The sequence below is a fragment of the Streptomyces catenulae genome, assembly GCF_000718015.1.
Taxonomy (GTDB): domain Bacteria; phylum Actinomycetota; class Actinomycetes; order Streptomycetales; family Streptomycetaceae; genus Streptomyces; species Streptomyces catenulae.
The window spans coordinates 115344-171354 of record NZ_JODY01000007.1; the positions used below are offsets into that span (position 1 = coordinate 115344).

The following is a 56011-nucleotide window of genomic DNA, read 5'->3' on the forward strand; positions in this document are numbered from 1 at the left end:
ACGTTGAACGGACCGGCGAGCGGCGAGGCGGCCCGCAGCTTCTCGCCGTTCGGGCCGTGCACGGTGAAGGTGGAGCCGAGCGCGCCGATCTCGACGTCGGCGGCGCGCCAGTCCGCGTCCGGGTGGCCCTCGGCGGAGAAGGTGGTCACCGGGACCTCGGAGAGGCCGCGGGCCAGCCGCTTGCCGTACTCGTCGTCGAGGTTGACGACACCGGCGCGGCTGCGGGCGCGGGTGAAGAGCCGGGCCTTGGCCTGGAAGTAGTCCTCCATGCCGGAGTGGAACTCCATGTGCTCCGGGCTGAGGTTGTTGAAGACGGCGACGTCGAAGACGCAGCCGTCGACCCGGCCGAGGACCAGCGCGTGGCTGGAGACCTCCATGGCGACGGAGCGGACGCCCCGCTCACGCATGACGGCGAAGAGCGCCTGGAGGTCGGTGGCCTCGGGGGTGGTCCGCTCGGACTTGATGCGCTCGTCGCCGATGCGGGTCTCGACGGTGCCGATCAGCCCGGTCAGCGCGCCCTTGCCGTCGGCGGCGGCCGCCGCCTTGAGCCCGCCCTCCCGTCGCCCGCCACCGCCCACACGGGACAGCGCTGCGCGCAGGCCGCCTTCCATCAGGTACGCCGTGGTGGTCTTGCCGGAGGTCCCGGTGATGCCGATCTGGAGGAGGTCCTCGCCCGGCGCGCCGTAGATGGAGACGGCCAGGGCGCCCATCCGGGCGCGCGGGTCCTCGGTGACCAGGACCGGCAGGCCCGTCCCGGCGGCGCGCTTCTCGCCCGTCGGGTCGGTCAGGATCGCCGCGGCGCCGAGGTCGGCGGCCTGGGCGACGAAGTCGGCGCCGTGCAGACGGGCCCCGGGCAGTGCCGCGTAGACGTCACCGGGGCGTACCGCCCGGGAGTCATGGGTGATGCCGGTGACCTGGACGTCTGCCGCGTCGGGAGCGGTGGTGCCCAGCTGCTCGGCGAGGACCGCCAGAGGGGTGGGACGGACCTCCTCGGGGCGGGGCGCTCCCGGGTACGTTCCGGAGGCGTCCTTCTGGGCGTTGGGGGACTGTTCAGCATGTGACACGGCGGTGAGCGTACCGGGCGCGGCGGCTCCGAGGCGAAGCGAGGGCTCCGGGCGGGGGCGGTGCGCCGGCTCGGGTGTTCCGTGGGGAGTGATGGTCGTCACGGCGATGTTGCCTCGATTTCAGTCGCCTGGCGTGAAGGTGACGGGCAGCCTCGGGGGCGTGCTGCCGCTGGGCGGGACCTGCAGGGTCTTGAGCGCGAACTTCATCACCTGCTGGTAGACGGGGCCGCAGACCTGGCCGCCGAAATAGCTGCCCTTGGTGGGGTTCTGGACCGCGCAGTAGACGGTGATGCGGGGGGTGTCGGCGGGGGCGAAACCGGCGAAGGAGGCGGTGTAGCCGTGGTAGCGGCCGGTCTTGGGATCCACCCGGTTGGACGTGCCGGTCTTGCCGCCCACGCGGTAGCCGTCGATCTTCGCGGCGGCGCCGGTGCCCTCGCGGTCGTCGACGACGGATTCCAGCATGGTGGCGAGCTGCCGGGCGGTCTTGGCGCTCACCACGCGGTTCTTCTCCGGGGCGGGCGACGGGCGGTAGTGGCCGTCGGGGCCGGTGGTGCCGCGTACGAGGGTCGGGGCGATGCGCTCGCCGCCGTTGGCGATGGTGGAGTAGACGGAGGCGGCCTGGACGGCGTTGAGGGAGAGGCCCTGGCCGAACGGGATCGTGTACTGCTGCGAGGTGTTCCAGTCCTGCGGCTTGGCCAGGATGCCGTCGGTCTCGCCGGGGAAGTTGAGCCCGGTGGGGCGGCCGATGCCGAACTTGTCGAGGTACGAGTGGAGCACCCGGTTGGCCTCGGGCTGGGTCTTCCCGAGCTGGCCGGTGGCGAGGATGGTGCCGATGTTGCTGGACTTGGCGAGGACGCCGTTGAGCGTCAGGTGCCAGGTGTCGTGGTCGACGTCGTCGGCGAAGAGCCGGTCGCCGCGGTGCAGCCGGTTGGGGACGGTGACGCGGGTCGCGGGGGTGGCGGCGCCCTCCTCCAGGACGGCGGCCATCGACATGAGCTTGCTGGTGGAGCCCGGTTCGTAGGCGTCGGTGAGGGCGGCGTTGCCGAGGGCGGCGGGGTCGGCCCGGTCGAGGTGGTTGGGGTCGAAGCCGGGGGCGTTGGCGAGGGCGAGGATCTGGCCGGTGCGGGTGTCCTGGACGACGACGTAGCCGCGGTCGGCCTTGGACTTGGTGACCTGCTCGGTGATGGCCTTCTGCGCCTCCCACTGGATGTCGCGGTCCAGGGTGAGACGGACGTCGGTGCCGGGGACGGCGGGGTGTTCCTGGGTATCGGCGGTGGGCACCCGGCGGCCGCCGGACTGGGCGTAGACGAGCTTGCCGTCCTTCCCGGCCAGCTCCTTGTTCAGCTGGGCCTCCAGCCCGCCGCCGCCCCGGCCCTCGCTGTTGACGAAGCCGAGGACCCCGGCGGCGAGGGCGTCGTTGGGGTAGACGCGCTTGCTGTGCCGGTCGGCGAAGATGCCGACGAGGACGTTGGGGGCGGGCGCCTTCTTCGGCGCGGCGGCCGCCTTCTTGTCCTGCTCCGCCCGCATGTCCTTGATCTTCTTCCAGACCTGCGGGGTCTGCTGCCGGGCGAGGACGACGTACCGGGAGGAGGGCTTGGAGAGCTTGGTGACGAGGGTGTCGCGGCTCTCGCCGAGGACCGGCGCGAGCAGCGCGGCGGCCCGCTCCGGGGCATCCGCGATCTTGGTCTTGTCGGGCGCCAGCAGGCTGGGGTCGGCGGTGATGTCGTACGCGTCGACGGTGGTGGCGAGGTCGGTGCCGGAGCGGTCGGTGATGGCGCCGCGCTCGGCGGCCAGGGTCACCGGGACGTAGCGGTTGACGTTGGCCTTGGCGGCGTACGCGGCGGCGTCGACGGCCTGCACCTGGAAGAGGCGGACCACGAAGACCAGCATCACCAGCGTCAGCGCGAGGGCGACCAGCCGCAGCCGGGGCCGCGGGCTGCCCAGCCGGAGCGCGGGCGCGGGCCGCGGGGCCGGGCGCCGCGGCGGCGTGGCCTTGGCGGGGCGGCGGGCGGCCGGGGGGCGGCCCGCGGCGGCGCGGCCGTTCTTCGGTGCGGGTCGGCCGCCCTTCGGCGTGGGACGGCCGCTCCTGGGTGCGGGGCGGCGGGCGCCGCCGCTCTGTGCAGGGCGCGGGACGCGGCGCCGGGGGTCCTTGGGCGCGGTCATGACACAGCCCTCCGGTGCGGGGCGCCGGTGCCCGTGGCCACCGGGGGCCGCGGGTCTCCTGCGCCGTACGGCTGGGGGGCCTGGTACGTCACCGGGGTCACCTGCCGGAGGTCGTCGGGGCGGGGGCGGTCGCGGCGGACGGCGGAGCGGTGCGGCCGTCCGGGGGCGGTGAGCCGGGCGGGGCGGTCGGCGCGGGGGCACCGGACGTACCGGGTGCGGGGGCGCCCGGGGAGGCCGTCGCGCCCGGGGGCGCGGTGGCGCCCGGGGAGGCGGCGGCGCCGAGCGCCCCGGGGAGCGACGGACCGGCCGGGGCGTGCAGCGGGTGCGGCTTCTCGGTCGCCTCGCTGGGCCTGCCGCGGACCGTGCCGTCCGGGGCGAGGAACGCCGGGTTGCCGCCCGGCACCATGCCCAGCTCCCGGGCGCGCCGTTCCAGGGCGCCCGGGGCGGAGACCGCGTCCACGGCCTGCTGGAGTTCTTGCTGGTCGTCGGTGAGTTCGTCGGTCCGCTTCTCCAGCCGGCTCAGCTCGAACGAGCCCTGGTTGAGCGCGGAGTTGAGCAGCAGCAGGGCGAGCAGCCCGGAGCCGAGGAGGACGACGACTAGCAGAACGAAGGGCGTTCGCGCGGCGGAACTGCTCCCGCCGGGGAACAGCGCCGCGAGACGGGAGGGCCCCTTCGGCGAACGCCCCCGGGGGGTCACGCGATGTCCTCACGGATGCGTTCGGCACCGCGCAGCCGGGCCGGGGCCGCCCGCCGGTTCTCGGCGACCTCTTCCTCCGTGGGGAGTTCGGCGCCCCGGGTGAGCAGCTTCAGCCGCGGCTGGAACTGCTCGGGGACGACGGGCAGGCCGGGCGGCGCGGTGTTGGCGGCACCGGCGGCGAAGACCTGCTTGACGATCCGGTCCTCCAGCGAGTGGTAGGCGAGGACCGCGATCCGGCCGCCGACCGCCAGCGCCTTCACCGCTGCGGGCACCGCCCGCTCCACGCTCGCCAGCTCGCCGTTGACCTCGATGCGCAGCGCCTGGAAGGTGCGCTTGGCGGGGTTGCCGCCGTGCCGCTTGGCGGCCTGCGGCAGCGCGTCACGGATCAGCTCGACCAGCCGGGCGCTGTTGTGGAACGGCTCCTTCGCCCGCTCGCGCACCACCGCCTCGACGATCCGCTTGGCCTGCTTCTCCTCCCCGTAGGAGCGCAGGATCCGCACCAGCTCCCCGGGGGCGTAGGTGTTGAGGACGTCGGCGGCGCTGATGCCGGTCGTCTGGTCCATCCGCATGTCCAGCGGCGCGTCCTGTGCGTACGCGAAGCCGCGGTCGGCCTCGTCGAGCTGCATGGAGGAGACGCCGAGGTCGAAGAGGACGCCCTGGACCCGGGGCACGCCGAGGCGGTCGAGGACCTCGGGGAGTTCGTCGTAGACGGCGTGCACCAAGGTGGCGCGGTCGCCGTACGGGGCGAGCCGTTCACCGGCCAGGCGGAGCGCGGACGGGTCGCGGTCGAGGGCGATGAGCCGGGCGGCGGGGAAGGTGGCGAGCAGCGCCTCGCTGTGGCCGCCGAGGCCGAGGGTGCAGTCGACGACGACGGCACCCGGCTCGGCGAGGGCGGGGGCGAGCATGTCCAGACAGCGCCGGAGCATGACGGGGACGTGGCGGGTGTTGCCGCTCATGCGCGGACCCCGCTTCGCCGGGCGGACCCGCAGCCGGGGCGGGCGCACCTCTTTCTGATTCGCTCGCTGCGCTCGCTCATAAGCCTTCCGATGGGTGAGCGGCAGGTGGGTCCCCGGCCGCTGGCGGGGTGCCGCACGTACCGCTTGGTCCCCGCCCGCTCTGAAGGGGAAGTGGCTCTCCGGCGACGGGAATTGGCGTCGGAAGGCCGCTGGAGCGGGAGGAGGCCGAACCGCACGTGTGGTGGACACGCGAGGGCTTCGGGGACCGAGGAGAGCGTCACGCCTCCCACTTCGCGCCACTTTAGTCCACCGCCATCCCCGGTCAATCAACCGGTTCCGCGCGTCCCGGAGCGGCTGTTCGGGCCCCCGCTCACCCGAACGGGGGCCCCGTAACGCTCCATGTGGATTACGTCACAAGGGGTGATGTCACCCGCTATGACCGCTCCCAGGTGCGGCCGGATCCGGCCGCCAGGGCTACGGTGAGGCCATGTCCATATCTGCCTCACAGTCGCCCTCCCCGGCCGCCGACGGCACCGCGCCCGCCGGGACCACCGTCACCGACCGCCTCGTCGCGGCGAACGCGGAGTACGCCGAAGCGTTCGGCGACCCCGGCATGGATGCCCGGCCGGTCCTGAAGGTCGCCGTCGTGGCCTGCATGGACGCCCGCCTCGACCTGCACGCGGCGCTCGGTCTGGAGCTGGGTGACTGCCACACCATCCGTAACGCGGGCGGTGTGGTCACCGACGACATCATCCGTTCCCTGACCATCAGCCAGCGCGCGCTGGGCACCCGTTCGGTGGTGCTCATCCACCACACCGACTGCGGTCTGCTGGGTCTCACCGAGGACTTCCGTCACGATCTGGCGGCCGAGGTGGGCCAGCGTCCCACCTGGGCGGTCGAGGCGTTCAAGGACCTCGACGAGGACGTCCGCCAGTCGATGGAGCGGGTGCGCACCTCGCCGTTCCTGCTGCACAAGGACGACGTCCGCGGCTTCGTCTTCGACGTCACCACCGGTCTGCTGCGGGAGATCTTCCCCCAGCGCTGACCTCGCGCCACCGCCGGGTGCGGGACATCTGTCCCGTGCCCGGCTTCGTGCTGCCCGCACACGGCCGGACCCGGCGTCACCCGCCGGGGCGAAACGCCGTCAGTTGTCCACAGGCCATGACGTGGAGTGCGCGCGGCGGTGAGAATGCGGGGGTGGCGTCGCCGCGGCCCCGGCCGGGTGCGACGCCGCATCCGGGGGCGGGCCGGGCCGTACGGAAGGCGCCGGTCCGGTGATGAGGAATCCTCTGTTCAGCGCGGGCACGGGGAAGGGCCGAGGAGGGCCGGTGACGACGTATGACGAGCGAGCGAGCCTCGTTGATGTGACCACCACTGCCGATCGGGTGCAGCGGTCGGTCGAAGGTGTCATCGAGGGCAAGCCGGAGGTCGTACGGCTGGCGCTCACGGTGCTGCTCGCCGAGGGGCACCTGCTCATCGAGGACGTGCCGGGCGTCGGCAAGACGATGCTGGCCAAGGCGCTGGCGCGGTCCCTGGACTGCTCGGTGCGGCGCATCCAGTTCACCCCGGACCTGCTGCCGTCCGACATCACCGGGGTCGGCGTCTTCGACCAGCAGAGCAAGGAGTTCGAGTTCAAGCCCGGCGCGATCTTCGCCCAGTTCGTGATCGGCGACGAGATCAACCGCGCCTCCCCCAAAACCCAGTCGGCGCTCCTGGAGTCCATGGAGGAGCGGCAGGTCACGATGGACGGGCGGACGTACGACCTGCCCAGCCCGTTCATGGTCGTCGCCACCCAGAACCCGGTCGAGATGGAGGGCACCTACCCGCTGCCCGAGGCGCAGCGGGACCGCTTCATGGCCCGGGTGTCCGTGGGCTATCCGAGCCCCGCGGCCGAGCTGCGGATGCTCGACGCGCACGGCGCCGCCTCGCCCCTGGAGGAGCTGCGCCCGGTGGCGCGCGCCCAGGAAGTGGACCGGCTGACCGCGGCGGTGCGCGCCGTCCATGTGGCCGAGGCGGTGCGCCGGTACGCCGTGGAGCTGGTGGCGGCCACCCGCGCCCATCCGGACCTGCGGCTGGGCGCCTCCCCGCGGGCGACGCTGCACCTGGTGCGCGCGGCGAAGGCGTCCGCGGCGCTCGCCGGGCGGGAGTACGTCCTGCCGGACGATGTGCAGGCGCTGGCCGTCCCGGTCCTGGCGCACCGGCTGCTGCCGACCTCCCAGGCACAGCTGAACCGCCGCGGCGCCGAGCAGATCGTGCTGGAGATCCTGCACCGCGTCCCGGTGCCGGACCCGGCGCGGCAGGCCCGGGCGGACGCCCCGGACCGCCGCCCGCCCGGCCTCCGGGAGCGGTGATGTCCGACGGGAGCGAGGGCGCCGGGCGGGGCGGGCTGCGGGTGACCTTCGCCGGGCTGACGACGCGCGGCCGGTCGTTCCTGGCCGCCGGGGTCGCCGCCGCGGTCTGCGCCTATCTGCTGGGCCAGGCGGATCTGCTGCGGGTGGGGCTGCTGCTGGCCGCGCTGCCGCTGGTCTGCGTCCTGGTGCTGCACCGCACCCGCCACCACGTCGCCGCGCACCGCACCCTCGCGCCCGCCCGGGTGCCGGTGGGCGCCGAGGCCCGGGTGCGGCTCTCGGTGGAGAACCTCTCCCGGCTGCCCACGAGCGTCCTGATGCTCCAGGACCGGGTCCCGTACGTGCTCGGGCCGCGGCCGCGGTTCGTGCTGGACCGCGTCGAGGCGGGCGGGCACCGGGAGGTGTCGTACCGCGTCCGGTCGGACCTGCGGGGGCGTTTCCCGCTCGGGCCGCTGGAGCTGCGGTGGGCGGACCCGTTCGGCATGTGCGAGCTGGCCTGCGCCTTCGGCGCCTCGGACACGCTGACGGCGGTGCCCCGTACGGAGCCGCTGCCGCCGGTGCGGATGGCCGGGGAGACGGCCGGGTTCGGCGACGGGCGGCGGCGTTCGGCGGCGCTGGCGGGCGAGGACGACGTCATCCCGCGCGGCTACCGCCACGGCGACGATCTGCGCCGCGTCCACTGGCGGTCCACGGCGCGCCACGGCGAGCTGATGGTGCGCCGGGAGGAGCAGCCGCGGCGGACGCGGTGCACGGTCCTGCTCGACACCCGGGAGGCGGCCCACCGCGGCACCGGCCCGGAGTCGGCGTTCGAATGGGCGGTGGCGGCCGCCGCGTCCACCGCGACGCATCTGCTGGAGCGCGGTCTCCCGGTACGGCTGCTGACGGACACCGGCACCTCGGTGCCCGGCCCGGAGGGCACCGCCGCCGGTCCGGGCGGCACGGACCCCGGTGAGGCGGCTGGGCTGCTGCTGGACGTCCTCGCCGTGGTGGAGCCGTCCGGGCAGCCGGACCTCTCGGCGGCGTACGAGGCGCTGCACGGCGAGGGGCTGCTGATCGGCTTCTTCGGGGAGCTGGACGAGGCGGCGATCGAGGCGGCGGCGCGGATGCGGCAGCGCAGTGCGGCAGCGGTCGCCTTCGTCCTGGACGGCGACGCCTGGGCCCAGCACTCCTGGCAGGCGCGATCCGGCGCCCGTCCGGGGCGGCTCGACGACCGGCTGCGGATGCTCCGCGAGGTGGGCTGGACGGCGCTGCCGGTGACACCGGGCGCCTCGCTGCCCACGCTGTGGCGGGCGGCCGACGGTGCGGGCGGCATACCCTCCGAGGGCCCCTGGGCGGGCGCGGCGGCCACGCCGTACGCCCCGGCGGACCCGGACGGCGCGGCAGCGGGGGCGGGGAGCGGCACATGAGGCGGGACGGGCGAGCGGGAGGGTGCGGATGACCGGGCGGGGACCTGCCCTGTGGGCGGCGGTGGCGACGCTCTGCGCGTCCTGCGCGCTGGTGCCGTTGGTCGATCCGGTCAGCTGGATGGTGCAGGCGGCACTGCTGGTGGCGCTGGTGACGGCGGCGGGTGCCGGGGCGCGGCGGCTGCCGTGGCCCCGGCCGGTGGTCGTGGCGGCCCAGGTCGTGGTGGCGGTGTTGACGCTGACCGCGCTGTACGCGGGCGGGCAGGCGCTGCTCGGGGTGGTGCCGGGCCCGGACGCCGTCGCGGAGCTGGTCCGCCTCGGGCGGTCCGGGGTCGCGGATGTGAGCCGGTACGCCAGTCCGGCGCCGCTCACCCCGGGCATCCGGCTGCTGCTGGTCGGCGGCGTGACGCTGGTCGGCCTGGTCGTGGACGCGCTGGCGGTCACCTACCGCAGCGCCGCGCCCGCCGGGCTGCCGCTGCTGGCGCTCTACTCGGTGGCCGCGGGGCTGACCACGGGCGGCACGGGCTGGCTGTGGTTCCTGATCTCCGCCGCGGGCTATCTGCTGCTCCTGCTGGCCGAGGGCCGCGACCGGCTGTCGCGGTGGGGCCGGGTCTTCGGCGGCACGACCGGCCGGGTCCCCCGCTGGTGGCCGCGGCGCGGGAAGGCGGCGTCCGGGCCCGCTCCGGCGCCGGTGCGGCACGGGCGGCGGATCGGCGCGCTGGCGCTCGGCGTCGCCGTCGCCGTCCCCGCCGCGCTGCCGTCGCTGGGCACCGGGCTGCTCGGCACGGGCGGCCGGGACGGCGGCTCCGGCGGCGGCACCATCTCGGCCGTCAACCCGCTGGTCTCCCTCCAGAACAGCCTCAACCAACCCGAGGACAAGGAGGTCCTCAACTACCGCACCACGGCGGGCGACACCCGCGATCTGTATCTGCGGATCGTGGCGCTCGACCAGTTCGACGGCACCGCCTGGAAGCCGTCCGAGCGGACGGTGACCGACGTCCCCGAGCAGCTGCCGCGGCCCGCGGGCCTCTCCCCGGAGGTCGCCACCACCCAGGTCAACACCTCGATCTCGACCGCCGAGTGGTACGGCCAGAACTGGCTGCCGATGCCGTTCCCGGCGTCCCGGGTCGGCATCGCCGGGCGGTGGCGCTTCGAGGAGCAGGGCCGCACCCTGGTCGGCGACCGCGGCCAGAACACCCGTGGCCTGCAGTACCAGGTGGAGAGCCTGCGGGTGCGGCCCACGGCCCGGCAGCTCGCCGAGGCCCCGCCGCCGCCCGCCGCACTGCGCCGCGAGTACACCCGGGTCCCCGCCGAACTGCCGCCCGTGGTCGCGGCGACGGCCCGCAAGGTCACCCGCGGCGCGGCCACCCCGTACGCCAAGGCCGTCAAGCTCCAGGACTGGTTCGCGACCGACGGCGGCTTCCGCTACGACACCGAGGTCCGGGCGGGCAGCGGCGTGAAGGCCATCGCGCGGTTCCTGGAGCAGAAGGAGGGCTTCTGCGTCCACTTCTCGTTCTCGATGGCCGCGATGGCGCGCACCCTGGGCATCCCGGCGCGGGTCGCCGTCGGTTTCACCCCGGGCACCAAGCAGCCCGACGGTACGACCTCGGTCGGCCTGCGCGACGCCCACGCCTGGCCCGAGCTGTACTTCGAGGGGGTCGGCTGGACACGCTTCGAGCCCACGCCGAGCCGCGGCAACATCCCCGAGTACGCGCTGCCGGACACCTCCCAGGAGCACACACCGGGCTCCCCCGCGCAGGAGCCGACCCGGCCCACGACGCCGACCGGCGGCCCGCGTCCGGATCCGACCTGCGGCCCCGACCGGCGCACGGGCGCCACGGACTGCACGGCGGCGGCGCCCACGGCCCAGGACCCGGGCGCGCCGGGCGGCGGCCCGCCCGTCCTCGCCGCCGTCGGCCTCACCCTGGGCGGTCTGCTGCTGCTCTCGGGGGCCGCGCTCCCGGCGCTCTGGCGCCGTCGCCTCCGGAACCGGCGGCTCTCCGCCGAGGGCCCGGCGGCCGTCCTGGATGCCTGGCAGGAGCTGACCGACACCGCCCGTGACCTGGGCATCGCACCGGACGGGGCGCTCACCCCGCGCCGCACGGCCGTCCGGCTGACCGATGCCGCCGCGCTGCCGCCCGAGGCCGCCGAGGCCGTGCACCGGGTGGCCGGTGCGGTCGAGGAGTCCCTGTACGCGCCACGGCCGCGGCCCGCGCCACAGGTGGCCGCGGACGTCCGCGTGGTCTGCGCGGCACTGCGCGCGCAGGCGTCCCGCGGGGCGCGCTGGCGTGCGGACCTGGCGCCCCGTTCCACGGACCGGCAGGTCAGGGCGTACGCGGCCCGGTGGGCGGCGTTCCGCCACCGCCACGCCTCCGGCCGCACCGCCACCGCCGTACGCCGCCTCACCGCCGCGCTGCAACCGGGCAGCCGACGGACCTGAGGCATACGGAACCGCCGTACGCCGGGCCGGGGCCGGGCGTACGGCGGCGAGGCGGGGGCGTACCGGGCTGTGTGGCCGCGCTGCCCGGTACGCGCAGGCAACGGCGTCGGCGCCGGGCGCAGGGACCGGACCGTGTGGCAGAACGGCCGTCCGCGCGGGCCCGGCGCACGCGGTGGGCACAGAACCGCACCCGCTCGGACCGGGCCAGCCCCGCCCCGGTCCGCGTACCAGTTCCGCTCCCGGTCCCGCCCAGGCCAACCGCGACTCCACGCAACTGACGGGGCCGCCCGACACTCGGGCGGCCCCGTCAAAGGCTTCGGTGTGCTGTCCGGCTCCGGGAGCCGTTCAGGGCCGGGGGCGGCGCGGGCTCAGTGGCCCTGCTCGTCGCGGCGGCGCTGCCAGCGGTCCTCGATGCGGTTCATCATCGAGCGGCGGCCGCCGGACTGGCGCCGTGCCGGCGCTCCGCCCGCCCTGCCGCGCTTCCCCTGGGCCGCGCCGGGCTGCTGTTCGCCGGGCTTGGGGGCCTTGCGCCAGCCGGTGACCGCGAGGACGGCGCAGCCGAGCATCACCAGGAAGCCGACGACGCTGATCCAGATCTGCTGGGCGACCATGCCGGCCATGAGCAGGCCGATACCGACCAGAAAGCCGACGACCGCTTGGTAGACCCGTCGCCGGGTGTACGTGCGCAGCCCGCTTCCCTCAAGCGCTGTCGCGAACTTGGGATCTTCGGCGTACAGCGCTCGCTCCATTTGCTCGAGCATGCGCTGCTCGTGCTCCGAGAGCGGCACGGAGTCCTCCTACTCGTCGGTCGCGGGGGCGACCGGGTGCGGCCCTTTCAGGATAGGCAGGGATTCGCCCCCGTGAAACCCGCCCCTCTGCGCCAGTCCACTGTCCTGGCCGCCAGGGCGGCCGGTGGTGATGCTGCCTGCATTCCCCACCCGCCTATCCGTCATGCCGGAACGTCGTCCCTCGATCATACGGGGAGAAGAGGCTGATCGGGTGGGCTGTGGCCGACCGCACCCGGCGGTCGGCCACCGGTGGCGATCAGCCGCGTCGGCCGAGAACGTGCAGCTGGGTGGCGACCGAGTGGAACGCGGGCTGCTCGGCGGCGGCCGCCTCCAGCTTCAGCAGCGCCTCCATCGCACCGGGCTCGGTGTCGACGAGCACCCCCGGGACGAGGTCGGCGAAGACCCGCACCCCGTGCACCGCGCCGACCTGCAACCCGGCGCCGGTGACCAGCCCGGACAGCTGATCGGCGGTGAAGCGGCGGGGCACCGGGTCGCCCTCGCCCCAGCGCCCGGCCGGGTCGGTGAGGGCCTGGTGGGCCTCGGTGAAGTGTCCGGCGAGGGCGCGGGCCAGCACGGCGCCGCCGAGACCGGCCGCGAGAAGGCTCAGGGTGCCGGACTCGCGCAGCGCGGCGACGACGTTGCGGACGCCCTCGGCCGGGTCGTCGACGTACTCCAGGACACCGTGGCACAACACGGCGTCGAAGCCGCCTCGCTCGACGACGTCGAAGAGCCCGTGGGCGTCGCCCTGGACGGCCCGTACCCGGTCGGCGACGCCCGCCTCGGCGGCACGGCGCTCCAGGGCGAACAGGGCGTTGGGGCTCGGGTCGACGACGGTGACGCGGTGGCCGAGGCGGGCGACCGGCACGGCGAAGTTGCCGGTGCCGCCGCCGGTGTCGAGGACGTCGAGGACTTCGCGCCCGGCAGCCTCGGCCCGGCGCTCCAGGGCGTCCTTGAGAACCTCCCAGACCACGGCGGTACGAAGGGATGCGCGCGGGCGCAGCGGGTCAGACACGGCGGGTGGCTCCTCGGAGGGGCAGAACAACTAGGCGCCCACCACCCTATTGCGTCGCGCACCGTCCGCGGTCTGCGGCGCCACCTGCGGCTTCCGTGACGTCCACGGCTTCCGCCGCACCCGGGCCCGGCACGGCGGAGCCGAGGACGGCAACCGGAGCCGCCGGGCGGCGACGGGCCTCGCGCCCGCACACGGGGTGCGGGCACGGAGCCCGGCCGCCGCCCGGCCGGACGCGGGCACCCGGCCCGCGTACCGTCCGCCCGGTCACCCCGCCCGCTGCTCCGGCAGGGACGGCTGGAGCAGCAGCATGCGTTCGACGAGGCGGTGGAAGTGGGCGGCGGCGCGGACGAGGTCGTCGGCGTCCCGTCGGTCGGCCGCGCCGGGTATGCCGGCCTCGGCCCGGGCCCGGCGCCCGGCACCGGCGGCGAAGAGGGCGCTCCACTCGGTCAGTTCCGGTGCGACCTCCGGGAGGACGTCCCAGGCGCTGCGGATGCGGCGGCGCCGGTGCGGGGTGGTCTCGGGCCTGCCGCGGACGGCCAGCACCGCGGCGGCGGTGCGCAGCGCGGCGAGGTGGGCGGTGGCGAAGCGCTCGTTCGGGGACTGCAGGGTTTCGGCTTCGGTGAGGCCCTGACGGGCCTGGGTGAGCAGGGTGAGGGCGGCGGGTGGCGCTGCCGAACGCCGCAGAACGGGGTGGACATCGCTCGGGGGACCGTACGCAGCGGAGCTGCCCGTTGCGGGACGAGCTGCCATGACGAACCTCCAGTCGTCGCAGACCGGTTCGGAACCGTTGCCCCCATCCTGCGGCACACCACTGACAATCGGCCCTGACCTGGTCTTTCACGGAGAAGTGCGGCGCCAGGCACGCAATTCGCCCGCCGGTCGCCGCACTCCGGCGCCGCCGACCGGGCGGGCGCGGCGCGGAGCGGCGTCCCGGGCTGTGCCCTGGCGCGGGCAGGGGCCGCGGACCGGCACAATCACCTGCATGGACAGCTCCCACTCACGCCGCGACACCACCCGGCGCAAGCTCTTCGACGCCGCGGTCACCCTCATCGCCGAACAGGGCTTCTCCTCCACCACGGTGGACGAGATCGCCGAGCGGGCGGGGGTCGCGAAGGGCACGGTCTACTACAACTTCGCGAGCAAGAACGTTCTCTTCGAGGAACTGCTGCGGCACGGCATCGAACTGCTGGCGGCCTCCCTCCAGGAGGCGGCCGAGAAGGTGACCGACCGCGGCGGCTCCCGTATCGACGCGCTGGACGCGATGATCCGCGCCGGTCTGGACTTCATCTCCCGCTACCCGGCGCTCACCCAGCTCTACGTGGCCGAACTGTGGCGCACCAACCGGGCCTGGCAGTCCACCTTGATGGTGGTGCGCCAACGGGCCGTGGCCGTGGTGGAGGGCGTGCTCCAGGAGGCGGTCGCCGGGGGCGAGCTGAGCGAGGAGATCGATGTGCCGCTGACCGCGTCGGCGCTGTTCGGCATGGTGCTGGTGGCGGCGCTGGACTGGCAGTCGTACCAGCCGGACCGCTCCCTGGACGAGGTGCACGCGGCGCTGTCCCGGCTGCTCCAGGGGCGGGTGAGCGGCCACCGCGGCTGAGCAACGGCCCGAAAAGGCCACCGTCCGGCGGGCGTTGACCGGGCGCGCCACCCGTGGTGCGCGGCCCGTGATGCGTCGCCGGGAACCGTACCGCCCGGGGAGCCGCGGTTCACCGCCCTCCCCTGGGCCGGAACGCGGAAAGCGCGCTGCCCTGGCACGGATCGTTCCCCCACCGATCCGACCAGGGCAGCGCTTCCCCCGTATCCCCCGTGCTTCCCCCGTTTTCCCCCGTGCTTCCCCCGTCACGTCCGGGATGCCGCGCCGCTCCGCCGCCCCGTGCCGGCGGTGCGGCGCCGCGTCCCTTCGGTGCACCCCACTCTGTCGTTCCGGCAGGGTGCGGCCCATCCGCGTACCTACTCATCTCACCGTCTGAGTACGCGTACTCACCCGTGAGCACCCCGTCCCCGTGCTGCTCTACGATCTCCGGCATGTCCGTACTCCCGTTGGTGTTCATCAGTGGCTGGGCGAGCGGGATCAACGCCTACGCCGTCGTGCTGCTCCTCGGTCTGCTCGGCGCCACCGGCGTCACCGACGAGGTGCCGGACGCACTGCAGCGGCCCGATGTGCTGATCGCCGCCGCGGTGCTCTTCCTCTTCGAGGCCGTCGCCGACAAGGTCCCGTACGTGGACTCCGTCTGGGACGCCGTGCACACCGTCGTCCGGCCCGTCGCGGGCGGTGTCGTGGCGGCGCTGCTGGCCGGGCACGACGGGTCGCTGCCGCAGCTGGCGGCGGGCGCGGTCGGCGGTTCCACGGCGCTGCTGAGCCACCTCGTCAAGGCGGGGACGCGGATCGCGGTCAACACCTCACCGGAACCGGCGAGCAACATCGTGGTGAGCGCCGTCGAGGACCTCGGGGTCGCCGCGCTGATCGCGTTCGCGGTGTTCCATCCGGTCATCGCCGCCGTCATCGCCGCCACGCTGCTGCTGGCCGGGCTGGCGCTGGTGATCCTGCTCTGGTCGCGGATCCGCCGCTATCTGCGACGGCGGCGCGAACGCCGTGCGGCGAAGCGGCCCGCGGCAGCCGCGGAGGCGGGTCCGGTCCCGCGCTGAGGCCGTCCGGCGGGCGGGGTGCGGGCGTTGTCGGTGGTGGCGGATACAGTCGCGGACATGGCACGGATTGCGGTGATCGGGGCGGGGGCGGGCGCGATGGCGGCCGCCGCGCGGCTGGCCGTCGCGGGCCACCGGGTGGTGGTCCGCGAGCGGGAGGCGACGTACGGCGGGGCGCTGGGGCGCTTCGAGCGGGAGGGGTTCGGGTTCGACACCGGGCCCGCGCTGCTGCACCTCCCCGCGGTCTACCGCGATCTCTTCCTCAAGACCGGCCGGGAGCCGCTGGAGAGCGCGCTGACGCTCACCCAGGTCGATCCCGCGAGCCGTCATGTCTTCCCGGACGGCGCCGCGGTGTCGCTGCCGAACGCCTCGCGCGGCGGCGTCCTCGCGGCGCTGGACGGCGCGTTGGGCGCGGGCGCCGGGGAGCGCTGGAGCGACGTCCTGGGGCGCGCCCGGGACGCCTGGGACGCCACCCGCAGACCGCTCCTGGAGGAGCCGCTGTGGGCGGACTGGCAGGTGCTGGGGCGCGATCCGTATCCGGCGGTGCGCCGCCGTGGTCTGTTCGGCCGCGGCAGGGGCCCGACGACGGCGACGCTCGCGGAGGTCGCCCGCCGTGAGCTGGCCGATCCGCGGCTGATCGCCCTGCTGGAGAGCCATGCCACGGCGTACGGCTTCGATCCGCGCGCCGTCCCGGCGAGCGCGGCGGTGCTGCCGTACATGGAGCAGACCTTCGGCACCTGGTATCCGGCGGGCGGTATGCGGGCGCTGGCGGACGCGGTGTACGCGCGGTGTGTGGAGCGCGGCGTGGAGTTCCGTTTCGGGGCGCCGGTCGAGCGGATCGTGGTGGCGGACGGCCGGGCGGCGGGTGTCGTCACGGCCGACGGCGAGGTGACGGAGGCGGAGCACGTGGTCGCGGGGGTCACCCCGCAGGCGCTGGCGGGGCTGGTGCCCGGCGGGGCACCGTGGGAGGCGTCGGACGCCCCGGCCGGTCCGCCGCCGGGTCCGGTGCCCGCCCGGATGACGGTGGCGCTGGCGCTGCGCGGCGCCCGGCCGGACGGCACCGCGCACCGCACCGTGGTGCACACCGACGACCGTGCGGCGGAGCTGGCCGCGGTGTTCGGCGGCGGTGCCCCGGCGGCGCCGACGGTGACGGTACTGCGGCCCGACGATCCGGCCACCCGCCCCGACGACGCCCATGAGGCGGTGACGCTGACGGCGACGGTGGCGGCGCCCGGTCCCGGTGGCCTCGCCGCGGACGCGGTCGAGGCGCTGGCCGAGCGGATGACGGAGCGCGCCGGGGCCGCGGTGCCGGAGCTGCGGGAGCGGCTGCTCTGGCGCGAGGCGCTGCCGCCCTCCGGCGAGGCGCTGCTGCCCGGCCCCGCGCTGGCCGGTGGTGGCGGCCGGTTCCTGCGCCCCGCCAACCGCACCCGGATACCCGGGCTGTACGCCGTCGGCGGCTGGTCGCACCCGGGCGGCGGTCCGGCGCACGCCGGGATGTCCGGGGCGATCGTCGCCGGACTGATCGTCAACGGCGACGACTGGCACGGCTCGACCTGAGGCGTACGCGAGGCGCCCGGGCACGCCCGTGAACGGCGTGCCCGGTGGGCGACTTCGCGGGGGCGCCGCGGGGTGCGGGCGGACGGCGGGTTCCCCCTTCGCCGCGAGGCGGCGGTGCCGGGCACGGCTCGTGGGCCCGGCGGCTGCGGGCCGGGGCGAGCGGCTCCGGCCCGTGTCCTCGCGGCCGGTTCAGCGGGGGCCCGCCGCCGCGTCCACCGTTTCCGTCCCGTCCGTCCCGTCCGCCCCGTCCGTCGTGAACGCCTCGGCCACGGCGAGGCTGTCCTCGTAGACGTGGTGCCGGGTGATCAGGCCGTGCGCGACGGTGAGATGCAGGGCGAAGCGTGCGCGGTAGGCGCGGCCCGTGGGGCGGGCGGTCTGGCGGATCTCGCCGAGTACGACGGCGTCGGCGCCATCCACCAGGAAACGTTCGATCTCGGTGGCCGCCTGCCCGGGCACATGGTGTATCGCCAGTTCGCGGTAGTGGGCGGCGGCGTCGGCGCGGGTGGTGCGGTGGCGGATCCACGGGGTGGCGGTGCGGCCGTGCTCGGCCTCGGGCCAGTCCAGCTTCCAGTCGACGCGCTCGGCGTACAGCTCGGCGATGCGCTCCGGGTCGCCCTCGCCGATGCGGCGCAGCAACTCCTCCACCACGGCACGGGTGCTCATGGACACGGCCGTTCCCCCTCTGTTCCGGAAACCGCGCCCACCGGCGCGGAGAGAGCACCTTTGTACCAGCGTCGAACGCCCGTGGCGCCCGCTTTCCGGAAGGCCGCCGGGGCCCGCACGCGAAAGGCCCCGGACCGCGCGGTCCGGGGCCGTGTCCCCGCGGAACAGCCGTAGCTGACGTGACGTCAGTAGCGGTACTGCTGTTCCTCGTGGCCGTGGTGCGGGGTCGGCGGGTACGGCGGTTCGCCGGGCGGGTGGACGCCGTCGCGCTGTTGCGGCACCCAGACCCCGCCGGGCGGGGTGTCGCCGTAGTCCTGGAGCGAGGTGCCGTACGCCGACCCGTAGGGCTGCTGGGCGTACGGGTCGACCGGCGCGTAGGGGTCGTGCGGCGGGTACGCCTGCGCGCCGAAGGGGGAACCGGCGGCCGCACCCTGGTCGCCGCCGTACGCGGCGTAGGAACCGTAGGGATCGGCGTAGGCGTCGTGGGCGCCGGGGCCGTAACCGCCGCCGTGGCCGAAAGCCGGGGCGTAGGCGTCGGAGCCGTGCGGGGCGGAGCGGGCGTCGGGGCTGTAGACGCCGTACTGGCCGGTCTCGTCGGGGAGCGGCTGCGGGGCGTAGACGTCCTGCGTGTAGCCGCCCTGGGTGTAACCGTCCTGGACATAGCCGTCCTGGCCGCCGAAGGCCGGGGCGCCGTGGGCGTCGGGGGTCCAGCCGCCGTCCTGGCCGGGCTGCGGGGAGGCGCCGTAGCCGTCGTGGGGCGGGTAGCCGTCCGGGGTCGTGAGGGGCGCGGCGGCGTCGTACGGGGCGGGGGCGTCGGCGGCGTCCGTGGGGGCCGGGGTGTCCGGGGCTTCGGGGGTGTCGGCGGGGCCGGTCGTCTCCTCGATGTCGGAGACGTGCAGGGCGGGGCGGCGGCCGGTGGACCTGGCCCGGCGGCGCCGGTTGTTCTCGACGGGGGCCTTCCGCAGCGACCAGCCGGTGGTGAAGCCGCGGCGGAAGGAGAGGGTCACGTAGGTCTGGCCGGTGGCGAACGCGGCGGCGCCGAGGGCGATGACGATCACCGACGGGAGGACCACGCCCGCCACCACACCGAGGAATCCGGTGAAGGCCAGCAGCCGCCAGCGGAGGCGGGCCTTGTGCTGGAGGAGGACCTCGGCCAGCAGCCACAGCGCGACGCAACCGAATGCGATGTAGAGGACCGCCCAGCCCATGTACGCCCCTCTTCCGCCGCGCTGCGGCACCGTGATCAGGGCCGCTGGTGCAGCCCCAGATTCTCGTAGATCTCCAGGGTCGCCGTGGAGTGGTTCAGGGTGATGAAGTGCAACCCGGGAACGTCCTCGGCCTTCAAGCGCGCGCACAGTTCCGTGGCGTACTCGATGCCAATGGAGCGTACAGCGGACGGGTCGTCCTTGACGGCCAGGATGCGGTCCGCGAGCTCAGGTGGGAAGGCGGCGTTGCTCAGTTGGGCGAACCGCTCGATCTGCCGGACGTTCGTGACCGGCATGATCTCGGGGATGATCGGCGTCGAGCACCCGGCGGCGGCGACGCGGTCGCGCAGCCGGAGGTAGTCCTCCGCGTAGAAGAACATCTGGGTGATGGCGAAGTCGGCGCCCGCGCGGCACTTGTCGATGAAGTGCGAGACGTCGGTGTCCCAGTCCGTGGAGCGCGGGTGCATCTCGGGGAAGGCCGCGACGCCGACGCAGAAGTCGCCGGACTCCTTGATCAGGCGGACCAGTTCGGCGGCGTAGGTGATGCCCTGCGGGTGGCGGATCCAGTCGCCCATCGGGTCGCCGGGCGGGTCGCCGCGGAGCGCGAGCATGTTGCGGATGCCCGCGTCGGCGTACTGCCCGATGATGTTGCGCAGTTCGGCCAGGGAGTGGTTGACGGCGGTGAGGTGGGCGACCGGCGTCAGCGTGGTGTCGGTGGCGATCCGCTCGGTGGCGCGGACGGTGCCCTCACGGGAGGTGCCGCCGGCGCCGTAGGTCACGGAGACGAAGGTCGGGGCGACTGCTTCGATGCGGCGGATGGCGTTCCACAGCGTCCGCTCGCCCTTCTCGGTCTTCGGGGCGGCGAACTCGAACGAGTACGACTGTTTGCCGGAAGAGAGCAGCTCGCGGACGGTGCGTGCGCGATCAGTCCTGGTGGAAGCGGTACCTAGGGCCATACGGGAAGGTTATCCACCTGCGGGTCGGGCACCAACCGGCTCCGGTGGAATGCCGGAATAGGGCCGGTTCCCGTCCACGGAGTGGGACGCGGGCATGGACAGCGCCCGCCGGGGCACCGGGGCGGACCCGCCGCCGGGCGGGCCCGGTGCCCGGCGGATCAGGCGGTCCGCTCGCGGATACGCCGGGCGAGCGAGGCGGCTGCCGCGGCGGGGTCGTCCGCCTCGGTGAGGGCGCGGACGACGACGATCCGGCGGGCTCCGGCGTCGAGCACCGCGTCGAGGTTGCCGCCGTCGATGCCACCGATGGCGAACCAGGGGCGCTCGGGGGCCCGGGCGGCGGTGTGGCGGACCAGGTCGAGGCCCGGGGCGTGGCGGCCCGGCTTGGTGGGGGTGGGCCAGCACGGTCCGGTGCAGAAGTAGTCCACGCCCGGCTCGGCGAGGGCGGCGTCCGCCTCGGCCTCGGCGTGCGTGGAGCGGCCTATGAGGACGTCCGGGCCGAGGAGGGCGCGGGCGGCGGGCACCGGCAGGTCGCCCTGGCCGAGGTGGAGGACGTCGGCTCCGGCGGCGTGGGCGACGTCGGCGCGGTCGTTGACGGCGAGGAGGGTGCCGTGGCGGCGGCAGGCGTCCGCGACGGTCTCCAGATGGCGCAGCTCCTCGGCCGCCTCCATGCCCTTGTCGCGCAGCTGGACGATGTCCACCCCGGAGGAGAGCACCGCGTCGAGGAAGTGCGGCAGGTCGCCCCGGCGGGTGCGGGCGTCGGTGCAGAGGTAGAGCCGGGCGTCGGCGAGGGCCGCGGCGCGGTCGGCGTGGGTCCGGGTCGTCATCGGTGTTCCCCCAAGGCGGTGGCGTACGGCCGGGCGGTCCGGCCGTACGCCACTTCGGTAGCGGTTACGGATGCGGGTGGTGCGGGCGGGCCGGGGTGCGGCCCGCCCCGGAGGTCACACGGCGAGCGCCTGCGCCCGGCGCTTCACCTCCGTGCCGCGGTTCTCCCGCAGTGCCTGCGCGGGGGTGCCGGGCAGGGTGTCGTCCGCGGTGAAGAGCCACTCCAGCATCTCTTCGTCGCTGAAGCCGTCGTCCTTCAGGAGCGTCAGGGTGCCGACGAGGCCCTTGACGACCTTGCCGTCCTGGATGAAATCGGCCGGCACGTGCAGTGCCCTGTTCTCGCCGCGGCGCACCGCGATCAGCTGGCCCTCCTTGACCAGCTGGCGGACGCGCGTCACCTCGACGCCGAACTCTTCGGCGATGTCGGGGAGGGTGAGCCAGGCGGGGACGAGTCCATCGATGTTTGCGTCAATCTCGGTCACAGGACAAGCGTGCCACCTCGCACTGACAGTCGGTAGCCGGGCATCGCCGGGAGAGGTCCGCGCGGCGGCACCACGGCCCTCGCGCGCGGTCCCCGTACGGCGCCGCGCCCGGCCCCGTACGGCTCAGCGGACGGCGGACTTGAGCGGGACGGACGCGTCGGCGGCCCGCACCCGGTCCAGGGTGGCGCCGCGTTCGATGAGGCGGCGGCCCTGGGCCAGGTCGCGGGGCCTGCCGACCGCCAGCAGCGCCACCAGGACGCCGTCGCGCAGCCAGATGACGGACCAGGCGGCGTTGTCCGGGTCGCCGCGCCAGACCAGTTCGTCGGCGCCGCCGTGGTCGCCCGCGTACTGGACGAAGCGGCCGAACTGCTCCGACCAGAAGTACGGGACCGGGTCGTAGACGGCGGCCTCGGCGGGGTCGCCGGTGATGTTCTGCGCGACGGTGCGGGGGCCCTGGAGGGCGTTGTCCCAGTGGTGGATGAGGAGCCTGCGGCCGTAGCGGGCGGAGGGGAAGGAGGCGCAGTCGCCGACGGCGTGGACATCCGGGGCGGAGGTGTGCAGCCGGTCGTCGGCGAGGACCGAGCCGTCCTCGGGCGAGAGCGCGATACCGGATCCGGCCAGCCAGCCGGTGGCGGGGCGGGCCCCGATACCGACGAGGACGGCGTCGGCGGGCAGCGCGGTGCCGTCGTCCAGCACCACCCCGCGCTCCTCGACGGTGGCGACCCGCGCCCCGGTGCGCAGTTCGGCACCGGCCGCGGCGTACCAGGGCGCGATGTGGGCGGCGACGTCGGCGGGCAGCGCCCCGGCCAGCGGGCGGTCGGCGGCCTCGACGACGGTGACGGTGCAGCCCGCCTCCCGGGCGGCGGTGGCGAACTCGGCGCCGATCCAGCCCGCGCCGACCACGACGATCTCGCTCCGCCCGGCCAGGACGGGCCGCAGCCGCCGGGCGTCGTCCAGGGTGCGCAGCAGATGCACCCCGGGGTGCCCCTCGGTACCGGGCAGCCGCAGGGGTGCGGCCCCGGTGGCGAGGACGGCGTGGTCGTAGCGGACCGGGCCGCGCGCGGTGTCCAGCAGATGTGCGGCGGGGCGGATGCCGGTGACCGGGTGGTCCAGTTCCAGGTCGATGCCGAGGGAGCGGAAGTCGACGTCGAAGGCGGCGCCGTCGGCCTTGCCCAGCAGGACCGCCTTGGAGAGCGGCGGGCGGTCGTAGGGCGGGTGCGGTTCGTCGCCGAAGACGGTGATCGCGCCGTGCCAGCCGTTCTCGCGCAGCGCGACGGCGGTCTGCACGCCCGCCATACCCGCACCGGCGATCACCACGTGCGGCGTGTGGTCAGGGGCCTGGGAGGACTTCCTCTGCTCGCTCACCCGGTCACTCTAGGACGGCGCGGGAAGCGGTCCGCAGCACCGCGCAAGGAGATCTCTGACACAGCGTTACGGACCGTCACCCGCTCCCCCGGACGGCCCGTCCGCTCCCCGGGCGCTGCCTTACGGGGCCCGGGAGGCGGGTACTAGGGTGAGGCGGACACGCACTCGCGGGAGCCCGGCGTACCGGGCTGAGAGGGAGGCTGACCGGCCTCCGACCGTACGAACCTGATCCGGGTCATGCCGGCGAAGGGAGGGGCTGGAAGCCCATGCCTCCATCTGCCACACCACCGAACCCGACGGATCCGCCGCACCCCGACGTGCTGGTGCTCGGCGGCGGCCTCATGGGGCTGGTCACCGCCTGGCGGGCCGCGCGGCGCGGGCTGCGGACCGCGCTGGCCGACCCGGAGCCCGGCGGCGGCGCCGGGCGGGTCGCGGCCGGGATGCTCGCCGCCGTCACCGAGCTGCACCACGGTGAGGAGACGCTGCTCGGCCTCAACCTCGCCTCCGCCCGCCGCTACCCGGACTTCGTCGCGGAGCTGGAGGAAGCGAGCGGTCTGGACGCGGGCTACCGCGCCTGCGGCACCCTGGCCGTGGCGCTGGACGCCGACGACCGCGCCCACCTGCGTGAACTCCACGCCCTCCAGGTGCGGTGCGGGCTGGAGTCGGTCTGGCTGCCGGGGCGTGAGTGCCGCCGCCTGGAGCCGATGCTCGCGCCCGGCGTGCGCGGGGGCCTGCGGGTCGACGGCGACCACCAGACCGATCCGCGGCGGCTGACCGCGGCGCTGCTGGTGGCGTGCGAACGGGCCGGGGTGGCCTTCCACCGCACCCGTGCCACCCGGCTGACGGTCGCCGGGGGGCGCGCCACCGGCGCCGAGCTGGCCGACGGCACCCGGATCGCGGCGGGCAGCACCGTACTGGCCGCGGGCAGCCTCAGCGGGCGGCTGGCGGGCGTGCCGGACGAGGTCCGGCCGCCGGTGCGCCCGGTGAAGGGCCAGGTGCTGCGGCTGCGGCTGCCGCGTATGCCCCGGGGAAGCCCGGCGTTCCTGTCGCGCACCGTACGGGCCGTGGTGCGCGGGGGCCCGCTCTACCTGGTGCCGCGGGAGAACGGCGAGCTGGTCGTCGGCGCCACCACGGAGGAGCTGGGCTGGGACACCACCGTCACCGCGGGCGGCGTCTACGAGCTGCTGCGGGACGCGCACGAGCTGGTGCCGGGCCTGACGGAGCTGCCGCTGGTGGAGACCTGCGCGGGGCTGCGGCCCGCCTCGCCGGACAACGCGCCGCTGCTCGGCCCGACGGCGCTGCCCGGGCTGCTGCTGGCCACCGGGCACTTCCGCAACGGCGTGCTGCTGACGCCGATCACCGGTGACGCGCTGGCCGAGGCGCTCACCACGGGGCGGCTGCCCGAGGAGGCCCGCCCGTTCTCCCCCGACCGCTTCGCCCCGGGCGCCGGTGCGCCGGCCGCCCCGGGACGCGTCCTCCAGGAGCAGCAGGTATGACCACACCGTCCTCCCCCGTCCCCTCCGCCGCCCCCGTCACGGTCACCGTCAACGGCAGCGCCCGGGAGATCCCCGGCGGGCTGCCCCTGGACCGGCTGGTGGCGACGGTGTCCGCCGCCCCGTCCGGGGTCGCCGCGGCCGTCAACGAGACCGTCGTCCCGCGCTCCCGGTGGACGCAGACCCCGCTCGCCGCCGGGGACCGCGTCGAGATCCTGACCGCGGTCCAGGGGGGCTGAGCGATGGCCGACGACCTCCTCACCCTGGGCGGTACGGACTTCACCTCCCGGCTGATCATGGGCACCGGGGGCGCGCCCAGCCTCGACGTGCTGGAGCGGGCGCTGCTGGCGTCCGGGACGCAGCTGACGACGGTCGCGATGCGGCGGCTGGACCCGACCGTCCAGGGCTCGGTCCTCTCCGTCCTCGACCGGCACGGCATCCGGGTGCTGCCGAACACCGCGGGCTGTTTCACGGCGGGCGAGGCGGTGCTCACCGCCCGGCTCGCCCGGGAGGCGCTGGGCACCGACTGGGTCAAGCTGGAGGTGATCGCCGACGAGCGGACCCTGCTGCCCGACCCGGTGGAGCTGCTGGACGCGGCGGAGACCCTGGTGGACGACGGTTTCACGGTGCTGCCCTACACCAGCGACGACCCGGTGCTGGCCCGGAAGCTGGAGGACGTGGGCTGCGCCGCGATCATGCCGCTGGGCTCGCCGATCGGCTCCGGTCTGGGCATCCGCAACCCGCACAACTTCCAGCTGATCACCGAGCGCGCCGGGGTCCCGGTGATCCTCGACGCGGGCGCCGGGACCGCGTCGGACGCAGCGCTCGCGATGGAGCTGGGGTGCGCGGCGGTGATGCTGGCATCGGCGGTGACCCGCGCACAGGAGCCGGAGCTGATGGCGCGGTCGATGCGGTACGCGGTGGACGCGGGGCGGCTGGCGTTCCGCGCCGGACGCATCCCGCGCCGCCACTTCGCGCTGGCGTCGTCGCCGCAGGACGGCCGCGCGGAGCTGGATCCGGAGCGCCCGGCGTTCTGACGCCCCGGGGGGCGGCGGGCGGTCTCCCGTCGCCCCCGGGGGCCGCTTCCGGTCACCGTTCGGCTGCAGTACGCCCGTGCGGCCGCCGCCCGGGCGGCGGTGTCGGTGGGTCCTCGTAGACTCGTCTGCCGTGGATACGACCCTTCAGGACCCCCTGGTCGGGCAGTTGCTCGACGGCCGGTACCGCGTCGAGGCGCGCATCGCCGCCGGTGGCATGGCGACGGTCTACCGCGCCCTGGACACCCGGCTCGACCGTGTGCTCGCCCTGAAGGTGATGCATCCGTCGCTGGCCGTGGACGGCGCGTTCGTGGACCGCTTCATCCGTGAGGCGAAATCGGTCGCCAAGCTGTCGCACCCCAATGTGGTCGGCGTCTTCGACCAGGGCACCGACGGCACCTACGTCTATCTGGCGATGGAGTACGTCGCCGGGTGCACGCTCCGCGATGTGCTGCGGGAGCGGGGCGCGCTCTGCCCGCGGGCCGCGCTGGACGTGCTGGAGCCGATCCTCGCCGCGCTGGGCGCCGCCCACCGCGCGGGGCTGGTGCACCGCGACATGAAGCCGGAGAACGTCCTGATCGGCGACGACGGCCGGGTCAAGGTCGCCGACTTCGGGCTGGTGCGCACGGTCGGCGCGCACACCGACACCACCGGCGCGGTCCTGGGCACCGTCTCGTATCTCGCCCCCGAGCAGATCGAGGACGGCACCGCCGACGCCCGCGTCGACGTCTACGCCTGCGGTGTGGTGCTCTACGAGATGCTCACCGGCGCCAAACCGCACACCGGCGGCACGGCGGCGCAGGTGCTCTACCGCCATCTGCACGAGGACGTCGCCCCGCCCTCGGAGGCGGTCCCGGGTCTCGCCGCGCCGCTGGACGCGCTGGTCGCGCTGGCCACCGCCCGCGCCGCGCAGGGCCGCCCCGAGGACGCGGTGGCGCTGCTCTCCGCGGTCCGCGAGGCCCGCGAGGGCCTGTCCGACGCCCAGCTGGACGCGGCCCCGCCGCAGGCCCGGGAGGTGGCGGCGGGGGACGGCACGGAGCGTACGAGCGTGCTGCCGCGGGCCGTGGTGCAGCCGCCGCTGCCCGGGTTCGCAGGGCTCGGCGCGGCGCCCGGGGAGGAGGGGCTGAACCGCACCAGCCGCCTGGAGGTCCCGGCGTCCGAGCCGACCACCCGGCTGCGCCCGGCGCCGCCCGCACGGCGCGGTCCGTTCGCCGATCCGCGGCATCGGCTGGTGGCGATCGTCGCCGCGGTGCTGCTGGTCCTCGGCGGCGGCACCGGCATCTGGTACGTCACCGCCGGGCAGTTCACCGCCGTCCCCGCGGTGCTGGACATGGCGCAGGCCAAGGCCGAGCGGACGCTGCGGGACGAGGGGCTGGGCGTGAAGGTGGTGCGCGACTACAGCCCCAATGTGCGGCGCGGCCATGTGATGGCCACCGCCCCGGGCACCGGCGCCCGCATACGCGGCACCGGGACGGTCACGCTCACGGTCTCCCGCGGCCCGGAGATCGTCGCCGTCCCGGACCTGTCCGGCACCCCGGTGGCCGACGCCCGGCGGACGCTCCGTGAGCGCGGGCTGGTGCCCGGGGCGACGCGCCGCGAGTTCAGCGACGAGGTCGCCAAGGGATCGGTGATCCGGACGGACCCGGCGGCGGGCAGTGAGCGGCACCCCGACACGGCGGTGGCGCTGACGGTGAGCCGGGGCACGGCGCTGGACGTCCCCGATGTGACGGGCGACGACCGCGACGACGCCGCCGAGACGCTGCGGGACGAGGGCTTCGTGGTGAAGTTCGCCGACCGGGCGGTCCACTCGCCCGAGGACAAGGGCACCGTCGCCCGGCAGTCCCCCGCCGGTGGGCAGCTCGGCAAGGGCGAGACGGTCACGCTGACGCTGTCGCTGGGCCCGGAGATGGTCACGGTGCCGAAGGTGACGGGACAGAACGTCGACGACGCCAAGAAGCAACTGACCGACCTGGGGTTCTCGGTGGAGGTCAAGAAGCCGTTCCTGTTCCCGCAGGACACCGTCGAGTCCCAGTCGGTCGACCCGGGCGAGCAGGCACCCAAGGGCAGCACGATCACGATCAAGCTCAAGGGCGCGCTGTAGGACGCCCTCCGGGGTCCGGCCGGTCCGCCCGCCGTGGAGGCGGCCGGTGCCGGGCCCCGGCCGCCTTGTCGGTGGGGCCTGGCACCCTGGTGGGGTGAGCAACCATCCCTCCCCCGCAGACGCCGCCGCGCCCGGTCGGCTCCGTAATCCGGTCGGCGGCCATGTGCCGGTCGCCGGTGGCCTGGCCAGGACCGGACTTCCCTACGCCCGCACGATGGGCGGTGAGGCGGTCCAGGTCTTCGTCGCCAACCCGCGCGGCTGGGCGACGACCGCGGGCAGCCCCGCGCAGGACGAGGCGTTCCGGGCCGGCTGCGCGGAGGCGGGCATACCGGCGTACGTCCATGCGCCGTACCTGATCAACTTCGGCTCGCACACCGCGGCGACGGTCGAGAAGTCGGTGGCGTCGCTGCGGCACTCGCTGCGCCGCGGCCGGGAGATCGGGGCGCGCGGGGTGGTGGTGCACACCGGTTCGGCGACCGGCGGTCGGCCGCGCGCCGAGGCGCTGGCGCAGGCCGGGGAGTGGATGCGGCCGCTGCTGGCGGAGCTGGTGCACGACGACGATCCCTGGCTGCTGCTGGAGCCGACGGCCGGGCAGGGCGCCTCGCTGTGTGCGCTCGCCGAGGATCTCGGACCGTACTTCGACGTGCTGGAGCACCACCCGAAGCTCGGCGTCTGCCTGGACACCTGCCATGCGTTCGCGGCGGGTCACGACATGGCCGCGCCGGGCGGGATGAAGGCGCTGCTGGACGAGTTGACGGAGGTCACCGGCGAGGGTCGGCTGCGGCTGATCCACGCCAACGACTCCAAGGACGTCGTCGGCGCCCACAAGGACCGGCACGCCAACATCGGCGCAGGTCATCTCGGTGCGGAGCCGTTCGCCGAGCTGTTCACCCACCCCGCGACGGACGGTGTGCCGCTGGTGATCGAGACGCCCGGCGGCCCGGAGGGACACGCCGCGGACGTCGCCCGGCTGAAGGCGCTGCGGGCGGCCACGACCGGCTGAGCCGACGGGCCGGGGCGCGCCCGGGCCGGGGCACCGGGCGCGGGCCGCGCGCCCCGGTGCCGACGCCGCTACAGCTCCGGCCCGTCCCCCGGTTCCTCCTGGTAGGAGTAGCGCTGTTCGCGCCAGGGGTCGCCGAGGTTGTGGTAGCCGCGCTCCTCCCAGAAGCCGCGGCGGTCGGCGGTCATGTACTCGATGCCGCGGACCCACTTGGGGCCCTTCCAGGCGTAGAGGTGGGGGACGATCAGCCGGACCGGGAAGCCGTGTTCGGCGGTGAGGAGTTCGCCGGAGCGGTGGGTGGCGAAGAGGCAGTTCTCCGCCGCGAAATCCTCCAGGCGCAGGTTCGAACTGAATCCGTATTCCGCCCAGACCATCACGTGTGTGGCCTCGGGTGCGGGCGGTGCGAGTTCGAGGATCGTCGCCGTACGGACGCCGCCCCATTCGGCGCCGAGCATGCTGAATTTGGTGACGCAATGCATATCCGCGACGACCGTCGTATACGGCAGCGCGGCGAATTCCTCATGCGTCCAGCAGTGTTTGTCGCCGTCCGCGGTGGCGCCGAAGGCGCGGAACTCCCAGCGTTCGGGGCGGAACTTCGGCACCGGGCCGTAGTGCGTGACGGGCCAGCCCCGCTGCAGTCGCTGCCCGGGAGGCAGCGGAGGTTGCTCCGCTTCGCGGCTTTCCGGCTGGCCCATGCCTCCATGGTGTCAGACCGGAAGGGGTGCCCCTGACCAACACCAGACGAAACGGGCAATCCACAGTAAGCGTGCACTTACTGGACGTTACGCTCCGGGCGATGCAAGGATGCGGCGCACGTGCCCGTTACCGCGCGGAAGGAGCCCGCTGCCATGCAGGGCGACCCCGAGGTCATCGAATTCCTCAACGAGCAGCTGACCGCCGAGCTGACCGCGATCAATCAGTACTTCCTGCACGCGAAGATGCAGGAGAACTTCGGCTGGCCGAAGCTTGCGAAGTACACTCGCGCCGAATCGTTCGACGAGATGAAGCACGCGGAAATTCTCACCGACCGCATCCTCTTCCTGGAAGGACTGCCGAACTATCAGCGGCTGTTCCATGTCCGGGTCGGCCAGACCGTGACGGAGATGTTCCAGGCGGACCGGCAGGTGGAGGTCGAGGCGATCGACCGGCTCAAGCGCGGCATCGAGCTGATGCGCGCCAAGGGCGACATCACCTCGGCCAACATCTTCGAGAGCATCCTCGCCGACGAGGAGCACCACATCGACTATCTGGACACCCAGTTGGAGCTGGTGGAGAAGCTCGGCGAGCCGCTCTACATCGCCCAGGTCATCGAGCAGCCCAGCACCTGAGCGCGCCGCCCGCGGGGACGGTCAGGCCGCTTCGCGGTACGCCGGGGAGACCTGGACCACCGGGAGCAGCGCCGCCGCCGGTTCGGCCACCGGGGCATCCGGGAGCACCGGCAGGGGCTCCGCCGCCACCGGCGGGACCTCGGCGGCGACCGGCGGGACGTCCGCGCCGAGCGGTTCGGGGGCGCCCTTGTCGATCAGTTCGCGGCGCGGGCAGGCACCGCGTCCGAGGAGCGCCTGGATGCGGCGGACACAGCCGCCGCAGTCGGTGCCCGCCTTGCAGGCGGAGGCGATCTGGCGGGGTGTGCAGGCACCGGTGTCCGCGTGGTCGCGGACCTGCTGCTCGGTGATGCCGAAGCAGGAGCACACGTACACCCGGTCCACCTCCGCGTAGGTCGGCCTCGTCGATCCCGTTGATCGTCAGTGAGGTAACCCTTACCTTACCTGTCGCCGGAGGGCACGGACAACGCCGGACAACGCGGTGGGGCGCGGATCACAGATCCGCGCCCCACCGATGTGTCGCGCACGTCGCGACGGACGGACTCACTGGTCCCGGTACATCTCCGCGACCAGGAAGGCCAGGTCCAGCGACTGGCTGCGGTTGAGCCGCGGGTCGCAGGCGGTCTCGTAGCGCTGGTGCAGATCGTCGACGAAGATCTCGTCGCCGCCGCCCACGCACTCCGTGACGTCGTCGCCGGTCAGCTCGACGTGGATGCCGCCCGGGTGGGTGCCCAGCGACTTGTGGACCTCGAAGAAGCCCTTGACCTCGTCGAGCACGTCGTCGAAGCGGCGGGTCTTGTGGCCCGACGCCGCCTCGAAGGTGTTGCCGTGCATCGGGTCGCAGATCCACGCGACCTGCGCACCGGAGGCGGTGACCTTCTCCACCAGCTCGGGGAGGCGGTCGCGGATCTTGTCCGCGCCCATCCGCGTGATGAAGGTCAGCCGGCCCGGCTCACGGTCCGGGTCGATCCGCTCGATGAGCGCCAGCGCGTCCTCGGCGGTGGTGTTCGGGCCGAGCTTCACCCCGACGGGGTTCCGGATGCGCGAGGCGAACTCGACGTGCGCGTGGTCGAGCTGGCGGGTGCGCTCGCCGAGCCAGACCATGTGGCCCGACACGTCGTAGAGCTGCCCGGTGCGCGAGTCGGTGCGGGTGAGCGCCGACTCGTAGTCGAGGATGAGCGCCTCGTGCGACGAGAAGAACTCGACGGTGCGGAACTCCTCCGGGTCGGCGCCGCAGGCGTTCATGAAGTTCATCGCGCGGTCGATCTCGCGGGCGAGCGCCTCGTAGCGCTGGCCGGAGGGCGACGACTTCACGAAGTCCTGGTTCCAGGCGTGCACCTGGCGCAGGTCGGCGTAGCCACCGGTGGTGAAGGCACGGACGAGGTTCAGCGTCGCGGCGGAGGCGTGGTACATCCGCTTGAGGCGCTCCGGATTCGGGATCCGGGCCGCCTCGGTGAACTCGAAGCCGTTGACGGAGTCACCGCGGTAGGTCGGCAGGGTCACGCCGTCGCGGGTCTCGGTGGGCTTGGAGCGCGGCTTGCTGTACTGGCCGGCGATCCGGCCGACCTTGACCACCGGGACGGACCCGGCGTAGGTCAGGACGGCGCCCATCTGGAGAAGCGTCTTGAGCTTGTTGCGGATGTGCTCGGCGGAGACGGCGTCGAACGCCTCCGCGCAGTCGCCGCCCTGCAGCAGAAACGCCTCACCGCGGGCGACCGCCGCCAGGCGCTCGCGCAGCTGGTCGCACTCCCCGGCGAAGACGAGCGGCGGATAGGACTCGAGCTCCGCGATCACATCGCGCAGAGCCTCGTGGTCCGGCCAGTCGGGCTGCTGCGCCGCGGGCAGGTCTCGCCAGGTGTTGCCACCGGCGTGGATATCAGCGTTCACGGTCACACCGTCCACATTACGGGGTCCGGAGGGGGTGTCCGGGCCACGCCCGGAGTATGAGACGGACCCCACCCGCCACCGGGACGCCCCGGACCCGGCCCCGGCGCCGGTTCCCGTCCGGCTCCGGGCCGCTGCGCGCACCCGTACACGGCCGTCCGGAGTGCGGACGGCGGCGTCGGGGCGCCACGGGGTCCGGTAGGGTGCCCGGCATGTACGCGCAGCACGTCACGAACTGGTGGTGGACCGCTCATCCGGCGGCCCGCTGACACGCGCGTACTCACTCGAACTCCGCGAAGGCCGCCCGAGGGGCGGCCTTCGGTGTGTCCACGGCCGTTCCTCCTCCCGGAAGGAACCCGGTATGCACCACCCCTCCCCCACCGCCGCGCCGCAGGACGCCGCCGCCCTGGTGCGGCGGCTGCTGGCCCCCGGCTGCCCGCCGTTCGCGCTGCTGCGCCGCCGTACGCCCGGGCGGGACGGCACCACCGTCGAGGTGCTGATCGGCGAGGTCACCGAGGTCGGGCGGCTGGCCGAGATCCCGCTCGGTGACGGCCCGGACACCTCCGGTGCGCCGGTGACCGACGCGCTGGCGCTGGTCCCGTTCCGGCAGATCCGCGAGCGCGGCTTCACCGCCCACGACGACGGCACCCCGCTCGCCGTGCTGCGCCCGCACACCGCGTACGAGCTGCCGCTGGACGCGGTGCGGGCGGCGCTCCCGGCGCACGACGTGACGGTGCGCGACGGGGCGTTCGACGTGGCCGACGACGCCTACGCGGAGATCGTCGGGCGGGTGGTGCGGGACGAGATCGGCAGCGGGGCGGGCGCCAACTTCGTGATCCGGCGGACCTTCGAGGGCGCGATCGACGGGTTCGGCGCCGCGGACGCGCTGGCGCTGTTCCGGCGGCTGCTGGCCGGGGAGCGCGGCGCGTACTGGACGTATGTGGTGCACCGCCCCGGGGTGCGGACGCTGGTCGGCGCCAGCCCCGAGGTGCATGTGCGGATGACCGGGGCGCGGCCGGACGCGCCGGGCGGCGGCACCGTCGTGATGAATCCGATCAGCGGCACCTACCGCTACCCGGCGGGCGGCCCCACCGCCGAGGGGCTGCTGGCGTTCCTCGGCGACCGCAAGGAGGTGGAGGAGTTGTCGATGGTCGTCGACGAGGAGCTGAAGATGATGTGCACCGTCGGCGACGGCGGCGGGGTGGTCGTCGGGCCGCGGCTGCGGGAGATGGCGCACCTCGCGCACACCGAGTACGAGCTGCGCGGCCGGACCTCGCTGGATGTGCGGGAGGTGCTGAAGGAGACGATGTTCGCGGCGACGGTGACCGGCTCGCCGGTGCAGAACGCCTGCCGGGTCATCGAGCGCCACGAGCCGCGCGCCGCCGGCGGGCGGGGGCGCGGCTACTACGCGGGGGCGCTGGCGCTGCTGGGCCGGGACGCGTCCGGGGCGCAGACGCTGGACTCGCCGATCCTCATCCGGACCGCCGACATCGACGCGGGCGGGCGGCTGCGGGTGCCGGTCGGGGCGACGCTGGTGCGGGCCTCGGACCCGTACGGCGAGGTGGCCGAGACCCATGCGAAGGCGGCGGGGGTGCTCACCGCGCTGGGGGTGCGACCGGCGCCAAAGCGGGCGGCGGCGGAGGGCGGGGCGCCGCGGTTGGCGGACGATCCGCGGGTGCGGGCGGCGCTGGATGCGCGGCGGGCGGATCTGGCGCCGTTCTGGCTGCGGATGCGCTCCGGCGAGCCGACCGCGGCGCTGCGCGGCCATGCGCTGGTGGTGGACGCGGAGGACACCTTCACCGCGATGCTGGCGCATCTGCTGCGGACGTCGGGTCTGGAGGTCACGGTGCGCCGGTTCGACGAGCCGGGGCTGCGGGAGGCGGTGCGGGCGCACCGGGGGCCGGTGGTGCTGGGCCCCGGGCCCGGCGATCCGTCCGACGCCGGGGACCCGAAGATGCGCTTCCTGCGGTCGCTCGCCGCGGAGCTGGTGGGCGGGCGGTCGGCGGACCGGCCGGTCCTCGGGGTCTGCCTCGGCCATGAGCTGCTCGCGGCCGAACTGGGGCTGGAGATCGTCCGCAAGGAGGTGCCGTTCCAGGGGGCGCAGGAGACGATCGACTTCTTCGGGCGGCCGGAGACCGTCGGTTTCTACAACACCTTCACCGCCCGCTGCGACGACGCCACCGCCGCCGAACTTGCCATGCACCGCGTGGAGTTGAGCCGGGACGGGGTGAGCGGTGAGGTCCATGCGCTGCGCGGGCCGGGCTTCGCCGGGGTGCAGTTCCACCCGGAGTCGGTGCTGACGCTGGACGGGTCGGGGCTCACCGCTCAGCTGCTGGCGGCCGTCCTGGTGTGACGAGGAGGTTCGCGCCGCCGCGACCGGCCAGATAGTCCTCGACGTTGGCGAGGGTGGCGTCGATGATCTGGCCGACCGCGTCGGCGGTGAAGTACGCCTGGTGCGAGGTGACGAGGACGTTGTTGAAGGTCATCAGGCGGGCCAGGACGTCGTCGCGGACGACGTCGAGCGAGCGGTCGTGGAAGAACATCCCGGCCTCCTCCTCGTAGACGTCGAGGGCGACGCCGGAGAGGCGGCCGGTCTTCAGGGTCCGGACGAGGGCGGCGGTGTCGACGAGTCCGCCGCGGCTGGTGTTGACGAGCAGGGCGTCGTCCTTCATGGCGGCGAGCGCGGCGGCGTCGACGAGGTGGCGGGTGGCGTCGGTCAGCGGGACGTGCAGGGTGATCAGGTCGGACTCGGCGAAGAGGTGGTCGCGGTCGACGTAGCGCATACCGAGGTCGCGGCAGGCCGGGTTCTCGGCGAGGTCCCAGCCCAGCAGGCGCATGCCGAAGCCGTGCGCGATCCGGGTGAACGCCTCGCCGATCCGGCCGGTGCCGACCACGCCGACGGTGCGTCCTCGCAGGTCGCGGCCCATCAGTCCGTCGAGGCGGAAGTCGAAGAGGCGGGTGCGTTGGGCGGCGCGGATCACCCGGCGGTCGACGGCGAGGGCGAGCGCCCAGGCGAACTCGGCGACGGCGTAGGGCGAGTAGGCGGCGACCCGGCCGACGGTCATACCGAGGTCGGCGGCGGCCCGGAGGTCGATGTTGTTGTAGCCGGTGGCGCGCTGGGCGATCAGTTTCGTACCGCCGGTGAAGAGGGTCTGGAGGACCTCGGCGGACAGTTCGGAGTTGACGTCGGTGGTGACGATCTCGTAGCCGTGGGCGATGGGGGCGGTGTCGCGGTCGAGGTTGACGTCCAGGCAGCGGATCTGGTGCCGGTCGGCGAACGCCCGCTCCAGCAGCGGCCGTTCATCGGTCTGCACCCCGAACGCGATGATCTCCATACCGCTCTCCTCCTCGCCTCACACCCGACCGCTTCGCGGCTTTTGTCCGCCGGGCCGAATATACGGGGAGCGGAGCCGGGCGCCGCCGCGGCGCGGGCGGACGGGGCCCGGTGGAGCGACGGGCGGGCGGGGCGCCCGGAGTGCCCGGGAGCACCCGGGGACGCGCCCGCCCGCCGCCCGCGCCGGTCAGCCGAAGAACACCCCCGCCTCCGCGTACAGCGCCGGATCGACCGTCTTGAGCTGCGCCGTCGCCTCCGCCAGCGGCACCCGCACGATGTCGGTGCCGCGCAGCGCCACCATCGAGCCGAAGTCCCGGGCGTGCACCGCGTCCACGGCGTGCAGCCCGAAGCGGGTGGCCAGCCAGCGGTCGAAGGCGCTGGGCGTGCCGCCGCGCTGGGTGTGGCCGAGGACGGTGGTCCGCGCCTCCTTGCCGGTCCGCCGCTCGATCTCCGCGGCCAGCCACTCCCCCACCCCGGAGAGCCGTACGTGCCCGAACGCGTCGGTGCTGCCGTCCTTCAGCACCATCTGGCCGTCCTTGGGCATCGCGCCCTCCGCGACGACGACGATCGGCGCGTAGCGGACCCGGAAGCGGGACTCGATCCAGGCGCAGACCTGCTCGATGTCGAAGCGCTGCTCGGGGATGAGGACGACGTTGGCGCCGCCCGCCAGCCCCGAGTGGAGCGCGATCCACCCGGCGTGGCGGCCCATCACCTCGACGACCAGGACCCGCATATGGGATTCGGCGGTGGTGTGCAGCCGGTCGATGGCCTCGGTGGCGACGCCGACGGCGGTGTCGAAGCCGAAGGTGTAGTCGGTGGCCGAGAGGTCGTTGTCGATGGTCTTGGGGACGCCGACGCAGGGCACGCCGTGCTCCTCCCAGAGCCTGGCCGCGACGCCGAGGGTGTCCTCGCCGCCGATCGCGATCAACGCCTCGATCTCCTCCTTGGCCAGCGTCTCCTTGATCCGGCGGACGCCGTCGTCCTCCCGGAAGGGGTTGGTCCGCGACGAGCCGAGGACCGTACCGCCGCGGGGCAGGATGCCGCGGACCGCGGCGATGTCCAGCGGGCGGACGTCGCCCCGCAGCGCCCCGCGCCAGCCGTCGCGGAAGCCCGCGAAGGTGTGTCCGTACTCCTGGGTGCCCTTGCGGACGACGGCTCTGATCACCGCGTTCAGACCGGGGCAGTCGCCACCGCCGGTCAGCACTCCGACCCGCATCGCCTTCACCTACATCCCGTCAGAGGGCCGCGCACGGCCCCGCACGAACCGATGCGGCCACGCTAGACGTGATCTGGGTCACTCCGGGATGGGTGTGCCGCCGACTCCGGTGCCCGGAGGGCGAGTTGGCGCCGGACGATCACCCGTACGGGCGGGACCCCGGCGCGGTGGTGACGCGGCCCGCGGTCAGGCGTCGTCGAGCCCGCGCTCGATGGCGTACCGGACCAGCTCGACGCGGTTGTGGAGCTGGAGCTTGCCGAGGGTGTTCTGGACGTGGTTCTGCACCGTGCGGTGCGAGATGACCAGCCGCTCGGCGATCTGCTTGTACGAGAGGCCCTTGGCGACCAGCCGCAGCACCTCGGTCTCCCGGTCGGTCAGGCTCGGGGCGCCGGGCTCGTCCGCGGTGGCGGGCGCCGGTTCCGTCGCCAGCCGCCGGTACTCGCCGAGGACCAGCCCGGCCAGCCCCGGTGTGAAGACCGGCTCACCGGCGGCGGTGCGGCGCACCGCGTCCAGCAGCTCCTCGGTGCTCGCCGACTTCAGCAGATAGCCGGTCGCCCCGGACTTCACCGCCTCCAGCACATCGGCGTGCTCCCCGCTGGCCGACAGGACCAGGACCCGCACACCGGGGTGCGAGCCGACGACCTCCTTGCAGACCTGCGCGCCGGGCAGCCCGGGGAGGTTGAGGTCCAGGACGAGGACCTGCGGCACCACGGCACGGGCCCGGCGCACCGCCTGCGGACCGTCGCCCGCGGTGGCCACCACCTCGCACCCGGCGGCCGCCAGGTCCCGGGCGACGGCGTCGCGCCACATCGGGTGGTCGTCGACCACCATCACCTGTATCCCGCCGCCGAAACCGCCTGCCGGAACCGTGCCGTCCTGCTCGCTCATGCCCGCGCCTTCCCCCCGCGTCGGCCCTCGGGCACGGCGCCCTTGGGTACGGTCAACTCCACTTCGGTGCCCTGTCCGGGGACCGACAGCCACTCGGCGGTGCCGCCCAGGTCCCGCAGCCGCCCGCGGATCGACAGCGCGACCCCCAGGCGGCCCTCCCGCTCCGCGTCGTCGAGCCGCCCCTCGGGGATGCCGGGACCGTCGTCCCGGACCGTCACCACGACCGCCTCCGGCTCGTCCTCCAGCAGCACCCACGCCCGGGCGCCCTCCCCGGCGTGCACCCGTACGTTGTCCAGCGCGGCGCCGACCGCGGCGGCCAACTCCCCGGCGGCGTGGGCCGGCAGCTCGACGGCGGCGCCCGGCTCGGAGAACGTCACCCCGCTCCCGGCGTACGGGGCGAGCAGCGCCCGGAGGTCACAGCGGCCCTGCGGCGCGTCGGCGGGCGGCACGGCGGCCACCCGCGGCGCGGCGGCCGCCGGGGCGCCCGCGCGGGGCGGCGGGACCGGCCCACCGGCCACCAGCGTCCGCAGCGCGACCTCCTGCTCCCCGGCCATCCGGCCCAGCTCCGCCGCCTCCCCGCCGATCGCGGCGCCGCGGCGCTGCACCATCGCGAGGACCTGGAGGACGCTGTCGTGGATGTCGCGGGCCAGCCGCTCCCGCTCCCGGGTCGCCGCCTCGATCTGGAGCGCCCGGGCGAGGGTGCGCTCACTGTCGCGGGCCACCTCGACGACGTAGCCGATCGCCACGCTCGCCACCCAGACCAGCACGACGTTGTGGATGGTGTTCCCGGCCAGCTCCTCGCGTTCGACGAGGTTGGCGACGGCCACCAGGCTGGACGCGGCCATCGCCCACCGCCAGCCGCCCTTGATCGCGAAGCCGAGGACGGAGCCCGCGGTGCAGATCGACGGCAGCGTGGCCGCGCCGCCCATGATCCGCTCATGGGACTCGACGACCATGGTCAGCAGGATGCCGCCCACCGCGAAGGTGAGGTCACCGGCGAGGAAGCGCCGGGTGCAGCGCTCCGCCGAGGTGGTGTGGCGCCAGGTCAGCGCGGTCCAGACGGCGAGCGCCGCCATGTAGCCGACCGCGCCCAGCGGATGCACGTACTTCTCGTACTGCGAGGCGACCAGGCAACAGGTGTAGATCAGTGTGAGGACGCGGTAGCCGGTGAGCGCGCGCCACAGCGGCAGCTCCACGGACATGCGCAGCCCCGGCCGCGACGCGGCGGGCGCCGTGCCCGCCACCGCCCCGCCCGCTTCCGTCGTACCGTCGGTGTCCGCCATCCCCGGCCCCCACCCCTCGCCGGGCGCGCCTACGCCCCGGCCTCGGCCTTCCCCGGTCCGTCCGTGCCGTGCCCCTTGCCCTTGCCGACGCCCTCGGCCTTCTTCGCCTCGGCCTCGGCCTTCTTCTTCGCGTCGGCGATCTGCCGCTTGGCGGCCGTCGCGTAGATGTCGACGTACTCCTGGCCGGAGAGCTTCATGATCTCGTACATCACCTCGTCGGTGACCGAGCGCAGGATGAAGCGGTCGCCCTCCATGCCCTGGTAGCGCGTGAAGTCCAGCGGCTTGCCGATGCGGATGCCGGGCCGGATCATCTTCGGGACGATCTTGCCGGGCGGCTGCACCTTCTCGGTGTCGATCATCGCGACGGGGATGACCGGCGCACCGGTGGCCAGCGCGACCCGGGCCAGACCGCCGGGCTTGCCGCGGTAGAGGCGGCCGTCGGGCGAGCGGGTGCCCTCCGGGTAGATGCCGAACAGCTCACCGCGCTCCAGCACCTCGATACCGCTCTTGATGGCCGCCTCGCCCGCCCCGCGCGCCCCCGAGCGGTCGACGGGCAGCTGGCCCACGCCCTTGAAGAACGCGGCGGTCAGCTTCCCCTTCACGCCGGGCGAGGTGAAGTACTCGGCCTTCGCGATGAAGGTGACCTTGCGGTCGAGGACCGCGGGCAGGAAGAAGGAGTCCGAGAAGGACAGGTGGTTGCTCGCGAGGATCGCCGGACCCTCGGCGGGAACGTTCTCGATGCCTTCCACCCAGGGACGGAACGCCAGCTTGAGCGAACCGCCGAGAGAGAACTTCATTGCGCCGTAGATCAACCGACTGCCTCCTGTGTGTGACGCAAAGACCTTAACCCGGCCCGGAGCCCCGTTCGTCGCCTCCGGTCCGCCGCCCGGGACGGGGCGGGCCCCCGCATCGCGCGATCGCCCTTACCCCACCGGCGTCACTCCGCGTACGCTGCAGGTGACGACCCAGATCCCCCATCGATCGGAGTTCCCCGGTGCCGCTCCTTCCCGGAGCCGAGCCGTTCCGCCGTGACGGCGGAGAGGTCGGCGTCCTCGTGTGTCACGGCTTCACCGGCTCCCCCCAGTCCGTACGCCCCTGGGCCGAGTACCTCGCCGACCGCGGGGCGAGCGTCGCGCTGCCGCTGCTGCCCGGCCACGGCACCCGCTGGCAGGACCTGGCGGTCACCACGTGGCAGGACTGGTACGCGGAGGTCGACCGCGAGCTGCGGGCGCTGACCGAGCGGTGTGACCAGGTCTTCGTCTGCGGGCTGTCGATGGGCGGCGCGCTGGCGCTGCGGCTCGCCGCCCGGCACGGCGACGCGCTCGGCGGCGTCGTGGTGGTCAACCCCGCCAACAAGGTGCACGACACGGCGGCACCGCTGCTGCCCGTGCTGCGCCACGTCCTCCCGACGACGAAGGGCCTGGCGAGCGACATCGCCAAGGAGGGCGCCGAGGAGACCGGCTACGACCGCGTCCCGCTGCACGCCGCGCACTCCCTGCGGCAGTTCCTCCGGCTGGTGGACACCGAACTCCCGCAGGTCACCCAGCCGTTGCTGGTGATGACCAGCCCGCAGGACCATGTCGTGCCGCCGGCCGACTCGGAGCGGATCCTGGCCCGGGTCTCGTCGACGGACGTGGACCGGAAGCTGCTGGAGCACAGCTACCACGTCGCCACGCTCGACCACGACGCCGAGCAGATCTTCCGGGACACCGCCGCCTTCATCGAGCGGCTGGCCCCCGGCGCCCTGACCGACCCGGCGGACGAGGGGACGGCGGCCCGTGGCGGAGCGTAGCCCTCGCGATCCCCAGGACCCGCTGGACGAAGAGGCCGCCTGGGCCCAGATCGTCGCGGGTTACGGCGAGGAACCGGCGTGGGACGACGCCCGCCGGGAGGTACGGGACGAGACCACCGGCCCCGGGGAGCCCGGCGCGGGCGCGAAGGCCACGGGCGGTACGGCCGCCCCGGAGGGCGAGCGGCCCGGCCCCGCACCGCAGGCGTCCGACGGCCCCGGCGAGGACGCCGGACCCGAGGAGCGGACCGCGGACGACGACGGGCCGAAGACACCGCCCGGCCCCGCGGCGCCCGCCTCCCCCGGCAGCTTCGTGGTGTACGCGCCGGGCGTCGGCCCGCGCGACTGGAGCGCCGCCGAGCCCTCCGACGACGACTTCGACGAGAACGACGAGGGCCACTTCACCCCGCCCGAGCCGCCCCCGCTCCCGCAGGCCGACGTCACCGCGAAGTTCGCCTGGCTCGCGGTGCTCGGCGGCCCGCTGCTCCTGATCGTCATGGTGCTGCTCCAGCAGCCGGTGACGTGGTGGATCACGGTCCTGGGCATCGGCGGTTTCCTCGGCGGCTTCGCCACCCTCATCGCCCGGATGAAGGGCGACGACGAGGACGGCGACGGACCGGCGCCGGGCAGCGGCGCGGTGGTCTGAGACCTAGCGCGCGGCCGCCGGGATCCGCAGCGCCGCGAGCACCGGCAGATGGTCGGTGGCGGCCGTCAGATCCCCGGCGGCCACCCCGGGCAGCCCGTACGGGACGCCGCAGCCCAGCACCTCGACGCCGCCGGTGGTGAAGAGCGCGTCGATGCGCTGGTGCGGGTCGCGCGGCGTCGAGGTGAACTCCCCGCCCCACGGGTGCGCGGCCCAGGCGTCGGTCAGCGCACCGGACAGCAGCCGGAAACTCCGCCCGTCCGGCCGGTCGTTGAGGTCCCCACCGGCCACCGCGTACGGCACCTCCAGCGCCGCCAGCTCCGCGAGCAGCCGTCCGGCCTGCGCGTACCGCTCCTCGGCGGCGAGGCTGAGATGGCAGCTGAGGACGCCGAGACGGGCGCCGCCGACGCGGACGACGGCGGTGGCGAAGCCGCGCCGGTGCAGGCCCGGGGTGCGCGGCAGCAGGATGTCGGCGGTCCGCTCGACGTGGACGCGGAGCGTGGCGAGGATCATCGGGCCGGTGGTGGTGGCGCCGCCGGTGACATACGTCAGACCGCTCGCCCGGGCCAGCCGTTCGGCGGCCTTGCGCCAGCGGAAGAACCGCGGCGCCTCCTGGATCAGCACGAGGTCGGGCGCGCAGGCGCGGATCACCCGGGCGAGCGCCGCCCCGTCGTCGCGCAGCGAGCGGATGTTGTAGCTGAGCACCCGCACGACGGCCGAACCGTCCGGTGCGGTGCGGGAGACGGGAAGCGCGGACAGCACGGCGGCTCCTTGTGCCGGGGGCCCGGAAAGTGCGGCGCCCGCCGCGTCCGGGACGCGGCGGGCGGTGGCTCAGCCCTGGCGGGCGAGGTCGGCGGCGCCGACCAGCCCGGCCTTGCCGCCGAGTTGGGCGGCGAGCACCTGGGCGTGCGGCCGCCACTGGCTGCCCACCAGCCAGCGGCGGAACGACTTGCGGATCGGGTCGAGGACCAGTTCGCCCTCGTCCGAGACGCCGCCGCCGACGATGAAGGCGGACGGGTCGAAGAGCGAGGCGAGGTCGGCCAGTCCGGCACCGGCCCAGCGGGCCAGCTCGCGGAAGGAGTCGACGGCGACCGGGTCCCCGCGGCGGGCGGCCTCGCTGATGTGCCGCCCCTCGATGCCCCCGGGCGTACCGTCGCCCAGGCCCAGCAGGACCGTGGCGTCCTTGGGGGTGGCGGAGGCGCGCTGGCGGGCGTAGCGGAGCAGGGCGCGGCCGGAGGCGTACTGCTCCCAGCAGCCCTGGCTGCCGCAGCCGCACAGCAGACCGTCGGGGACGACCCGGATGTGGCCGAACTCGGCGGCGACGCCGAAGCGGCCGCGGCGCAGCTTGTTGCCGATGATGATGCCGCCGCCCAGGCCCGTGCCGAGCGTGATGCAGATGACGTCGCTGTGCCCGGCACCGGCGCCGAAGCGGTACTCGCCCCAGGCCGCGGCGTTGGCGTCGTTCTCGACCACGACGGGCAGACCGACGCGCTGTTCGACCTTGTCCTTGAGCGGTTCGTGCCGCCAGTCGATGTTCGGTGCGAACAGGACCGTGGCCCGCTTCTCGTCGACGTATCCGGCCGCGCCGATGCCGACGGCCTCCACCCGGTGGGCGGCGCCGACGGAGCGGACCGCGTCGGCGATGGCGTCGGTCAGCGCGTCGGCGGTCTGCGGGGTCGGCACCGTGCAGGTGTCCAGGATCGAGCCCTCTTCGTCGACCACGCCGGCCGCGATCTTCGTGCCGCCGATGTCGACGCCGATGGTGAGTCCCATGTGTCCCTCAGTTGTCTCTCGAACCCCGCCGTGATCCACCGTACCGGAGCGGGAGAGGGGGACCCTCCGGGTCGTCAGTCGAGATCGATGCGCTCGGTGCCCGTGGGGCCGTCGTCGTCGCGGGGGTCCTCGGGGCGTCCGGCGGGCCGCGGGTGGTCGCCGGTCTCCTTGCGGGTCCAGCGGGTCTCGCCGCCCTCGACGGCGGAGCGGTAGGCGGCGAGCAGCTCGGAACCGGCGGCGGCGAGGTGGTCGAAGACGTCCGGGTGGCGCTCGACGACCGGCTCCACGGCGGCCTTGGCCTGCCGGAACAGGCTGCTGACGGCGGTGGAGGCGGCGGCGCCGCCGAGCGCGCCGGGCAGCTGGATCCCGGCGAGCTTGTCGCCCACCGCGTCGGCGAGCTTGCGCAGCTCGTCGGCGGCGCTGCCCGGCGGGACGCCCTGCTCGGCGCGGCGGCGGGCCTTCTCCGCGGCGAGGTCCTCGGCGCAGGCCGTCTCCCAGGCGTCGGCCTCGGGAGCGGCCGTCGGCTCGGCCGGACGGTCGGTGGCATCACTCATGGCGGGCTCCGTGGACTCCTGCTGCGGATGGCCGCGGTGCGCCGGGGCGCCCGGCGGCCGGGACGGGACTCACCTTCGACGGTACCCGAACGGGGGTACGCGGATCAGCTTCCCTCGGGCCAGAGTGCCGGGTCGGGGGTGAAGCGGATCTGGAGCACGCCCTCGCGCAGTCCGGCGCCGGTGACGGTGCAGCGGCGCAGTGCCGAGGGCAGGGTCCGTATCCGGCGGTGGCGGCCGACGGTGACGACGATCTCGTCGCCGCGGCGGACCAGCCCCAGGCCCTCGCGGGCGGCGCCGGGCAGCGGCACCCGCCACACCAGGAGGCCGTCGTCGGCGAGCCGGTCCTCGACGGTCCAGGGGTCGGCGGCGCGGGCGGCGGTGTCCGTGGTGGCGCCGACGCGGGCGGCGTCGGCGTCGAGGAGGGCGGCGAGCGCGTCGAGGCCCCGCGGGTCGCGGCCGAGGTGGGCGACCTCGTGGACCGGGACGCCCGCCACCTCCTCGCGCAGCACCGTCAGCGCCTCCTGCTGGGCGCCGGAGAGCGCGGCGAGGAACGGGTCGGCGGAGCCGGTCGGCAGCAGCCGGTTGACGAGGACCGCGTCGGTGCGGCGGCCGTGCAGCGCGAGCCCGGCGCGGGCGGCGCGCAGCGTCCCGGCGGCGACCGGCCCGGCGTCGGTGACCAGCCGGACGGTGGTGCCCGGCGCGTCGATCACGGCCTGGACGGCGGCGAGTTCCTGCTCCCAGCGGTCGGCGGCCTCGTAGAGCTTCTGGGCGGGCATGGGCACCCCGGCGAGCTGGGCGAGGACCGGGCGCAGGGCGCGGGCGGCCTGGCGTTCGGCGGGCAGCAGTCGGCGCAGATAGCGGCGGACCTGTGCGGGGAGCGCCAGAAGGTGGATCGTTTCGTCGGCGGGCGGGGCGTCGACGACGACGGTGTCCCAGCTGCCGGAGGTGTGTGCGGCGCGCAGCGCGTGCAGCAGCGCGAAGGAGGCGGCGCCGGGGAGTTCGGTGAGTTCGTCGGCGTCGAGCGGGGTGGCGCCGAGCAGGTCGAGGGCGGCGCCCGCGCGGTCCTGGAAGGCGAGGAACTCGGTGCGGAAGCGGTCGCCGGGGTCGACGCGGCGGGCGTGCAGTCGGGGGGCGAGTTCGGTGGCCGTGGTGGACAGTTCGGTGCCCAGGACGGTCTGCGGGGCGCTGCTCTCGCCGGTGAGCAGCAGCGTCCGGGCGCCCTGCCGGGCCGCGGCCAGTGCGGTGGCCGCGGCGAGGGTGGAGCGACCGGCGCCGCCCGCGCCCGTGACGAGGACGGTCCGCACGTTCAGTGGGTCCCGGCCGCGTCGGCGGTGTCCTCGGGGCCGGACTCCACGCGCTTCTTCAGGCCCGCGAGCGCGCGGTCGATGATGACCTTCTCGGCCTTGCGCTTGATCATGCCGAGCATCGGGATCTTGACGTCGACGGTGAGCTGGTAGGTCACCTCGGTGCCCGCGCCGCCGTCGACCGGGGCGAGGCGGTAGGAGCCGTCGAGGGCGCGCAGCATCTGGGACTTGACGAGCGACCAGCTGACCTCGTTCTCGCCGGTCCAGGTGTAGGCGAGGGTGTGGTCGTCCTTGATGGCACCGGCGTCGAGGAGCAGCCGGACCTGTGCGGCGCGGCCCCGGTCGTCCTTGGCCAGCACCTCGGCCTCCTTGACCTCGCCGGTCCACCGCGGGTAGCGCTCGAAGTCGGCGATCACTCCCATCACCTCGGCGGGCGGCGCCGCGATCGTGATGCTAGAGCTGGTGTGTTCGGCCATCGCCGTGACTCCTCCATGCCGATTGCGCCGGTACGGCCCGGCCCCCGGCTCGCGTCGAACCCGGTGTCTCTGCTGCTGAAGGCTACCGCGCGGCGCGGCGCCGCCGGACACCAGCGGGCCGGGCGGCGCGGGCCCGCGGGGCGCCCGGGCGCGGCGGCCGGGTCACCACTCCAGGACGTACGGCCTGCCGGTCGCGCGGAAATGGCCGACGTTGACGCACTCGGTGGCGCCGATGCGCATCCGGCGGGCGAGCGGCTGGTGGACGTGGCCGAAGAGGGAGTAGCGCGGGCGGGTGCGGCGGATGGCGTCGAGGAGGGCGGCGCTGCCGCGCTCGAAGCGGCGGGCGACGGTGTCGTAGCAGAGTTCGGGGACGTCCGGCGGGATGTGGGTGCAGAGGACGTCGACCTCGCCGACCGCCTCGATCTTGGCGGCGTACTCCTCGTAGCCGATCTCGTACGGCGTGCGCATCGGGGAGGGCAGACCGCCGCCGACGAAGCCGAAGACGCGGCCGCCTATCTCGACGCGCTGGCCGTCGAGGACGGTGGTGCCCTCGCGGGCGTACTCGGGCCAGAGGCGGGGGATGTCGACGTTGCCGAAGGTGGCGTAGGTGGGGGTGGGCAGGGCGGCGAAGAGTTCGGCGTACTGGCCGCGGACCGCGGTCTCGATGACGGATTCGCGCGGCTCCCCGGCGGCGTCCAGCTCGCCCCACAGGCGGCGGCCGAAGGCGCGCGCCTCGTCGAAACGGCGGGCGGTGCGCAGATCGATGAGGCGGCGGGCGTTGTCGGCGCCGAAGAGGGCGGGGAAGATGCCGCGCGCGTGGTCGGCGTAGTCGAGGAAGAGCACGAGATCGCCGAGGCAGACGAGGGCGTCGGCGCCCTCACCGGCGCGGGCGAGGTCCCGGCTGTTGCCGTGTACATCACTGACCACATGCAGTCGCATGACGGAAATCCTAGGTCCCGGTTCCGCGGGCCGGGAGGGCGCCGTCCGCCGGTTACTTTCCGGTCACCGAAACGCTGGTCTAGTCTGCGCGGGCGGCCTGCCCCACGCAGGTGAGGCCGTAAGTCCCACGGCGCACCCCTTGACATGTGACGCATCGAACATCTGGCCGTACCCCCTACCCCAAAGCAATACCGGTGGGTAACGTCCGGGCAGTCCAGTCCCCTGCCAGTCATGGACCGAACCGGTGCAGCACACAGCGTCGTGGCACCGGCGCCAATGAGGAGCAGCAGTCTTGCGCGAGTTCAGCCTTCCGGCTCTGTACGAGGTCCCTTCGGACGGCAATCTGACGGATCTCATCCGCCGCAACGCCGCGCAGCACCCGGATGTCGCGGTCGTCGGCCGGAAGGTCAACGGCGGGTGGCAGGACGTCACGGCCACCATGTTCCTGGCCGAGGTCCGCGCCGTCGCCAAAGGGCTGATGGCCTCCGGCATCCAGCCCGGCGACCGTATCGGCCTGATGTCGCGCACCCGTTACGAGTGGACGCTGCTGGACTTCGCGATCTGGAGCGCCGGGGCGATCACCGTGCCGGTCTACGAGACCAGCTCCGCCGAGCAGATCCAGTGGATCCTCGGCGACTCCGGCGCGGTGGCCTGCCTGGTGGAGACGCCCGCGCACGAGGCGGCCGTGGAGTCCGTACGGGACCGGCTGCCCGGGCTGGCCAACATCTGGCAGATCGAGCGGGACGCCGTCGCCCGGCTGTCGGCCGCGGGTACCGCGCTGACCGACGAGGAGGTGGACGCGCGCTCCGCCCTCGCGGACGCCGACTCGCCCGCCACGATCGTCTACACCTCCGGCACCACCGGCCGCCCCAAGGGCTGTGTCCTCACCCACCGCAGCTTCTTCGCCGAGGTCGGCAACGTCGTCGAGCGGCTGCGCCCGCTCTTTTGCACCGGTGAGTCCTCGGTGCTGCTCTTCCTGCCGGTCGCGCACGTGCTGGGCCGACTGGTGCAGATCGCCTGTGTGATGGCGCCGATCAAGCTGGGCCACGCGCCCGACATCAAGCACCTCACCGACGACCTCGCCTCGTTCCGGCCGACGCTGATCCTGGGCGTGCCGCGGGTCTTCGAGAAGGTCTACAACGGCGCCCGCGCCACCGCGCAGGCCGACGGCAAGGGCAAGATCTTCGACCGGGCGGCGGACACCGCCATCGCCTACAGCAAGGCGCTGGACACCGCGGCGGGCCCCACGTTCGGCCTGCGGCTGCGGCACAAGCTCTTCGACAAGCTGGTCTACGGCAAGCTCCGCGCCGTCCTCGGCGGCCGGGCCACGCACGCCATCTCCGGCGGCGCCCCGCTCGGCGAGCGCCTCGGCCACTTCTACCGCGGCATCGGCTTCACCGCCCTGGAGGGCTACGGCCTGACGGAGTCCTGTGCGGCGACCGCGTTCAACCCCTGGGACCGGCAGAAGATCGGCACCGTCGGCCAGCCGCTGCCCGGCTCGGTGGTGCGGATCGCCGACGACGGCGAGGTGCTGCTCCACGGCGAGCACCTGTTCACGGAGTACTGGAACAACGAGGCGGCCACCGCCGAGGCGCTCTCCGACGGCTGGTTCCACACCGGCGACCTCGGCACCCTCGACGAGGACGGCTACCTCACCATCACCGGGCGGAAGAAGGAGATCCTGGTGACGGCGGGCGGCAAGAACGTCGCGCCCGCCGTGATCGAGGACCGGATCCGGGCGCACGCGCTGATCGCGGAGTGCATGGTCGTCGGCGACGGCCGTCCGTTCATCGGCGCGCTGATCACCCTCGACGAAGAGTTCCTGCCGCGCTGGGCCACCGAGCACGGCCGTCCCGCCGACTCCACCGCGGTGTCGCTCGCCGACGACCCGGAGCTGCTGGCCGCCGTACAGCGCGCCGTGGACGACGGCAACGCCGCGGTCTCGAAGGCCGAGTCGGTCCGCAAGTTCCGCATCCTGCCGACCCAGCTGACCGAGGACTCCGGCCATGTCACGCCGTCGCTGAAGCTCAAGCGGAACGTGGTGGCGAAGGACTTCGCCGAGGAGATCGAGGCGCTCTACCGCGGCTGACGGACCCGTCGGCACGGCAGAGGTACGGGGCGCGGCCCACCGGGCGCGCCCCGCCGGTGTGTCCGGGGGCGGCCGCGTCCCGCTCGGGGGGAGGCGGCCACTCCGGGGCGCACGCTCCTGACCTGCGCTTCCGCGAGCCCGCCCGGAGGCTCAGAGCAGTTCCTTCAGCTTCTCGGCGAGCAGGTCCCAGCGCCACTTCTCCTCGACCCAGGCCCGGCCCCGCTCGCCCATCCGGCGGCGCAGCTCCGGGTCCTGCAGGAGCGTGACGACGCGTTCGGCGGTGGCCCGCGGGGAGCCGCCGGGCACCACCCAGCCGGTCTCGCCGTCCAGCACCGCGTCCGGCGCACCACCGGAGTCACCGGCCACCACGGGCAGCCCGGTGGCGGACGCCTCCAGGTAGACGATGCCCAGCCCCTCGACGTCGAGGCCACCGCGCCGGGTGCGGCACGGCATCGCGAAGACGTCGCCCGCGCCGTAGTGGGCCGGCAGCTCCGCCCACGGCACCGCGCCGGTGAACCGCACCGACCCCGCCACCCCGGTGCGCTCCGCCAGCGCCCGCAGCTCCTTCTCGTACGGACCGCCGCCGACGATCAGCAGGACGGCGTCCGGGACCGCGGCGGTGATCGCGGGCATCGCCTCGATCAGCGTGTCCTGCCCCTTGCGCGGCACCAGCCGGGAGACGCAGACGACGACGGGCCGGTCGCTGAGGCCGAGGCGGGCGCGGATCTCGTCGCCGCCGGAGCCGGGGTGGAAGGTCTTCTCGTCGACGCCGGGCGGCAGTTGGACCATCCGGGCGGCGGCCTCGGGGGTGAGCGCGGCACCGATCCGGCGGCGGGTGTACTCGCCGAGGTAGGTGAGGGTGTCGGTGCCCTCGCCGATACGGCGCAGCAGCTGCCGGGCGGCGGGCAGCTGCGCCCAGCCCGCTTCGTGGCCGTGGGTGGTGGCGACGATCCGGCGCGCCCCGGCGGCGCGCAGCGCGGGCGCCATCAGGCCGAGCGGCGCCGCGGCACCGAACCACACCGACGTACAGCCGTGCTCGCGCAGCAGCGCGGTGGCGCGGCGGGTGACGGCCGGGGTGGGCAGCAGCATCGTCGTACGGTCGCGGACGACCGGGAACTCCTGCTCGGCGTCGAAGGCGGCGGTGGCCGCGCGCCCCTCGGCGCCGCGCTTCCAGGTGGAGGCGTACACGACGACCTGGGTGGGGTCCAGGCGCTGCGCCATGTTGTGCAGGAACGCCTGGATGCCGCCGGGGCGCGGCGGGAAGTCGTTGGTGACGATGAGGGTCTTGTGCACGCTGGTCTCTCGGCGTCGGTTCGGCTCGGCGGGCGCGGCCCGGTGGCCCCGCCCTCCGGCCGACAGTACCGGGTCGCCGCGGGACCGGCCCCGGGGGCGGCCGGTCCGGGACGCGCCGGGGCCGGGAGACGGGGCGCGGCGCGGGGCGTCCGGCATCATGCCCCGGGCGGGGCCGGGCCCGCCGCCCCCGGACGGGCCGCCCCGGTACGACCGGCCCGGCGCACGGCCCCGTGGGACGACACGGCGCGACACGGACAACGAGGTGACCATGGCTTCCCCGCACCCCAGCGGCGCCCGGCCCACGGCCCGGCCGTCCACCGCCCCGGCCCTCCGCCGCCGCCCGGTGGAACGGCTCCGGTCCGGCCGTCTCCCGGTCGGCCGCCTCCAGCTCCTCTGCTGGGCGGCGACCCGCGCCGTCCTCCTCCTCTGCGTCCTGAAGGTCCTGGTGGTGCCGGGTCCGGACGTCACGAGCGATGTGGCGGTGATCTACCGGAACTGGGCGGAGGTGCTGCGCTCCGGCTCCTTCCCGGTCGGCGACGTCACCTGGCAGTACCCGCCGGGCGCCGCCCTCGCGGTGCTCTCCCCCGGGCTGCTGCCGTTCCTCTCGTATCCGCACGCCTTCTTCGCGCTGCTGCTCGCCGCCGACGCCGCCGTCCTCGCGCTGCTCGTACGGACCGGGCGGCGGCCGGGCCACCGTCCGGCGGGCGCCTGGGTGTGGATCGCCGGGGTCGCGCTGCTCGGACCGACCGGGTACGCCCGCTACGACCTGATGGTGACCGCCGTCGCGGTGGCCGCGCTCTGCGCCGCCGCCCGCCGTCCGCGGCTGTCCGGGGCGCTGATCGCCTGCGGGGCGCTGCTGAAGGTGTGGCCGGTGCTGCTGCTGTGCGGGGCGCCGCTGCGCGGCCGCCGGGCGCGGGCCCTGTGGGGCGCCGCCGCGGTCTGCGGTGCGGCGCTGACGCTCGGCTGCGCCCTCGCCGCCCCCGGCGCGTTCGCCTTCCTCACCGCCCAGCGGGACCGCGGTACGGAGGTCGAGTCGCTCGGCGCGCTCGTCTTCCATGGGGCGCGGCACCTCGGCTGGCCCGGCGAGGTGGTGCTCCGCTACGGCTCGCTGGAGTTCGTCGGCCCGCTGGTGCCCGAGGTCAGCGCGGTGGCGACGGCGCTGACGGCCGCGGCCCTCGGCTGGCTGCTGTGGTGGCGGCTGCGGGCCGGGCTGCGGACCGCGCCCCGGCCCGCGGTGTGGTGCGACGCGGCGTTCACCGCGGTGCTGCTGGCCACCGTCACCAGCCGGGTCATCAGCCCGCAGTACCTGCTGTGGCCGGTGGGGCTCGGCGCGGTCTGTCTGACCGTCCGGGCGAGTCGGCAGACCCTGCCGGTGCTGCTGGTCCTGGCCGCGACCGGCCTGACCTGCTGGGAGTTCCCGCTCTGGTTCGACCGTGTGGTGGCGAGCGACGGCCCGGGCCTGACGCTGCTGCTCCTCCGCGACGCCCTGCTGGTCTGGGCCGCCCTCCTCGCCGCCCGCAGACTGTGGCGGACGACGGTACGGAGAACGGCCGACGGGACGGAGGAGGCGGACGGGCCCGTACCGGAGCCGGACCCGGAGCCCGCTCCGGGCGAGGAAGGTGCCGACGCCGCCCCCTCCGCCGCGCCGCAGCCCCCCGGCGGCCACGCGCCCGGGCACTCCCCCGTCAGGTCAGCGCGCTCTTGAGATAGGCCCGCCACTTCTTGGTGAACTGTCCCGCGCTCAGGCCGAGTTGGGAGCGGAACACGGTGTCGAGCCGGGCGTTGCGGACCGCCGTACGCCGATCGTCCACCGCCCCCGGCGCGGGCGCCGCCGGATGCCCACCGACGACCCGCCGCCCGGTCCCGTCCGCCCCACCGCCCCGGGAGTCGTCACCTCCGGACGCCGCACCGGCGGACGGCCCGGCACCGGCTCCCGAGGACGGAGACGGAGACGGCGACGAGGACGGGGAGGACGGCGACGGCGTGCCCGACCGCGCCCCCGGACCCGCGTGCCCCTCGCCCGTCGGGACGCCGCCCGCCGCCCGGTAGAACGCGCGCAGCTTCGCCTCGCCCCAGGTGTCCGCGATCATCCGGCAGGCCAGCCAGCCGGACTCGTACGCCCTCGCCAGCCGGTCGGCGCCGCCGGTGAAGCCGAAGTCCGCGTCTGCGGGCAGCCGCTGCGGCGGATGCCCGGTGGCGACCGCCCGCGACAGCTCCGGCGCCGCCGCGGCCGCCGCATGCCGCCTGCCCCGGTACGCCACCCAGTCGGCGAACCCCTCCGAGAGCCACAGCGGGGTGTCGCCGGTGGTGGCCGTGCGGGTGGCGACATGGGTGATCTCGTGCGACAGCACCACCGCCCGGCCCGCGTCGTTGAGGTCCGCGTACGCCTCCGGGTTGACGATCACCCGGTCGGCCGGAGCCTTCGCCTGCGCGCCCGCCTCACCGGTCGTCACCGCCGCGATCCCCGCGTACGCGGACGGGTCGCCGCTGCCCAGCAGTTGGGCCATCCCGGCGACCGACCCCGGCGCCTCGATCACCACCTGACCGCTCCAGCGGCCCTTCCACGCGGCGGTGACGGCGGGCACCGCCGCGTCCGCCCGCCGCGCCAGATCCGTCAGCCGCCCGCGGTCCCCGGCGTCCCCCAGCACCAGCGCGTGCCGCCCCCGCACCGCCGCCACCGGCCCCTGGTCCCACAGCTGACGGGTCCCGGCGTGGCCGGACGCGGCGCCCTCCTCGTCCGACGCGATCCGCCAGCGGCCGGACGTACGGGTCAGCGTCAGATACTGCACGGAGGTCACCGGCTCGGCGTCGAAGCCCTTGAGCCGGTAGCGGAGTTCGACCTTGGCGGCCATCGTGTTCCCGCCGGACGCCAGCGGAAAGGCGTCGGTCGCGACGAGGTCGTACCGCCAGCCGGTCAGCGGCAGCTCCTTGAGGGTGCGGAAGGCGCGGCGCTGCCGGTCGCGGTAGCCGGGCCGCACCGGGTCGACGGAGGCGAGGAACGCGGCCTCGTCGTGCTGCCGTACCGCCCGGGCGCGGGCGTCCAGCATCCGCTGCACCTCGGGGAACCGGGTCCGCGGCGGCGGCTGCTGCGCGCAGCCGCTCGCGGCGGTGAGCACCACGGCCAGCAGCACGGCGCTCCCCGCGGCCGTGGCCCGGGGCGGTCGCCGTACACCCTGACCTGCCATGCGGTCGATCGTATCGACCTCACCCGCGAGCGCCAGCGGGAGAAGGGGCGGCCCGCGGCGACGCCACCGCCCCGCCGGTGACCGGGGGAGGTCACCGACGGGGCGGGAGGAATGCGGCGCTGCGGCCGGGCGGGTGGCCCGTGGCGTCAGACGCGGACGCCGTACTGGAACGGCATGTTGTTGATCGACTCGTAGCGGACCGCGGCGCCGGGCTTCGGCGCGTGGAGCACGGTGTTGTTGCCCGCGTAGAGGCCGATGTGGTGCAGGTCGCCGTAGAAGAGCACCAGGTCGCCCGGCTTCAGCTCGCTCATGCCGATGCGGGTACCGGCGCTGGCCTGCGCCTGCGAGGTACGCGGCAGCGACTGACCGGCCTGCTGGTACGCCCAGGAGGTCAGACCCGAGCAGTCGAAGGAGGACGGGCCGGTGGCGCCCCAGACGTAGGGCGAGCCGATCTTCGACTGGGCGGCGGCGAGGGCGGCGGCACCGCGCTGCGAGGCGGGGACGTCGTGGCCGAGGTCGACGCGGTCGTTGGAGCGGTTGGCGCGGTTCTCCTTCGCCTCCAGCGCCTGCTTCTCCTTGGCCGTGAGGGTGTTGAGCAGATCCTGCGCCTTGGCGAGCTTGCCCTGGATCTCGTCCTTCTTCTCGCCGAGCGCCTTACGGGTCTCGGAGAGGTCCTTGATCTTCCCGGCGGCCTCCTCGCGCTCCTGCGCGAGACGGCGCTGCTTGTCCGCGATGACCTTGAGCTGATCGGCCTGCTTGCCGCTCAGCTGGTCGAGGGTGGCGGCCTTCTCCAGATAGGTGTCCGGATCACCCGAGAGGAACAGCTGGACGGAGGGGTCGATGCTGCCGCTGCGGTACTGGCCGGAGGCGACGGCGCCCAGGCCCTTGCGCAGCTCGTTCAGCTCGCCCTGGCCACGGGCCACCTTGTCCTGGAGGTCGGCGACCTCCTTCTGGAGCTTCTGCTGATCTTCCTTGGCGCCGTTGTACTTCTCGGTCGCCTGCTCCGCCTGCTCGTAGAGCTTGTCGACCTCGGACTTGACGTCCTTCTTCGACGGGGCGGCCTGCGCGGCCTGGGAGGAGAGGGCGACGGCCGCCGCGGCGGTCGCGGTGAGCACGGTCACACGAGTACGGCTCGGCTGCTTGGGTCGACGGTGGGACGCCACGGGGGCGATCTCCTTCTTCCTTCAGCCGCCTACCGGGAAGTGGGGGGTGGTGACCCCGGCTCCGCGCGTACGCCACGGACTCGGCGGTTCCTTCACTGTTCATCCCGGGTGGATGATCAACTGCATGAAGGTTCGAGGCCAGACCTTAGTAACCGAGTTGTGATCGCTTCAAATCCTCCCGGGTAAAAAACCCCGCGCCGAGGCCAGGTTTTACCAACATCACACGGGCTGTAGTGGGCACTTGACGGTCAGAGAGCAGGGAACGGACAAATCGTCGATCCGTCACCCCCGGGCACGTCGCCCCGTCAGACGCGGGCAAGTCGCTTGAGCAACAGGGCCGATGCCACCGGCCGCGCCCCGGCCTTCGCCACCCCGTCCGCCACTTCACGGTCGGTGGAGACCACCACCACCGGCCGCCCCGGCGGCTCCGCGCGCACCAGCTGCCGGATCAACTCGTCCGCCGTCACGCCCGGCTTGCTGAACAGCACCCGCACCCCGCGCGGCGGCGCCAGCAACACCGGCGCCGCCAGCTCCGCGCCGTCGAAGACACATGTCATCTCCGCGCCGGTCTGGGCGGCGAGCACCGCGAGGCCGCCCAGCAGCCGCAGCCGCTGCTTGTCCAGCGGCATCGTCGGATAGCCGGTCTTGGTGACGTTGTAGCCGTCCACCACCAGATGGGCCTGCGGCAGCGCCAGCAACTGGTCGAGCAGGGCCGGATCGGTCTCCGACAGCGCACGGGTGGCGACGTCCTTCGGCGTCATCCGGCCGGGCTCCACCGCCTCCACGGTGTCGGCGGGCCGCACCCCGGCGGGCGGCAGCGCCAGCTCCCGGCGCAGCCCCTGGGCCGCGTCCAGCACGGTGTCCAGCAGCAGCCGCACCCGCATGTCCTCGACGCTGCGGCCCTCCCGGGCGGCCCGGCGGCTGGTCTCCAGCGCCGCCTCGCTCTCCCCGATCCGCGCCTTGAGGCGGCGCACCTCGCTGTCGGCCGCCGCCTTCTCGGACGCCGCCCGCGAGCGCTCCGACTCCAGCTCCGCCTCCGCCTTACGGACCGTCGCCGCACCGCGCTTCACATCGCTGAGGGCACTGCGCAGCTTCCGCTGGAGCGTGTCGTTCTCCTTGCGGACGGCGTCCAGCTCGGCGCGCACCCGGTCGGTGTCGGCGCGGGCGTCCGCCCTGGCCCGGGCCAGCTCCTCACGCAGCCGGGCCAGTTCCCGCTCGGCCTCCTCGTCCGCCCGCTCGGCGCGCGCCCGCTGCGCCTCCTCGCCCGCCGCGGCGACCAGCTTCGGCCAGCCGTCGGGACGCAGCACGTACGCCGCCGCCGCGACGTCCAGCGGATCGGCGGCGGCGGGCGCGGCGCCCCGCTCCAGCGCCTCGGCGACCTCCGGCTGCGCCTCGCGGACCTTCCCCGCGATGCGCTGCCGGAAGACGGCGTCGCTCTCCAGCGCGGCGGCCATCGCGTTCCCCGCGAACTTGGCGCGCCGCGAGGGCGTGAAACGGGCGTACTGCCGCAGCGGCGGCGGGAGTTCGGCGACCGTCAGGGCGCCGAACGCGTCCGCGGTGAGCGCCACCACACGGCGCCGGACGCCCTCGGGCAGCGGGCGGTCGAGGGCCTCCTCGCCCCCGCCGCCGGACGCCGTCCCGCCCGCCCCCGGCTCCCCTGCTGGACGCTCCTCCACGGTCTACTCGCCCCGATCCTCAGGCGTCCGCGCCCGGACGGTCCACCAGCTCGATCCGGTCGACCGCGTTGCACCAGCGGCAGCGCACCGACTCGACGGAGTCGCTCAGCACCTCGCGCTCCTCGACCTTCGGCTCCCCGGCCAGGTCGAGGTGGGTGTACTCGACCACCTTCGACGTACGGGTCACGTCGAAGCGGGTGAGGTTGCCGCAGAGCGTGCAGCGCCACCGGGTCCGGTCCGTCGGCAGGGGAACAGCCATCGTGATCGTCCTTCTTCCTACTCGTGCGGTGCGGGTGCTGCGGCCTCACGCGGTGCGCCGTCGGACTGCGGGAAGTACGCAAAGTACCGACCGTAACCCTACGGCCTGACGGCACGGCCGCGCGGGCACCGCCCAGGAGACGGGACGCGGCGAGGCAGTCCGCCCCGATTACCCCCATTACGGCATGATCCCCTCATGACGGCACCGCCCCTGCCTCCCCCACCGCCCGACGACGCCCGGCCCCGGCAGCCGGGCACCCCACCGGACGCCCGCCATCCGGATCCCCCGGCCCGCAGCCGGTACTCCGTCACCAACCTCCTCATCGCCGTCTGCTGCGTCCTCTTCGTCCTCGGCCCCGCCTCCGGACTCAACCCGCTCCACGGCACCGGCGACGCCCTCCTCCAGGCGCAGACCGCGTACTTCGAACGCTGGGGCGTCATCCCCCGCGACCTGTGGGCCGGTCACCCGGCCGCCTGGCTCACCCCGCTCACCGCGCTCTTCGTCCACGGCAGCTGGCTCCACCTGCTCGGCAACGCCCTCTTCCTGCACGTCTTCGGCGGTATGACCGAAGCCCGCATGGGCCGCACCGCGTACACGGTCTTCTACCTCGTCACCGGCTACCTGGCGCTCCTCGGCTACGCCGCCGCCCACGCCGCCTCCGGCCAGACGCTGGTCGGCGCCTCCGGCTCCATCTCCGGCGTCCTGGGCGCGTTCCTCTACCTCTTCCCCCGCGCCCGCGTGACCAG

Annotated in this window: 52 protein-coding genes and 1 riboswitch (2 of these 53 only partly in view); of the genes, 20 read left to right on the top strand and 32 right to left on the bottom strand. The window is 74.5% G+C overall.

Annotated features, from left to right (window positions below; genetic code table 11):
* The 4 genes from IF23_RS0109145 to rsmH form a co-directional block, all read right to left on the bottom strand.
* Nucleotides 1–1166, bottom strand: the 5' portion of a protein-coding gene (locus IF23_RS0109145; RefSeq protein WP_030281738.1) for a Mur ligase family protein. It extends 604 nt beyond the left edge of the window; only the first 1166 of its 1770 coding nucleotides appear in the window; it begins with the start codon at nt 1164–1166; the stop codon falls past the left edge of the window.
* An 18-nt stretch (nt 1167–1184) separates the two neighbouring features.
* Nucleotides 1185–3227, bottom strand: coding sequence for a peptidoglycan D,D-transpeptidase FtsI family protein (locus IF23_RS0109150; RefSeq protein WP_030281739.1), 2043 nt, complete (start codon nt 3225–3227; stop codon nt 1185–1187).
* A gap of 97 nt (nt 3228–3324) precedes the next feature.
* Nucleotides 3325–3924, bottom strand: a complete 600-nt coding sequence (ftsL, locus tag IF23_RS0109155) for a cell division protein FtsL (protein ID WP_030281741.1) — start codon at nt 3922–3924, stop codon at nt 3325–3327.
* Nucleotides 3921–4880 (bottom strand): 16S rRNA (cytosine(1402)-N(4))-methyltransferase RsmH, encoded by a 960-nt coding sequence (gene rsmH / locus IF23_RS0109160; protein WP_030281743.1) that lies wholly within the window; start codon nt 4878–4880, stop codon nt 3921–3923. The genes ftsL and rsmH overlap by 4 nt, the downstream gene beginning before the upstream one ends.
* Nucleotides 4881–5367: 487 nt before the next feature.
* On the opposite strand from rsmH, the gene IF23_RS0109165 reads away from it, so the two are divergent.
* From IF23_RS0109165 to IF23_RS0109180, 4 genes are all read left to right on the top strand, one after another.
* Nucleotides 5368–5925 (top strand): beta-class carbonic anhydrase, encoded by a 558-nt coding sequence (locus tag IF23_RS0109165; protein ID WP_030281745.1) that lies wholly within the window; start codon nt 5368–5370, stop codon nt 5923–5925.
* A gap of 283 nt (nt 5926–6208) precedes the next feature.
* Complete coding sequence (locus IF23_RS0109170) at nt 6209–7231, top strand: AAA family ATPase (protein ID WP_030281746.1); 1023 nt, start codon at nt 6209–6211, stop codon at nt 7229–7231.
* A complete protein-coding gene (locus IF23_RS0109175; protein WP_051739442.1) occupies nt 7231–8634 on the top strand; it encodes a DUF58 domain-containing protein in 1404 nt (467 codons plus the stop codon). The genes IF23_RS0109170 and IF23_RS0109175 overlap by 1 nt, the downstream gene beginning before the upstream one ends.
* A 28-nt stretch (nt 8635–8662) precedes the next feature.
* Entirely contained in the window at nt 8663–11071 is a 2409-nt protein-coding gene (locus tag IF23_RS0109180; protein ID WP_030281750.1) for a transglutaminase TgpA family protein, read from the top strand.
* 368 nt (nt 11072–11439) lie between these two features.
* Here the strand turns inward: IF23_RS0109180 and IF23_RS0109185 are convergent, their stop codons facing one another.
* From IF23_RS0109185 to IF23_RS0109195, 3 genes are all read right to left on the bottom strand, one after another.
* A complete protein-coding gene (locus IF23_RS0109185; protein WP_030281752.1) occupies nt 11440–11859 on the bottom strand; it encodes a DUF3040 domain-containing protein in 420 nt (139 codons plus the stop codon).
* Nucleotides 11860–12115: 256 nt separating this feature from the next.
* A complete protein-coding gene (locus IF23_RS0109190) occupies nt 12116–12871 on the bottom strand; it encodes a class I SAM-dependent methyltransferase (protein ID WP_030281753.1) in 756 nt (251 codons plus the stop codon).
* Between the two features lie 264 nt (nt 12872–13135).
* A complete protein-coding gene (locus IF23_RS0109195; protein ID WP_030281755.1) occupies nt 13136–13621 on the bottom strand; it encodes an SAV_6107 family HEPN domain-containing protein in 486 nt (161 codons plus the stop codon).
* Between the two features lie 232 nt (nt 13622–13853).
* Here IF23_RS0109195 and IF23_RS0109200 point away from each other — a divergent pair, with 232 nt between their 5' ends.
* From IF23_RS0109200 to IF23_RS0109210, 3 genes are all read left to right on the top strand, one after another.
* On the top strand, nt 13854–14468 hold the full coding sequence (locus IF23_RS0109200; protein ID WP_030281757.1) for a TetR/AcrR family transcriptional regulator: 615 nt from the start codon (nt 13854–13856) through the stop codon (nt 14466–14468).
* A 428-nt stretch (nt 14469–14896) separates the two neighbouring features.
* Nucleotides 14897–15517: a DUF4126 domain-containing protein gene (locus IF23_RS0109205; RefSeq protein WP_030281758.1), complete on the top strand. Its 621-nt coding sequence runs from the start codon at nt 14897–14899 to the stop codon at nt 15515–15517.
* Between the two features lie 57 nt (nt 15518–15574).
* A complete protein-coding gene (locus IF23_RS0109210) occupies nt 15575–17071 on the top strand; it encodes a phytoene desaturase family protein (RefSeq protein WP_078653878.1) in 1497 nt (498 codons plus the stop codon).
* 189 nt (nt 17072–17260) lie between these two features.
* Here the strand turns inward: IF23_RS0109210 and IF23_RS0109215 are convergent, their stop codons facing one another.
* The 6 genes from IF23_RS0109215 to IF23_RS0109240 form a co-directional block, all read right to left on the bottom strand.
* Nucleotides 17261–17734: a nuclear transport factor 2 family protein gene (locus IF23_RS0109215; protein ID WP_107126898.1), complete on the bottom strand. Its 474-nt coding sequence runs from the start codon at nt 17732–17734 to the stop codon at nt 17261–17263.
* Nucleotides 17735–17919: 185 nt separating this feature from the next.
* Nucleotides 17920–18942 carry a hypothetical protein gene (locus IF23_RS0109220; RefSeq protein WP_030281765.1) on the bottom strand — a complete coding sequence of 341 codons (1023 nt, stop codon included), beginning with the start codon at nt 18940–18942 and terminating at the stop codon, nt 17920–17922.
* 35 nt (nt 18943–18977) lie between these two features.
* Complete coding sequence (gene metF, locus IF23_RS0109225; protein WP_030281767.1) at nt 18978–19895, bottom strand: methylenetetrahydrofolate reductase [NAD(P)H]; 918 nt, start codon at nt 19893–19895, stop codon at nt 18978–18980.
* Between the two features lie 158 nt (nt 19896–20053).
* A complete protein-coding gene (gene thiE, locus IF23_RS0109230) occupies nt 20054–20719 on the bottom strand; it encodes a thiamine phosphate synthase (protein WP_030281768.1) in 666 nt (221 codons plus the stop codon).
* A 114-nt stretch (nt 20720–20833) separates the two neighbouring features.
* Nucleotides 20834–21199, bottom strand: coding sequence for an Rv2175c family DNA-binding protein (locus IF23_RS0109235; RefSeq protein WP_030281770.1), 366 nt, complete (start codon nt 21197–21199; stop codon nt 20834–20836).
* 123 nt (nt 21200–21322) lie between these two features.
* A complete protein-coding gene (locus IF23_RS0109240) occupies nt 21323–22564 on the bottom strand; it encodes an NAD(P)/FAD-dependent oxidoreductase (protein WP_030281772.1) in 1242 nt (413 codons plus the stop codon).
* A gap of 157 nt (nt 22565–22721) precedes the next feature.
* Nucleotides 22722–22833, top strand: a riboswitch (TPP riboswitch).
* Between IF23_RS0109240 and thiO the strand changes: the two genes are divergently transcribed.
* The 5 genes from thiO (at nt 22831) to IF23_RS0109265 (ending at nt 28195) form a co-directional block, all read left to right on the top strand.
* Nucleotides 22831–24060, top strand: coding sequence for a glycine oxidase ThiO (gene thiO, locus IF23_RS0109245; protein WP_211266140.1), 1230 nt, complete (start codon nt 22831–22833; stop codon nt 24058–24060). (Overlaps the previous riboswitch by 3 nt.)
* Nucleotides 24057–24296, top strand: a complete 240-nt coding sequence (thiS, locus tag IF23_RS0109250; protein WP_030281776.1) for a sulfur carrier protein ThiS — start codon at nt 24057–24059, stop codon at nt 24294–24296. The genes thiO and thiS overlap by 4 nt, the downstream gene beginning before the upstream one ends.
* A gap of 3 nt (nt 24297–24299) precedes the next feature.
* Nucleotides 24300–25094: a thiazole synthase gene (locus IF23_RS0109255; RefSeq protein WP_030281778.1), complete on the top strand. Its 795-nt coding sequence runs from the start codon at nt 24300–24302 to the stop codon at nt 25092–25094.
* A 130-nt stretch (nt 25095–25224) separates the two neighbouring features.
* Nucleotides 25225–27192, top strand: a complete 1968-nt coding sequence (gene pknB, locus IF23_RS0109260) for a Stk1 family PASTA domain-containing Ser/Thr kinase (RefSeq protein ID WP_030281780.1) — start codon at nt 25225–25227, stop codon at nt 27190–27192.
* Nucleotides 27193–27286: 94 nt separating this feature from the next.
* Entirely contained in the window at nt 27287–28195 is a 909-nt protein-coding gene (locus tag IF23_RS0109265) for a deoxyribonuclease IV (RefSeq protein ID WP_030281782.1), read from the top strand.
* Between the two features lie 68 nt (nt 28196–28263).
* Here the strand turns inward: IF23_RS0109265 and IF23_RS0109270 are convergent, their stop codons facing one another.
* On the bottom strand, nt 28264–28887 hold the full coding sequence (locus IF23_RS0109270; protein WP_030281784.1) for a sulfite oxidase-like oxidoreductase: 624 nt from the start codon (nt 28885–28887) through the stop codon (nt 28264–28266).
* 153 nt (nt 28888–29040) lie between these two features.
* Between IF23_RS0109270 and bfr the strand changes: the two genes are divergently transcribed.
* A complete protein-coding gene (gene bfr / locus IF23_RS0109275; protein WP_030281785.1) occupies nt 29041–29520 on the top strand; it encodes a bacterioferritin in 480 nt (159 codons plus the stop codon).
* Nucleotides 29521–29541: 21 nt separating this feature from the next.
* Here the strand turns inward: bfr and IF23_RS31950 are convergent, their stop codons facing one another.
* Nucleotides 29542–29892 carry a (2Fe-2S)-binding protein gene (locus tag IF23_RS31950; protein ID WP_051739450.1) on the bottom strand — a complete coding sequence of 117 codons (351 nt, stop codon included), beginning with the start codon at nt 29890–29892 and terminating at the stop codon, nt 29542–29544.
* 168 nt (nt 29893–30060) lie between these two features.
* Nucleotides 30061–31410: a class II 3-deoxy-7-phosphoheptulonate synthase gene (locus IF23_RS0109285; protein WP_030281789.1), complete on the bottom strand. Its 1350-nt coding sequence runs from the start codon at nt 31408–31410 to the stop codon at nt 30061–30063.
* 203 nt (nt 31411–31613) lie between these two features.
* Between IF23_RS0109285 and IF23_RS35575 the strand changes: the two genes are divergently transcribed.
* The gene (locus IF23_RS35575; protein ID WP_425423822.1) at nt 31614–31670 is read left to right on the top strand and encodes a trp operon leader peptide; all 57 of its coding nucleotides are present in this window, start codon (nt 31614–31616) and stop codon (nt 31668–31670) included.
* A 92-nt stretch (nt 31671–31762) separates the two neighbouring features.
* Nucleotides 31763–33754 carry an anthranilate synthase family protein gene (locus tag IF23_RS0109290; protein ID WP_030281790.1) on the top strand — a complete coding sequence of 664 codons (1992 nt, stop codon included), beginning with the start codon at nt 31763–31765 and terminating at the stop codon, nt 33752–33754.
* Here IF23_RS0109290 and IF23_RS0109295 read toward each other — a convergent pair.
* The 5 genes from IF23_RS0109295 to IF23_RS0109315 form a co-directional block, all read right to left on the bottom strand.
* Nucleotides 33720–34736, bottom strand: a complete 1017-nt coding sequence (locus IF23_RS0109295; protein WP_030281792.1) for a 2-hydroxyacid dehydrogenase — start codon at nt 34734–34736, stop codon at nt 33720–33722. The two genes, IF23_RS0109290 and IF23_RS0109295, sit on opposite strands and share 35 nt — an antisense overlap.
* Before the next feature lie 186 nt (nt 34737–34922).
* Nucleotides 34923–35951, bottom strand: a complete 1029-nt coding sequence (locus IF23_RS0109300; protein WP_030281794.1) for a 6-phosphofructokinase — start codon at nt 35949–35951, stop codon at nt 34923–34925.
* 186 nt (nt 35952–36137) lie between these two features.
* On the bottom strand, nt 36138–36839 hold the full coding sequence (locus IF23_RS0109305; protein ID WP_051739444.1) for a response regulator: 702 nt from the start codon (nt 36837–36839) through the stop codon (nt 36138–36140).
* Complete coding sequence (gene macS, locus IF23_RS0109310; RefSeq protein ID WP_425423817.1) at nt 36836–38122, bottom strand: MacS family sensor histidine kinase; 1287 nt, start codon at nt 38120–38122, stop codon at nt 36836–36838. The genes IF23_RS0109305 and macS overlap by 4 nt, the downstream gene beginning before the upstream one ends.
* Before the next feature lie 29 nt (nt 38123–38151).
* Nucleotides 38152–38919, bottom strand: coding sequence for a lysophospholipid acyltransferase family protein (locus IF23_RS0109315; protein ID WP_037677774.1), 768 nt, complete (start codon nt 38917–38919; stop codon nt 38152–38154).
* A gap of 197 nt (nt 38920–39116) precedes the next feature.
* Here IF23_RS0109315 and IF23_RS0109320 point away from each other — a divergent pair, with 197 nt between their 5' ends.
* Nucleotides 39117–39914, top strand: coding sequence for an alpha/beta hydrolase (locus tag IF23_RS0109320; protein WP_030281801.1), 798 nt, complete (start codon nt 39117–39119; stop codon nt 39912–39914).
* Entirely contained in the window at nt 39901–40557 is a 657-nt protein-coding gene (locus tag IF23_RS0109325) for a hypothetical protein (RefSeq protein WP_030281803.1), read from the top strand. Before IF23_RS0109320 ends, IF23_RS0109325 begins: the two co-directional genes overlap by 14 nt.
* Before the next feature lie 3 nt (nt 40558–40560).
* Here the strand turns inward: IF23_RS0109325 and IF23_RS0109330 are convergent, their stop codons facing one another.
* The 6 genes from IF23_RS0109330 to IF23_RS0109355 all read right to left on the bottom strand — a co-directional run bounded on the left by IF23_RS0109330 (nt 40561) and on the right by IF23_RS0109355 (nt 45600).
* On the bottom strand, nt 40561–41313 hold the full coding sequence (locus tag IF23_RS0109330) for an endonuclease/exonuclease/phosphatase family protein (protein ID WP_157847989.1): 753 nt from the start codon (nt 41311–41313) through the stop codon (nt 40561–40563).
* A gap of 72 nt (nt 41314–41385) precedes the next feature.
* Nucleotides 41386–42327: an ROK family glucokinase gene (locus IF23_RS0109335; RefSeq protein WP_030281807.1), complete on the bottom strand. Its 942-nt coding sequence runs from the start codon at nt 42325–42327 to the stop codon at nt 41386–41388.
* A gap of 74 nt (nt 42328–42401) precedes the next feature.
* Nucleotides 42402–42881 (bottom strand): DUF5304 domain-containing protein, encoded by a 480-nt coding sequence (locus IF23_RS0109340; protein WP_030281809.1) that lies wholly within the window; start codon nt 42879–42881, stop codon nt 42402–42404.
* A 104-nt stretch (nt 42882–42985) separates the two neighbouring features.
* Nucleotides 42986–44185: an ArsA family ATPase gene (locus IF23_RS0109345; protein ID WP_030281811.1), complete on the bottom strand. Its 1200-nt coding sequence runs from the start codon at nt 44183–44185 to the stop codon at nt 42986–42988.
* 2 nt (nt 44186–44187) lie between these two features.
* On the bottom strand, nt 44188–44661 hold the full coding sequence (locus IF23_RS0109350) for an SRPBCC family protein (RefSeq protein WP_030281812.1): 474 nt from the start codon (nt 44659–44661) through the stop codon (nt 44188–44190).
* 162 nt (nt 44662–44823) lie between these two features.
* On the bottom strand, nt 44824–45600 hold the full coding sequence (locus tag IF23_RS0109355) for a metallophosphoesterase family protein (protein WP_030281814.1): 777 nt from the start codon (nt 45598–45600) through the stop codon (nt 44824–44826).
* 292 nt (nt 45601–45892) lie between these two features.
* On the opposite strand from IF23_RS0109355, the gene IF23_RS0109360 reads away from it, so the two are divergent.
* A complete protein-coding gene (locus tag IF23_RS0109360) occupies nt 45893–47689 on the top strand; it encodes an AMP-dependent synthetase/ligase (RefSeq protein ID WP_030281816.1) in 1797 nt (598 codons plus the stop codon).
* A gap of 150 nt (nt 47690–47839) precedes the next feature.
* Here the strand turns inward: IF23_RS0109360 and IF23_RS0109365 are convergent, their stop codons facing one another.
* Nucleotides 47840–48982, bottom strand: coding sequence for a glycosyltransferase family 4 protein (locus tag IF23_RS0109365; protein WP_030281819.1), 1143 nt, complete (start codon nt 48980–48982; stop codon nt 47840–47842).
* Nucleotides 48983–49244: 262 nt separating this feature from the next.
* Here IF23_RS0109365 and IF23_RS0109370 point away from each other — a divergent pair, with 262 nt between their 5' ends.
* Nucleotides 49245–50687, top strand: coding sequence for a glycosyltransferase 87 family protein (locus tag IF23_RS0109370; RefSeq protein WP_425423818.1), 1443 nt, complete (start codon nt 49245–49247; stop codon nt 50685–50687).
* Here the strand turns inward: IF23_RS0109370 and IF23_RS0109375 are convergent.
* The 4 genes from IF23_RS0109375 to IF23_RS0109390 all read right to left on the bottom strand — a co-directional run bounded on the left by IF23_RS0109375 (nt 50668) and on the right by IF23_RS0109390 (nt 55265).
* Nucleotides 50668–52167 (bottom strand): hypothetical protein, encoded by a 1500-nt coding sequence (locus IF23_RS0109375; protein WP_030281823.1) that lies wholly within the window; start codon nt 52165–52167, stop codon nt 50668–50670. The genes IF23_RS0109370 and IF23_RS0109375 overlap by 20 nt on opposite strands.
* A 146-nt stretch (nt 52168–52313) precedes the next feature.
* Nucleotides 52314–53330 (bottom strand): C40 family peptidase, encoded by a 1017-nt coding sequence (locus tag IF23_RS0109380; protein WP_030281825.1) that lies wholly within the window; start codon nt 53328–53330, stop codon nt 52314–52316.
* A 305-nt stretch (nt 53331–53635) separates the two neighbouring features.
* Nucleotides 53636–55006: an NYN domain-containing protein gene (locus tag IF23_RS0109385; RefSeq protein WP_030281826.1), complete on the bottom strand. Its 1371-nt coding sequence runs from the start codon at nt 55004–55006 to the stop codon at nt 53636–53638.
* Nucleotides 55007–55025: 19 nt separating this feature from the next.
* Complete coding sequence (locus tag IF23_RS0109390; RefSeq protein ID WP_030281828.1) at nt 55026–55265, bottom strand: hypothetical protein; 240 nt, start codon at nt 55263–55265, stop codon at nt 55026–55028.
* 195 nt (nt 55266–55460) lie between these two features.
* Between IF23_RS0109390 and IF23_RS0109395 the strand changes: the two genes are divergently transcribed.
* Nucleotides 55461–56011, top strand: the 5' portion of a protein-coding gene (locus IF23_RS0109395; protein ID WP_078653881.1) for a rhomboid family intramembrane serine protease. It continues 241 nt past the right edge of the window; only the first 551 of its 792 coding nucleotides appear in the window; it begins with the start codon at nt 55461–55463; its stop codon lies off the right edge, out of view.

Excerpts from the sequence above, each read along its gene's own strand:
- IF23_RS0109165 (WP_030281745.1), top strand. The coding sequence starts at position 5,368 with ATGTCCATATCTGCCTCACAGTCGCCCTCCCCGGCCGCCGACGGCACC.
- thiO (WP_211266140.1), top strand. The coding sequence starts at position 22,831 with ATGCCTCCATCTGCCACACCACCGAACCCGACGGATCCGCCGCACCCC.
- IF23_RS0109340 (WP_030281809.1), bottom strand. The coding sequence starts at position 42,881 with ATGAGTGATGCCACCGACCGTCCGGCCGAGCCGACGGCCGCTCCCGAG.
- IF23_RS0109205 (WP_030281758.1), top strand. The coding sequence starts at position 14,897 with ATGTCCGTACTCCCGTTGGTGTTCATCAGTGGCTGGGCGAGCGGGATC.
- IF23_RS0109295 (WP_030281792.1), bottom strand. The coding sequence starts at position 34,736 with ATGGAGATCATCGCGTTCGGGGTGCAGACCGATGAACGGCCGCTGCTG.
- rsmH (WP_030281743.1), bottom strand. The coding sequence starts at position 4,880 with ATGAGCGGCAACACCCGCCACGTCCCCGTCATGCTCCGGCGCTGTCTG.
- IF23_RS0109270 (WP_030281784.1), bottom strand. The coding sequence starts at position 28,887 with ATGGGCCAGCCGGAAAGCCGCGAAGCGGAGCAACCTCCGCTGCCTCCC.
- IF23_RS0109200 (WP_030281757.1), top strand. The coding sequence starts at position 13,854 with ATGGACAGCTCCCACTCACGCCGCGACACCACCCGGCGCAAGCTCTTC.
- IF23_RS0109150 (WP_030281739.1), bottom strand. The coding sequence starts at position 3,227 with ATGACCGCGCCCAAGGACCCCCGGCGCCGCGTCCCGCGCCCTGCACAG.
- IF23_RS0109220 (WP_030281765.1), bottom strand. The coding sequence starts at position 18,942 with ATGGGCTGGGCGGTCCTCTACATCGCATTCGGTTGCGTCGCGCTGTGG.
- IF23_RS0109375 (WP_030281823.1), bottom strand. The coding sequence starts at position 52,167 with ATGGCAGGTCAGGGTGTACGGCGACCGCCCCGGGCCACGGCCGCGGGG.
- IF23_RS0109195 (WP_030281755.1), bottom strand. The coding sequence starts at position 13,621 with ATGGCAGCTCGTCCCGCAACGGGCAGCTCCGCTGCGTACGGTCCCCCG.
- IF23_RS0109215 (WP_107126898.1), bottom strand. The coding sequence starts at position 17,734 with ATGAGCACCCGTGCCGTGGTGGAGGAGTTGCTGCGCCGCATCGGCGAG.
- IF23_RS0109355 (WP_030281814.1), bottom strand. The coding sequence starts at position 45,600 with ATGCGACTGCATGTGGTCAGTGATGTACACGGCAACAGCCGGGACCTC.
- IF23_RS0109335 (WP_030281807.1), bottom strand. The coding sequence starts at position 42,327 with ATGGGACTCACCATCGGCGTCGACATCGGCGGCACGAAGATCGCGGCC.
- IF23_RS0109390 (WP_030281828.1), bottom strand. The coding sequence starts at position 55,265 with ATGGCTGTTCCCCTGCCGACGGACCGGACCCGGTGGCGCTGCACGCTC.
- bfr (WP_030281785.1), top strand. The coding sequence starts at position 29,041 with ATGCAGGGCGACCCCGAGGTCATCGAATTCCTCAACGAGCAGCTGACC.
- IF23_RS0109255 (WP_030281778.1), top strand. The coding sequence starts at position 24,300 with ATGGCCGACGACCTCCTCACCCTGGGCGGTACGGACTTCACCTCCCGG.
- IF23_RS0109290 (WP_030281790.1), top strand. The coding sequence starts at position 31,763 with ATGCACCACCCCTCCCCCACCGCCGCGCCGCAGGACGCCGCCGCCCTG.
- metF (WP_030281767.1), bottom strand. The coding sequence starts at position 19,895 with ATGGCCCTAGGTACCGCTTCCACCAGGACTGATCGCGCACGCACCGTC.
- IF23_RS0109210 (WP_078653878.1), top strand. The coding sequence starts at position 15,575 with ATGGCACGGATTGCGGTGATCGGGGCGGGGGCGGGCGCGATGGCGGCC.
- thiS (WP_030281776.1), top strand. The coding sequence starts at position 24,057 with ATGACCACACCGTCCTCCCCCGTCCCCTCCGCCGCCCCCGTCACGGTC.
- macS (WP_425423817.1), bottom strand. The coding sequence starts at position 38,122 with ATGGCGGACACCGACGGTACGACGGAAGCGGGCGGGGCGGTGGCGGGC.
- IF23_RS0109350 (WP_030281812.1), bottom strand. The coding sequence starts at position 44,661 with ATGGCCGAACACACCAGCTCTAGCATCACGATCGCGGCGCCGCCCGCC.
- IF23_RS0109300 (WP_030281794.1), bottom strand. The coding sequence starts at position 35,951 with ATGCGGGTCGGAGTGCTGACCGGCGGTGGCGACTGCCCCGGTCTGAAC.
- IF23_RS0109175 (WP_051739442.1), top strand. The coding sequence starts at position 7,231 with ATGTCCGACGGGAGCGAGGGCGCCGGGCGGGGCGGGCTGCGGGTGACC.
- IF23_RS0109305 (WP_051739444.1), bottom strand. The coding sequence starts at position 36,839 with ATGAGCGAGCAGGACGGCACGGTTCCGGCAGGCGGTTTCGGCGGCGGG.
- thiE (WP_030281768.1), bottom strand. The coding sequence starts at position 20,719 with ATGACGACCCGGACCCACGCCGACCGCGCCGCGGCCCTCGCCGACGCC.
- IF23_RS0109180 (WP_030281750.1), top strand. The coding sequence starts at position 8,663 with ATGACCGGGCGGGGACCTGCCCTGTGGGCGGCGGTGGCGACGCTCTGC.
- IF23_RS0109315 (WP_037677774.1), bottom strand. The coding sequence starts at position 38,919 with ATGAAGTTCTCTCTCGGCGGTTCGCTCAAGCTGGCGTTCCGTCCCTGG.